Below are 57,671 nucleotides of genomic sequence, written 5' to 3' on the forward strand. Positions count from 1 at the left end.
CCATCTCCAAAACGTTGGGGCCATTGCGCCCGGTTTTGTCGCCGATCTACTGATTCTAGATAATCCCGAACAGGTTTCAGTCGTCAAAACCATGGTGAGTGGTCAGTTCTTTGAGGACAAAAAAGAAGAGGTCCTTTGGCTCCCTGGGCAACAAATTAACCTTAGCTTTAGCGAAGGTGATTTATCATTACCATTAGATGCTAACAAGCCCGCCCACGTCATTGAAATTGAACCGCACCACATCACCACAAAACACAGCATCGAACAAGTGCCAGTTGATGAAAACGGCCAGTTTGCACCAAACGAAGAATTTGCCAAAATCGCAGTAGTCGAGCGTTACCACGACTTAGGTCATGGCGTTGGTATCATCAAAGGGCTGCACCTAAAACAAGGCGCCATTGCCTCAACAATTGCCCACGACTCCCATAACGTCATTGTAGCCGGCCAAAACGACCAAGACATGGCGCTCGCTGTTCAGACACTGAAGAAGGTTGGAGGCGGACAAGTGGTCGTTGACAACGGCCTCGTCACCATTCTGCCTCTGGCAATTGGTGGCTTAATGTCGGACAAATCCTATGAAGAGCTCATCTCAGAACAAAATCTTTTAAATACTGCCTTTTCAAAAATTTCGGATTTGGCTTTTGATCCCTTCTTGACGCTCTCATTCATGGCACTCCCTGTCATACCGAGTCTAAAAATAACCGATCAAGGTCTCTTCGATGTTGAGAAATTTGAATTTATTCATATTCAGGATTAGGAGACAAAAATGCAAGCAATTAATATTCCAGCAAATGAATTAATCAAAGTACTCGTTGGTCAAGACGTCAGCGTTGATCAAACTATCCAAGGCAGCTTTCTATTAGTCGCCGAAGAAAACCATGACGAGGGTCTACCTTCAGCAATGGCGGCAGCCGTAGCCGATATTGCCCTTGGTCATGTTCAACTGCAAAAACTTGTTCACCCCCTACGGGTCGCAGTCAATCAACCAATCTGGACACCCTACCAGTTTGATGAATCCTTTCTCACGGCTGAACCCCATAACTGGTTTGGTCCGGAAGCCATTGTTTTAGAAAAGCGATTTGAGGACTTTACTAAGTCCTACAAAGGGCCACGTGATGCCAACGGTCGCATTCCAAGCAACCAGGTTCCAGACGAAATCGCCAAGCCACTGCTCATTGAAGACGCTTACTGGGCCGCCTATGCCAACTTTGTGAACGACCCTAACGAGCAGTTCAAAAAGCAATTACGCCCAATTTTTTCAAATCAGTAATACTAAAAAACCTCCTTGCTATACAGCAAGGAGGCTTTTATATCACTATTCAGTTTTTTTCGCCACGTTGACTTGTCGTGGCCTTGCCCCGTCTGCTGGTCCGATGTAACCAGCATTTTCAAGGTCATCAATCAATCGAGCAGCTCGATTATAACCAATCCGGAAACGTCGTTGCAGAAGCGAAGTCGAGGCCTTTTGTTGGTCGATGACAAACTCCAACGCTTCGTCAAAGAGCTCATCATCTGAATTACCAGCAACGCCTGCTTCGTCTTGCGCAATTTCTTCATCCGTCACCGTCATCTTATCATCATAAGCGACCGTTTGTTCGTCCTTAACAAAGTCGACAACTGCCGTCACGTCAGCGTTAGATATGAAAGCCCCCTGCAAACGCTTATGCGCCTTTCCAGGTGGTGCAAAAATCATGTCACCCCGACCGAGCAATTTTTCAGCACCGTTCGTGTCCAAAATCGTTCGAGAGTCAATACCGGAGGCCGTCCGAAAGGCAATTCGACCCGGTATATTGGACTTGATTGTTCCGTTAATGACTTTCACATCCGGACGCTGGGTAGCCAAAATCATGTGAATCCCGGCAGCACGGGCCTTCGCTCCAAGACGGGCAATGGAAACTTCAATTTCAGAACCCACCGTTGCCATCAAATCAGCAAACTCATCAACTACGGCCACAATGTAAGGTAATTTGGTCATCAAGGCGTTTCCCGTTTCCTTAGCATGGGCATTGTTTTCTTCAACCGCCGCGTTGTATTCACCAACGTTACGCTTGCCAAACTGAGCGAGCAAGTCATAGCGGTTTTCCATCTCCTCGACCAATTTATTCAGAGATTTAGCAGCTTTTTTAGGGTCTGACACAACTGGCGTCAGCAAGTGAGGGATGCCGTTATAAATGGAAAGCTCCACCACCTTCGGATCAACCATCATGAGCTTCACTTCCGATGGCTTGGCCTTTAACAAAAGCGAAACAATGATGCCGTTTAATCCAACCGACTTACCAGAACCCGTCGAACCGGCAATCAATAAGTGAGGCATCGCGGCAAGGTCAACGGAGACAATCTTGCCTGACACGTCACGACCGAGGGGCACGGTTAGTAGCCCCTCATTTAAGGTGTTTGATTGCTCAATCATATCTCGAAAGCCAACGACAGCCTGCGTATCGTTTGGCACTTCAATTCCAACATAGGGTTTTCCAGGAATTGGTGCTTCAATTCGAATGGATTTCGCAGCTAGAGCAAGTGCTAAATCATCAGCCAAATTCGCAATTCGGTTTACTTTAACCCCCTGCCCCGGCTTCAATTCATATTGGGTCACAGTTGGTCCCAATGAAACGGAGGAAACCGTGGCCTCCACCCCGAATGACTTTAATGTATCGTGAACCAAGCGAGATTTAGCGTTCAAGCTCTTCGCTTCCTTCGTTTGGTCCGTTGCCTTTGTTTTTGTCAACAGAGAAGTCGATGGCAACTGGTAATCGTCATCGGATAGGTTTGCTTGTTCGCTATCAAAACCACTAGCCGTTTTCTGGTCACTTGTTTCATTAGAGGGTTTGGAAGCATTCACATTCGGCAGCACGTGCTCAATCCCGTGCGTTCCATCCACGACTGGCTCTTCGTTACCCACGTCTGGTTGCTGCCAATTAATTTGCGGCTCTTCCAATTTTGTTTCTTCCGGCTCGGTCGTTTTCGGTTCATCCTCCACAACCGGCGCAAAAGGATCTTCTACCATGGATTTTGGTTCCGTCTTCGCTCCACCAAAAGGATCATCGCCAAAATCAGTTAGATCCTGTCGCTCTTTTTTGGTCAACAGCGCCCGCTGATCACGACGAGCTTCCTGCTTTTCCCGAATTTCAACGGCCTTTTCTTGCGCCTTTTGAACTGACTTTTGAGCCATATCACGAGCGGGCAATTTAAAAGTCACAATCAACCCAGCAACGAGGAGAACAACGATAATGATGATGGTCCCAACGTTTGACAGAAAGGTGCTGGTAAGCTGGTAAAAGGCGGCCCCGATGATTCCCGATCCAACAGGGGTGTGAGCAGTCTGGTTCGTCAATTCCTGTCCAATGATTCGCGTCACCTGCGACAGCGGACTACCATCGGGCAAATCCGCGCCGGTATTAAAAAGCAAGGCCGACAGTAACAAAGCAGCTAAATAAAGCATGCCACCACCAGCATAAACGCGACCTGGAACAGGTAAGACTTTGTCCATCACCAAGTAATAGCCAGCATACAGCATAACCACCGCCAACGTCACTTGATAAAGATTACCAATGAAGAACCGGACAAAGTCAGCTAAATAAACGCCAAACAAACCAATCTGGAAAATGGCAAAAACGGATAGAATCAGAATCGTCACTAAAGCAATGACCTGACTGGCTGCACCAGAACGGGTCATTTTTTGATTCTTTTTCTTATTTTTTTGCCCTCTTTTTTTAGCCTGCTTCGCCATCACAAACTCCTCTTAAACGCAGGTTCAGACACCCGCAAAGTCAAAATTATTACGTTACCTATCTTAGCACATGCCAAAAGAAGGCTCTACCCTCTCTCAATAAGCAAGATAAGTAGATTACAAACAAAAAAGGCTTCACATCAACAAATGATGTGAAACCTTTTTAGTAGCCCGTGAGAGAATCGAACTCTCGATTCCGCCGTGAAAGGGCAGCGTCTTAGCCACTTGACCAACGGGCCATGGTCAGTTGTTGTTCAACATTTCTATCAAACAACTATGTTAGTATAGCAAGGAATTCTGACCAAGGCAAGACTTTTCTGATTATTTTTTTATTTTTTTGCCATTACTTGCTTTGCACGACAACTTGTAGCTTACTTCAACTTATCCTGTTCATAGGTGTGAATCTTATCGAGCTCAGCAAAGTCTTGTTGTCGCAAAGCCTCAAAAATCACGATAGCAACAGTATTCGACAAGTTTAAGGAGCGGATGTTTTGATCGTTTTGCGGAATCCGGATGGCCTTTTCTGGATTTTGACGCATAAAGACTTCAGGCAAACCCGTTGTTTCCTTACCGAATAGGAAGTAATTGTCCCCTTTACCCTCCTGTTCACGGTAGTCAGGGTCCGTATAATCCTGGTTAGCAAACTTCGACACCAAGTAGAGGGAGTCGTTGTCACCAAGTGTTTCCAAAAAATCCGGTAACGATGGATGCGTCACTAACTGGACGTGGTCCCAATAATCCAAACCAGCACGCTTCACGGCCTTATCCGAAATATCAAAACCAAGTGGCTCGATTAAATGTAGAACGGCGTTTGTACCAGCGGCTGTTCGGGCAATATTACCCGTGTTAGCAGGCATAACCGGTTCAAATAATACAATATGATTGGTCATTTATCTTATCCTTTTTCTTGTAAAATCAACTCCCCTATTTTAGCACAGATTGCCAGTCCACCATCAGGACTGACTTTTCCATGTTATAATGACAAGGATATTAAAAAAGCAAAGGAGTGTTTCTGAACATGTCTGTTCACCACGTACTTTTTGGTACTTATACTAAGAAAACTTCAAAGGGTGTCTATGAAGCCGCCTTTGATTCTGAAACGGGTCAGTTAAGCAATGCAAAACTGGTCTATGAAGCAACTAACCCTACCTATTTAGCCTTGTCAAAGGCTAACCGGGCCTATATCGTTGACAAGCGTGGCGATTTAGGTGGCGTTGCCGCAACCGATAACAGCAAACGTCCAATGGCTGAAATTGGCGCCAACATGACGGAAGGGTCAACCCCTGCTTACATCGGTGTTGATGAGAATCGTCAACTCGTCTTTGCCGGCTACTACCACCGTGGTACCGTTGAATCCTACAAGATTCTTGACAATGGTTCACTGGAGATTCGCGATACCTGGAAAAACGAAGGCTCCGGCCCACGTCCTGAACAACAATCATCACACGTTCACTTTGCCAACCTCACCCCCGACAACCGCTTAGTTGTTGTCGACCTTGGGACTGATGAAGTCATTACCTTTGACGTTACAGAGGATGGTCAGCTCAACGAAGCCGCTCGTTTCGAGACGACTGCCGGATTCGGCCCTCGCCACATCCGCTTCTCAAAGGATGGTGAATACGCCTACCTACTCGGCGAACTTTCCTCGCTGTTGTCCGTTCTCAAGTACAATGCAGAAGACGGATCCTTTGACCACCTAATGACAGCCTCAACCATTCCAAGTGACTGGGATGACCACAATGGTGCTGCCGCCATTCGTATCTCAAAGGATGGTCGCTTCATTTACACATCAAACCGAGGACACGACACTATTGCCGTCTTTAAAACCTCAAACCTTGGCGCCGAAATTGAATTAATTCAAAACATTTCGATTGAAGGATCTTTCCCACGGGACATGGCTTTTGACCCAGAAGAAAAACACCTTGTCGTTGCAAACCAAAACACGGATAACGTTTCTGTTTTTGCTCGCGATGCCGAAAGTGGCGAACTTTCTCTTGTTCAAAAGGACTTTGTCATTCCAGAAGGCGTTCGTGTCGCCTTTGAAGATTAAGCCAAAAAGACCAGTTATGCTGGTCTTTTTTTTGACTTTATTAATAAAAAAGCCTTACAACAGACAAACTGTTGTAAGGGTTTTTATACAATAATTAACGATTCATCCGCTTCTCGGCAAAGCCAAGTGCGCGTGAAATTGAAAAAGTCAAAACAAAATAAATCATGGACGTAATAATCAATGGCACAAAGGGTTCAAAAGAAGCCCCCTGCACAACCGACGTTTCGTACATCAGTTCCCCAACGCCAATGACCGAAATAACGGACCCTTCCTTAATAACAGAAACAAATTCGTTACCAAGGGCTGGCAAAATGGTTCGAATCGCTTGGGGTAAGATAACTAAACGCATTGCCCGGTTTTTCGTAAAGCCGAGAGAGCGGGCTGCTTCCATCTGACCATCGGAAACGGATTCGATTCCCGAACGAATGATTTCGGCTACGTAAGCGGCCGAATTCAATCCCATCGCCAGGGCACCGGAAGCAAAGGCCGAAAGGTTTAGCCCAAGCACTTGGGCACCGAAGAAGACCATAAAAGCCTGAACCAGCAGAGGAGTTCCACGGACATACTCAACGTAAATGTTACCAATGGCTTTGATAACGAAAACAGACGATAACTTCATGAGAGCAAAGAGTGTCCCTAACGTTGTTCCAATCAAAACGGCTACCACGGCCAGTGCCAAGGTAATCAACGTTCCTGATACGAAGTAGTGTCCATACTTGTCCCAATAGGACTTATTCTGTCCGGAGAACATGGTTTTATTGGCTTCTTTTTGCCACTGTTTAAAAGTTCCATCGGTCGTTACTTTATCAACAACCGCATTCACTTTTGACAAAAGCACCGGCGAATTCTTTGGAACAGCAACTGCCGAGGCCCCTGTAGCATCAGCTGAAAAGCCCGGATTAACAACGGCCAAGGACTTGTTCTGTTCGGCATAAGCCTCAGCAATTGGCTTTTCAGCAACAACCCCTGCAATGACACCCTGAGTTAACTGCGAAATTAAGTTCGGGTACTTCTGCAAAGAAACAACGGAAGCCCCATCAATCTTCTTGGCTTCGTCTTCTTGGATTGTTTGCGTCTGGGCTCCGATTTTTTGACCAGAAAAGGCTGACAACGTGTCATATTTTTTGGCGTTTTTCTTCAAAACCAACATGGTTTGGGGTGCTTTTAAGTAAACATCTGAAAAGTCGACCTGGGTCTTCCGATCCTCAGTGGCGGAATAACCGGAAACAATCATGTCAATCTTGCCAGTCTTCATGGCACCAAGGAGGGCATCCATCCCCATATCCTTAATTTCAAGCTTAACGTTTAGCTTTTTAGCAATCGCCTTGGCAAGTGAAACGTCAAAGCCGACGATTTCATCCTTCCCGTTCACCTGGGTATGAAATTCATAAGGTGCGTAATCAGCTGACAGACCGACTACTAACGTCCCACGCTTTTGAATTTTTTCCAAAGTCGGATCGCTTTCTGACGCCGAAGCCCGACCAGCAGTGAGCGGTGCTGCCAACATTGTTAACAGCAAAGCCAAAACCAGGCAGAGGCTCGACCAATTAATAACTTTCTTTCCAGCCATGTTTTTTCCTTTAGTTTCTTCGAATTACAATCTCAATCATTATACAAAATATCCAGCCTTTTGTCTGCCCCTCAGAGTGCCTACCCCTTTTTATCCAATAAAAAAAGCCCGCGTTAGCGGGCTCCCCGACAGGTATCTGTAGGCCATGTTTTGTTCCAGCTAGTCTTGGGGAATACTAGCCTTCAGTAATCATCTATCTAAGCGTTACCGCCTTACCGACCATCGTTTCAATTCACTAGGTCAGCCGCCCCTACCAAAGTTTGGGTTGCCCGCTTGCGGGGTTTACCTCGTCTCAAGTTCCAAATTTTCACTTGGAAATACGTTTCTATGGCACTTTCAAACCTATTCCGACATAGAAAACCTTAGCCGTTTCAGTTGCCGTCGTACAAAGTACGCCTGGGTTTATTTCTTATCCCAGCGCAAACACTACACTCATCGCAGAGTGTGCGAGCATGGACCTTCCTCACACCGGATAACCGATGCGCAATTACTCAATACCTGCCTCGACCGTCGACTATCATCGACAAGCCTTCAACTTTAAGCTTGGTGGTCCGTTCCGAAGACGGCCCGTTCCAAGTTCGCCACGCGCTTGATCAAATCAAGGTTCGTTGGCGTTTCTTCTTGCTTAGGAGCAACGGGTGTTTCTTCCACAGGTGCAACAGGTTGCTGAACAGGTGCTTCCGTAGCCGTTGATGTGTGGGCTAATTCATCTTGAGCCGCTTGCAAAGCCGTTTGCAATTGACCGACCTGTTCCTGCAATTCCTTGATGCGCTTTGTGAAAACACCATAATCAGCAATGATGCCATCCAAGAAATCATCGACGTCTTCTGGGTCATATCCACCACCCATACGCTTTGTCTTAAAGACGCGATCATAAATATCTTTTTGAGTATACTTTACTTGTGCCAAAAGAGCTGCTCCTTTGAATTCTATTTTCGAATTGACTTTATCATACCAGTAAACGCTTGCTGTCGCAAGCAAGCTGCTAAGTCATTCATTTATTATTCGATAGTTAGATTAAATTAAGCTAAAGCACTCAACTGTTCCAATGTTCCTCGTTGATCATTTCTTGATAATCGTTGGCATATTCCTGCAGGTCTTCCATGTCAATGCGACTGAGTGGGTACGGTACCTGCTCTTTAAAAGTCTGGATTGCTTGATCATCATAAGTGGACTTACCTTCAAACTCCCTGTCATAAACCAACAAAGCACCATCCGTATGGTTGAGTAAAAATTCTTGGTAGCCCTTCAATTGAAAGGGTCCCTGGTAGTCACCTTTAAAAGTGGCAGCGTAAAAGTCAGCGCTACCCTTGGCCTTATTCAGTTTTTCTTGATTCGCCTCTTTCCAATTTTTACCAAATCCCTCAAAAGGAACAAAAATTGCTAAACGAAGCGCAGGATAATCGGCTTTTAACTCAACGGCTAACTCGGCTGCCCACAGCTCAATGCCTGGCTGTCCACCCGTTATTAACCAGTCCATTCCCTGTTCAATCTGTTCAATTAATCGTTTCTTTAAGGCATACTTAATCACCTGAACCTTGGGATCATTATCCTTAAAAACGCCCAGTTCATATGCACGATAACCTGTCACCCAAATTCGACTCACGAGTGGTTCCCCCTCGCTTGTGGCCGATCAGAACGCCGGCCACTTTCTAAATCGGCCAAGTAATCATCGACCGCTGTTAGGTAATCTAAGGAAGGATTGAGGCTCGCCTTAACTAAGTAAGCTTGTTGCACAAGTTCTTTCAACTGAATAGAACCGCGACCTTCTTGCTGCATCCAGGCTGCCACCAATTCGGGTGCAGGATACAGGTAGGTCTGGTTAAGCGTTGTGAACTTTATTAACAGGAAGCCGATGCCACCTTGTGATACCACGTTGGCCAAGTGTTGCACTTGGTGTTCGTGAATGTTTTTCATGGGAAAAACTGTCTTATTTTTGGTTTCCTTTGCATCAAAGTCCAAATAACGTCCCTGATACACGCCATTGTAATCGGTCGTCGATGGTTTTTGGAAATACGCTTCCGTAATCTTTGCGGCCGAACGGGCCGGGTAATCGACTTTCACAATGGTGACTGGCGTTGGTTTCTTATGAATAACCGCAAGATGATCGGCTAAGTAGTAGTCGTTTGCGGCATTAATTTCATCTTCTAAGCCCATTCCTCGCTTGCCAAAAGTCAGACCACGCTTTGTTCCCTTCCCAACCTTCATTTGATTTGAAATGGCCGATTGGCCCTGGTGGACACCTTTTGGATAATTAACCATTTCGTTCTCCTTCAGTAAAATTCTTCTCATCCATTTTAACATAGCAATGGCTGCCACAACTTTTTCATCTTTTTTATAAAAAGCCCTTGACTTTTTCTCATTTTATTTTAATATAAACACAACGAAACAGGATAAAAAGGAGTGAATTATGACAAAAGTTGATGCAAAGGATCTCGATTTTGATAATCTTGATTTTTCCTATCGAGACCTTCCCTATAGTTATGAAGCCGAATACCATGATGGTAAGTGGGGCAAGGGAAAGTTAACGACCGACTCCAGCATGAATATTTCAGAAGCTGCCGTCGCCTTACACTATGGTGAAGAAGTGTTCGAAGGATTGAAGGCCTACCGTCGTAAGGATGGCGGTGTGAATCTTTTCCGGCCTGATCGTAACGCAAAGCGAATGAAAAACTCAGCAGAACGTTTGTTAATGCCCGGTTACCCAGAGGCTGACTTTATTGAAGCCGTGAAGGAAGTGGTCCGCGCTAACCAAGACTTTATCCCACCATACGAATCCGGAGGCTCTCTTTACATCCGACCATTCATGATCGGAACCTCACCCATCGTTGGTGTTCATGCTGGTCAAGACTTTACTTTCCGCGTCTACGCCACACCAGTTGGCGCCTACTATCCAGGTGGCTTGACCCCAACTGCCTTTGTCACTTCCGAATTCGACCGTGCCGCTCATGGTGGAACCGGTCAGGCCAAAGTCGGTGGTAACTATGCTGCTTCGATGTTGCCAGGTGAAGAAGCCCACCGGGCAGGCTATTCTGACGTCGTCTACTTGGATCCACGTGAACATCACTATATTGAAGAATTGGGTTCGGCCAACTTCTTTGGTATCACAAAGGATGGCCAGTTTAAGACACCAAAGTCCCCTTCCATCCTTCCGTCCATCACGAAGTACTCCTTGCTCGAGTTGGCTGATGAAATGGGTATGAACCCAGTTGAAACTCCAATTGCCATCGATGAATTGGATCAATTCGCTGAGGCAGGTGCCATGGGAACCGCTGCCGTCATCTCACCAGTTGGCTCCATCACCCATAAGGGCAACAAGCATGTCTTCTACTCCGAAACAGAGGTTGGTCCAAAGACGCAAGCCTTGTATGACCGACTCATTGCCATCCAATACGGCGATGAAAAGGGACCTGCTGGCTGGGCAGTGGATGTTCCCTTGGATTAAATAAGCAAATTGCTAAATAAAAAACTCATCTTATTTGACAGCTATCCCCAAAAGTTAGAATAACTTTCGGGGTTTCAGTCATTTAAGATGAGTTTTTTTACTTCGCTAAGTTCACAAACTTAGATAGTGCGTAAATCACCACACCACCAACGACAAGCGATGCCAGTTCCCCTGGCACCAACATGATGTAGTACGAGAGCCAATTCTCCCAAATGGTTCCAGCATGGTCTGGGGCAAACGACCCAGTTGCTTTAATGGCAAAGGCAAAAGTGAATTCTGCTGCCAAGACGGCCATTCCGACGGTTAAGACAGAAATCGTCGAAATAATAATCTTCATTAACGCCGAAGCGACTTTACGAGTCAATACATAAGTCAAACTCGTCATAATCACTGTATCGAGCGTACCAAAGACCCAATCAATCCAGCCCATCGGGGAGAATAAGTTGGCAATCAAAACACCCAGAGAAAGCGCCAAAATGTAGCGCTTATTCCAAGCAGCCAAGTGATTCAATCCCTCTGACAGACGCAGCTGAACTGGCCCGAAGCCAATTGGTGCCACCATCATGGTGATGGCAGCATACAAAGCAGCCACAACGGCAGTTAAGGTCAGGTTCGTTGTCCGCGAATGCGGACGTTGGTTCAAATTATTCATCATTACTCCTAGTTTTGTTCTCGCGGGATGGTTGATGAACCGCGTGATTGTTTGAGACCAAAAAGGGACGTTAACCCCCTTTTAGTCATAAGAAAATCCGACAAAAGTCGGATAATAAAATCATTCGAAAATTAATTTTCGTCCATGAAGTCCTTCAAATGCTTTGAACGGGATGGATGGCGCAACTTACGAAGTGCCTTGGCCTCGATTTGACGAATTCGTTCACGAGTAACACCAAAGACACGACCCACTTCTTCCAACGTACGCGTACGACCATCTTCGAGTCCAAAGCGCAAACGAAGCACGTTTTCTTCACGGTCAGTCAACGTATCCAACACGGATTCCAACTGCTCACGAAGCATTTCATAGGCTGCGGAATCAGCAGGCGAAACCGCTTCATTATCTTCAATGAAATCACCAAGGTGTGAATCGTCCTCTTCACCAATTGGCGTTTCAAGTGAAACTGGTTCCTGGGCAATCTTTAAGATTTCACGAATCTTGTCCCCAGTCAAATCCATCTCTGCCCCAATTTCTTCGGGTAAAGGTTCACGACCAAGGTCCTGCAATAACTGACGTTGGATACGAATCAGCTTGTTAATGGTTTCAACCATGTGAACGGGCACTCGAATGGTACGGGCCTGATCAGCAATGGCACGTGTAATCGCCTGACGAATCCACCAAGTGGCATAGGTTGAGAACTTAAAACCCTTCGTGTAATCGAACTTATCAACGGCTTTCATCAAGCCCATGTTTCCTTCTTGAATCAAATCCAAGAACTGCATACCACGGCCAACGTAACGCTTGGCAATGGAAACAACTAAACGAAGGTTCGCTTCAGCTAATTCCTGCTTAGCCTCTTCGTCACCAGCTTCGATTCGTTTAGAAATCTCGATTTCTTCGTCACCCTTTAGCAACGGCACCTTACCGATTTCCTTCAGGTACATACGAACGGGGTCGTTAATTTTAATACCAGTGGCCGCGTCAGCAGCCTCGCGTTCTTCTTCTGAAGGCTTATTTTGCTTGGCCTTCAACACTTCAGGAGCTGGTTCACCCTTTTCGTCAACGATGGCAATTCCGGCATCTTCGACTTTTTCCATCAATCGTTCAATGTTTTCGCCATCCAAGCGGAACGGTTCAGTGATTCGCTTAGCCAAATCAGCGTAAACAATTTGTTTTGCTGGTTTATATTCCTTCAACAATTCACGAACGGCCTTATCATATGCTGCGGACTTGATGGGTCCAGACTTTTTAGCTGGCTTTTTGGAAGGCTCCTTAGCAGCGATTTCGGCTGCTTCCTCTGGTGTCTTACCTTCAGCTAAGGCCAACAATTCGGCCTTACGAGCACGGCCGTGATAAGCAATATGTTGCTCATCTAGGTATGCTTTAATATCGGAAATCTTACTTGAACTTGTAATCTTTGCCATGTTTTCTCCTATTGCTGAAAATGCTCTTTTTTCAGATTGATGAGTTCTGTCATTAATGTAATCAGCGCGGCATCATCGTGCTGGTTTTTCGCGAGTGAAATCTTTTGCTGGAGGCTTTTCACCTGTTCCTCATAAGGCGCTTCTTCAATGATGACCCTCAGGTAATCCTTAACAGCCTCCATTTGAACATCCATGGAAGCAAAAGTCCGATCCATGGACATTAACTTCTGGTTTAGTTCAGGTTTTTGAACATAATCCATAAAGGCAGCCAGGTCAAAGTCACCTTCCCCATGTTCCTTTCGATAGGCATCATAGAGTAAATACAGTAGCTGATACTGCGGGTGAATAAACGAAAAATTTGGTTGTCGTTCGACCAATTCTTCCATGTTACGATTCTTAATCATCGCCATTAGCAAGCCCTCTTCGGCTAACTCAACTCGAGAAAGTTTAGCCCGTGGTGCTGCTTGCCAATCAACTGGCGCCATGTTGGCTGACTGGTTAAAATGCTCACCATGATCTGGTGCAACATCCGGGAATTGTTGGTCATCCCAACTAGAATTAACCGAACTGGCGGGGCCGTTGGCATTTGATGGAAAAACACCATTAGTAGGCACAGGATGACGACGTTGATAGTCTTCGAATTCGGAACGAAGAGCTTCCATAGAGGAGCCGTATTCTTCCGCCAGCTTTTGTAAAAAGTAATCCTGTTCAACGGGTGAGGCATCCGCTAAAATCGGCCAGACCTCTTTTAAAAAGTCGAGATACTGCGCTTGGTTTTGAAGATTCTTCCCCAACTTAGCAGCGTTAAACAAATATTCGGTTGGTGTCTGCGTCAACTGTTCCAAAGCCTGTTTCAAGGCTGGCAATCCCAATTCGCGTCGAACCTCATCCGGATCACGGTTATCTGCTAAAGCAATCACACCGATCTCGACTTTTGGCGCCACCGTTTTGATAAGGGGAATCGACCGTTTCGCCGCCTTCTGACCCGCGGCATCGCCATCGTACACCAAGATAATCCGTTCAGTTAACTTGGCCAAACTACGAACGTGGTCTTCCGTCAAAGCCGTTCCCATCGTGGCAACGGCACCTTCAGCCCCAGCCATAGCGGCCGAGATAACGTCCATAAATCCTTCAAAGATCATCGCCGGTTGGCCTGCACGAATCGGTCCCTTTGCCAAATCCAGGTTATAAAGCAGCTTCCCCTTGTTAAAGAAGGGCGACTCCGGAGAATTCATGTACTTCGCTGGATTATCCGGGTCAAGGGAACGACCAGAAAAGCCAACAACCTGACCTCGTTCGTTCTTAATTGGCCAAACCACTCGATTATTAAACCGGTCGCGAACAAGTTCCCCATCGCGTTCAAGGAACAGTTCGGCTGCCTTCATGGTTGGCTCATCCACATCGTGTTCCCGGGCATAGGACAGTAAGACATTATTGCTAGGTACAAAGCCTAATCCGTATTTTTTTATTGTTTCTTCATCTAATTCACGCTCTTTGAGCAAGTAACGAAGAGCTTGTTCGCCTGCAGTGGTATTGAGCAAAATATGCGTATACAATTTTTGGGCGGCGTTGTAGAGCTCATAAATCCTTTGGAATTTTTCCTGCCTTGCCGATGGCTGCCCTTGATATTTCGCTAAGCCGGTAATTCCCTCGTCTTCGGCTAATTTTAAAATTGCTTGAGGATAGGTATACCCTTCTTTTTCCATTAAGAAAGAAAAAGCAGTACCGGACCTTCCACAAGAAAAGCAATGGAAAACCTGCTTCTTATCGTCAACGAAAAACGAGGGACGGCGGTCTTCGTGGAAGGGGCACGAGCCGTTCCATTCACGACCGCGTTTCACCAATTCCGTATACTGAGAGACCAAATCAACCAAATTGGTCTGTGCACGAACTTCATCAATGACTTGCTGCGGGATTCGTTCTGCCATGGCCCCTCCTTTGCTTTTTTGGGCGCATTCCACCCGTAAATTCTGTCAAACGTCTATTTACTATTATACGAGAACACCCTAGCCCCTGTCAAAAGTCATCAACGCTACTCTGACTATCCATCTCTAAAAAAAGAACTTTTTTGGTCTGGTTGTAAATAAAAATATTCCGAATATTCATAACAAGACCAACGATGGCCTGCTACAATGCAAGTGAGGTTTTCAACAACTGAAAACTTCATCAGGTTGAGTGACTCTCCCACTCAGCACCTCCTTTCTTTAAGTCTTGCTCATCAATCCGATGAGCATCACACCTCCTTTCCACTAACAGCGCTTGTCCACTTCGGCAGGCGTTGTTTTTGTCATCAAAAAAACACCATGCTTGCACATGATGTTTTTGAAGTGATTAAAGAATGGTAATGAGTAAGCCACCCAAAACAAGGATAATCGCACCACCAATTCGGTTCCCCATTTGAGCAAAGGCAATCAAGCCCATACGATCAGAGGCAGACAAAACAGCAACGTTTCCAGTACCACCCATTGAGTTGTTAATCATTCCACCAGCAATGGCTGATTCGACAGGATACAGTCCGAAGAGCTTTCCAAGCAAGCCACCGGCAATACCAATGGTCACAACCGAAATCAACGAACAAAGAACCAGCTGCCAAGTAACCGTCTGAAGCAACTTGTTCATATCAACAAGAGCCAAACCGATTCCAGCCAAAAGAGCAGGAGTCGTTGCCGAAGTAATCATACCACCAAACATGGCCGCAGATTCTTCATAAAATTTCGGTACCAAATTAAAGGCTTTTGCCAAAATAACTAACAAAATCATGAAGGCAAAGGCGTTGATTGATGGAATGAAGTGGAAGAGAATGTTTCCCATGATGTAGAAGGAAAGCGCCACCATCATACCGTTCAACAATTGTTTGTTATTCATTGTTGGCGCGGCTGATTGCTTTCCACCAACCTGTTCATCGGTCTTCAGCAAGGCACCGTGCCCATTCATTTTAGAATGAGTAGTGAACTTAACCAATAGCGATGAGCCAATGATGGCCAGCAAGTTGGCAATCACCACTGCTGGGAACAATTGATTCAAAATATCCCCAGCTGATTGATGGAGGGCTGAAGCATAGGAGGCCGAAAGCGGAACGATTCCGGCACCAATACCACCCGCCATCATTGGAAATGCCACGTATAGAGCCGCATGCTTGAACGAAAAGCCAAGGGCCATTCCAGACAATGAAACGACGAAGAAAGTAATAATCATCGCACCAAAGGCAACCGGCAAGAAACGCACCGCAGACTTCAGCAAGAGGTCCCGATCCATCTTCAAGATGGCAGAACAAATCAAGGCAACAATATAGAATTCAAGAAAGTTATCGTTTGAGATAAAAGTCTTAATGTTGACGACTGCTGCATGGGGCACCACACCCATGGCGGTCAAAGCAGAACCAGCCACAACAGCAAGTGCTGAACCACCACCCAAGTAGGACTTTAAAATCGGCGTATTGTTTCCCACATAGAAGAAAACGCCCCCTAAGATAACGAGGGCAAACAAAGCACCACCGATGTTTTCTGGCAAGGCATTGATGGTCATCACCGCAACCAAAAGTAACAACATCATGATAAAGAAAACACCACCAATGTTCGTCACTTGAATTTTTTCATTCATTTTCGCTAGCAGGCCAGCGCTTTTTTCTGAAGAATTCTCAGACATGTCACACTCCTTTAATTTTCGTTTGATGTATAAAAAATACTTGGCTAGTATAACATCTCAATTAAGAAAATAAAGCAGACATTTTTTCAAAAGTGTAGTTTTATGAGGCAAAACAATAAAAAAGCCACCCGAATGGGTGACTTTTTTATTTTAAGTGATTTTATTGAATTATTAAGAAAACTTAGCCCCAAATGGTAACCAAGAAACCGGCGATAACCAAGACAAGGGCACCACCGATACGGTTACCCATCTGAGCAAAGGCGATCAAGTTCATCCGGTTGGCTGCTGACAAAACAGCAACGTTTCCAGTTCCACCCATTGAGTTGTTGGCCATACCAGCTGCAACAGCTGATTCGACAGGGTAGAATCCAAAGAGCTTTCCAAGGAATCCACCAACAACCGTAACGGAAATAACTGAAACAACAACACAGATTGCCAATGGCAATGAGAACGTTGAGATCAACTGTGTCAAGTCAAGCAAAGCAAGACCAACACCAGCAAGCAAAGCGTGCGTCATCGTCTTAACGATCATCTGTCCAAACATAACAGAAGATTCTTCGTAATATGCTGGAACAATTCCCAAGGCCTTGATGATGATGGCAAGCAAAATCAAGAAAGCAAAGACGTTGATTTGAGGGACCAACTTATTCAGGATGGTACCAACCATGAAGAATGAGAAGGACGTCATCATACCAACAAGCAACTGCTGAACGTTCAAATCAGGAATCTTAATTCCTTCAGAGTTGGCGTCGCCAGTTTCACGCATTAACTGACCGTTTCCGTTCAACTTTGAGTTACCTTCAGTAAAGCGAGTCAACAAACCGGCTCCGATGATAACCAGCAAGTTCGACATAACCAATGGTGGAAAGAGCTGTGACAAAATAGTACCTGAAGATGCATGCATCGTCGACGCATAAATCTTTGACAATGGTACGATTCCGGCACCAACACCTCCGGCCATCATTGGGAAGGTCACGAAGAGTGACGTGTGTGAGAACTTCATACCCAACAACATTCCAACACCACCAACGATGAAGAAAGTAATGATCAACGTCAAGAAGGCAACTGGCAAGAAACGCACCGCAGCCTTCAAGACCATTTTCCGGTCCATCTTAAAGATGGCGGAAATAATCAATGAAACGATATAGAAGTCCAAAAAGTCAGAAGTTGAAATAAAGGACTTTACCGTCACAATCGTAGCGTGTGGCACCACACCAGTTCCTGCCAAGATGGCTCCACCAATCGTGGCGAAAACAGATCCACCACCAAGGTAAGACTTAAAGATTGGCAAGTGAGAACCAAGGTAGTACAAGATACCACCCATGGTTACAAGTACAAACAAAGCGCCAATCATTGTGTTTGGCAAGACCTTCATTCGCAAAACAAGAACGAGAAGGATCAACATGATGATGAACGCAACACCACCAATTCCATCAACGTTCCATTTATTTTCTAATTTCGACCAGAACCCCTTCTGGTTCGAAGCGTTTTCATTCATGATTTTTTGCTCCTCAAATACAAAATTCTATAATTCAATCACTAAAATAGTTTACCACTTCTTGTGACGATTTACATTAAGAATTTTATAAAAATAGCGTTAAATTCGTCAGGTTTTTCTAAATGTGGCAAATGCCCGGTATGGGGAATAACAGCCAATTGGTCTGCCTCCCCCATCATGGCCTTAAAATCGTCATAGTAATGACTTTTCCAGAGTGGCGACTCTTCTCCAGCAACGAATAGAAAGGGTTTGCTCAAATCATAAATATTTTCTCGCCAGTCGGCCAAAACGTGATCTTTTAGCAAAGGTAGAGCCAAATCGAAGTTAAAAGGCGCCTTATTCTTCTCAATTTGCAAGTTATCTTTTAAACTTTGTGAGACGGGCGAAACGGTCAATCGCTGTTGAAAAAATGTGCTAACCATCACAGGAAAAGTATTCCAATTCATACCAAGGATTCCAGCCGACCATTCGTTATCATTGACAAGTTTGGGAGATTCATCAATAATCACCACTTTCGCAATGCGCTTTTCACCAAAAAGGGATAGATAGGCCCAGGACGCGGCACCGCCCATTGAATGGCCAACTAAAACAAGCTCGTTTAAATCCAAAAGTTCAAATAGTTCATGCAGGTCAGCCGCCAACCGACCGATTCGTAGGTTTTTAGATGTTCGCTCGGACCGTCCGTGGGAACGCCAATCCATCGTGACCACCCGGTATCCTTTGTCTTGCAGTAGCTTTATTTGGTTTTCCCATTCTGCTTGAATACCTGAAAAGCCTGAAAGTAAAACGACCGTCTGGCCCTCTCCAGAACGATCTTCGTAATTAATGGACACGCCATCGCTTGTCTTAAAAAATGCCATCTTGTCTTCCTCACTTTTTTGAAAATATCTGAATTAAATTAGTCCCATTAACCGTGCAATAAAGGCGGTTAGAATCAAATAATCCGCCGCACCACCAATTGATAGATGCCTTGAAATAAACGTTTGATCAAGATGACTTAAAAAAGTCATCCCGGCACTCGTTTGTGCCCCACCTAATTTTTGAAACTCAGCAACCCACGCAATCATTTCTTGATTAATCGCTGGATCGCCGGCACGCTTGACCAAAGTCGAGTCCGTAATAGCCGCTGCAATGGCCATGAGTGTGTCTAACAAGCGTTCATTGGTTGTCCCTTCACTCTTTCGAAGTGCAGGCAACGCGACGTCCGATAGAGGCACTAATCCTTCATATACTTCCCCACGCACGCCGGCTAAACGGTACTTTTGATATTGCACTTGACCAGCGGTTAATTCTTGACTACTTCTATCCGCGACTTTTTCATTTTCCAAAAGTAAATGCGCACCCATGGCAGACACTGCTTTTTGCACGAAAGACAGCGTCGTGCTTTTTTGATCCTGAGTACAGTAGCCATAAGCCGCAATTAAAATTCCGAGAGTAAAGATGGCGCCTTTGTGGGTGTTCACCCCATTGGTTGCGACCTTCATGGCTTGTTCAGCCGCCAAACCGGCTGGTCGAATTAACGCTAACAATTCGGTCAGTTGTTCCTTTTTAAAGGTACGACCAGCCGTAATACACTCTTTAAAATATGGTTGGAGGGCTAGCGAAGAATCAATAAAGGTATCAACGTCCATATCATCATGAGCTCCCATGGAAACGGGATCAACTAATCCCGGCTTGGGGTTGGTCACAACCTCTGCCAAACAGGCAAAAGTCGCCGCTTCAACAACCGACCGTTCGTCCCAGTATGGGAGAAAGGGGTCCTGAACAAAGTACTGTTCATAGGTATGGTTAACAGCCTGACGTAATTCATCAAATGAATGCCGCCCGGCTTTGGCACAGGCCTTGGCGTTCTCATCACAAACAAAGCAACGTCGTGCCTCGAAACCGAGTTCCTGCCGCGATAATTGGTACCCTTCCGCTTCTTTTGCCATGACATCTGAATCGAAGAAGCGTCCCAAAGGAAAAGATTCTTCAAAACGAATGGCCACTTGCTTGACTCTGTTAATATCTTTTGACACCACAACAAAACCTTCTGGACCAGTAGGGCGACTAATGTCTAGTTCAATGCTTTGAATGGGCCAACCGTTTAATGAAGCAAGCAAGATACGCCAGCCAGCGTTAAAGAATTGCTGAATCTTTGCTGAATTTTTAACATTGCCTGGTAAATTTAATTTAACCGCCACAATGGTCGCTCTTGGAAAGCCATTTTCCAGCTTCGTCTGCTTAGCAGAACGCCATTCCCGGTTATCCAGGACCTGCTCAAGGCTTACTTCGGACCCGTTTTTAAATACATCCACTGTTTCCATGTTTTTCTCCGTTTGCTTCAGGTTCACTTTTAATATAGCAAAGATTGACCGATTTTTTGATAAGAAATGAGAAAGCTATGTACACGGGGAAAAGCCCCCGTTTGTTTCATATAAAAAGGACCAGTTCACACTGGCCCATTTTTAATAGTGATTAGTCCTTCACTTGCTTGATAACATCAATCAATGAACCATCACGGTATTCTGCCAAAGCAACAACACGATCAGTGAATTGCAATGGTTCTGCCTTACCAACAAGCTTTTCAGCCTTTTGTTGCAATTCTTCGATAGTGAAGATAGGCAAACCTGGCACCTTAGACAATGAATCAATCAAGTCCTTGCGCTTAGGGTTGATGGCAATACCAAGTTCAGTAACCACAACGTCGATTGAATCACCAGGAGTGATAACCGTCGTTACGTCAGGAACAATCGTTGCGATACGTCCACGAACCAATGGTGCAGAGATGATTGTCAACTTTGCAGTAGCGGCATCTTGGTGACCACCAATGGCACCACGGATGACACCGTCAGAACCAGACATAACGTTAACGTTGAACTTCGTATCGATTTCCAAAGCAGACAGGATGGCAACATCCAACTTGTCAACCATGGCACCCTTGTTTGCAGGATCAGCATACCATGAAGCATCGATTTCTTGCTGGTTAGCGTCGTTCTTCATTGAAGAAGCGGCACCCTTATCAAAGTCTTGCACATCCATGATGCGGCTAACAAGGCCTTCATTCAACAAATCAACCGTTGGCTTTGTGATTCCACCAAGGGCAAAGGATGCCTTAATTTGGTTTTCAATCATTGCCTTACGCAAGAAACGCGTAACAGCCAAGGCAGCCCCACCAGAACCAGTCTGGAATGAGAAGCCTTGCTTGAAGTATGGTGAGTGGACGATAACGTCGTTAACCATTTGCGCAATTTGCAATTCCTTAGGGTCCTTCGTGAAACGAGTGGCACCAGAACCAATCTTGTCAGGATCTCCAACCTTATCAACCTTCACAACGTAGTCAACTTGCGTTTGCTTGATCGAAGCAGGTGTGTTTGGGTATGGCATCAAGCTGTCCGTCAACAAGACAACCTTGTTTGCATATTGGGCATCAATCAAAGCATAACCCAATGAACCAAAGGCAGCATCCCCGTTCATACCGTTAGCGTTACCCATTTCATCGGCGTTTGGTACACCCAAGAAAGCAACATCAATCTTTACCTTACCTTCTTCAATGGCACGTGCACGGCCACCGTGAGAACGGAAGATAACTGGGTTCTTCAAGGCACCGTGAGAAACAGCGTCACCCAATGAACCACGCATACCTGATGACGTAATGTTTGTGACAACACCCTTTTGGATGGCTTCAACAACAATATCGTTCATCACGTTTGTCAATGATGAAGGTGCCAAAGTCAAATCTTTGTAACCTGCATCGATAATTTCACGCATCACCATGTTGAAGACGAAATCACCTTCACGGAAGTGGTGGTGGAATGAGATGGTCATACCATCTTTAAGCGTTTCTGAAACAACCTTCTTGACTGATTCAACAACCTTTGAAGGTCCAACTTGTGCCGTCACCTTAGGAGCAACACGTTGGATTTCAGGGTTACCAAAGTCGGTCGTCTTGAAACCTTCATACTTATAATCGTTTAAAATTTGGTCCGGAATCTCCCGGTTGACTTTATTCTCCAATGTAATTTCCCTCCGCATCAATCAGGTTATTAGCCTTTGCCAACATCATCACGCGCTCAGCACGCAAAACAACAGGGCGGTCAACCATTTGACCGTTCATGGCGATAACACCAGAACCCTTACGCTTAGCTTCTTCAATCGCAGCCATCACGTTTTGGGCGTTCAAGATTTCCTTTTGAGTTGGTGCGTAAATCTTGTTAACCGGCGCAATTTGACGAGGGTTAATCAATGACTTACCATCAAATCCAAGTTGGTGAATCAACTTTGTTTCACGGATAAAGCCTTCTTCGTCGTCCAAGTTCGTGAAGACCGTATCGAAGGCGGCAATCTTAGCAGCACGAGCGGCGTGCAAAATGGCGTTACGAGCGTAAAGCAATTCTTGACCGTCAGGGTAACGGTGCGTCTTCATATCAGTCGTGTAATCTTCGGCTGACAACGCAATACCAATCATACGATCAGAAGCTGAGGCGATTTCATAAGCGTTCACAACACCCATGGCTGATTCAATGGCAGCCATCAAGTGAGTTGAACCAACTTCGCGGCCGAATTCCTTTTCGGCAGCTTCAACCAAGTTTTCCAATTCATGAATCATGTCAGCGTTTTCCGTCTTTGGCAAACGAATAACATCGATACCAGCCTTAACCATAGCCTTGATATCGTTTTCGTAGAAAGGTGTGTCCAAACCGTTGATACGAACAACCAATTCGGCGTTTCCGTAATCAAAAGTCTGCAATGCTTCGTATACCAAGTAACGAGCAGAATCCTTCTCGTTCATGTTAACAGCATCTTCCAAATCAAACATGATTGAGTCGACACCGAAGATACCAGCATCCTTAATCAAACCTGGGTTGTTACCAGGCACGAACATCATTGTTCGGCGTAAACGTTCGTCTGCAGCCATTAGAGCACCTCCCAGTTTGGTTGATCTTTCAAGTCCAAGGCACGTTGTGCGGCCGTGATGGCACGGGCCTTGATAACGGGTGTCAAAGCACCCTTATCAACAACCTTCACTGATGCGTTTTCGATGTCGTAGGCATCCAAAACTGACTTGATGGTTGCCTTGATGTCGTTACCAAATTGCTTGGCAACGTCTGAGGTCAAGTCAAACTCAATTCCTTTTGTACCCTGGCTAAGTACGATTTGGAGATCAGAAGATTCCAGCGTACCGGCCATGGCCGTTTGCTTAATTTCCATTGATTTTCTGTCCTTTCGAAATACGATCCTGTAATTCGGTTTTCTTATCCTTGATAAAGGCAAAAGTCGTTTCCGGTACCAAATTAGTCAATTGATCAATCTGGTCGGCTTTGATATCTGCCCGGACTTCGGTCGCCGAAACCACGTCTTGCCCGCTACCCTGGGTCAAGCGTGGAATTTCCACGACCTGAACTTCCGGTGGCAGGATGGTCTTTAGGGTCTCATTGTAAAGTGCGGTAGTGTGCGACTTGGGTTCAGTGCCCAAGTAACGCTTTTGAATGCCCAAAGGCTTTGCCAATTGTTCTTTAAAGAGCGTGGCATCCAAAGCGGTTTGATACTTAATCGCAGTATCTTGATTCTTAATAAAGTAGGCGGGGAAGGACAAATAGGAAACCATGTAGTCGCCACCGTTTTCAACGGCAACGTTCTTCAAGTCCTTTGTTCCCTCTCGAACCAACATGGTACGTTCGGCCGTCGTAAAGAGCGAAACGTCCTGATTGACAACAAAGACATACACCCAGTCGTTTTCCTTAGCAGCTTGTTCGACGAGATAACGATGTCCCTTAGTAAAGGGGTTAGCATTCATCACAATGGCAGCTACCGTCTTAGCATCTGCCGGCTTTTTTTCCAGCGATGCACGGTAGGTCTCAATGTTTGGCGTTCCCTTCTCGAGAATCAAGCCGTAATCCGTCTTTGCTAACGTGTGGAAACCAACGTGTTCAAATGATGCTTGGTACTGAGGCTTTGTAAATACAAAAATTTGAAAGTGTCCAGCCTCAGCCAAATCCATTTCCAAGGCGGAAACAACTTGGTTGAAACGAGCACCAGAAGCCCCAGACCCATCATCCGAAACAGCGATGTACTTAATGGTCTTTCCAGCAATTGAACCAGTTCCGACTAACTGACCCTGATCATCAAAGAGACCAATGGTTTGGTCAATTGCTTGCACTTCCTGATCGGAAAAAACCGAAATCCCTTTTTCCATCAAAAAGTTCTCCCACTGCTTTTTTACATTGGGATTGAACAAATAGAGGTCTTTAATCTGATCAGCCATCGTTAAGCCTTCTTTGCGTAGTCCAACACTGCCTTAGTGACGGCGTCAACAACACCATCATCAAAGACTGAAGGCACAATCTTATCAGCAGCGACATTGTCAACTAATCCTGCCAAACCTTGTGCAACGTTAACTTGCAAATCCATGTCAACATGCTTCAAACCGGATTGGAGCAATCCCTTGAACAAACCTGGGAAAGCCAAAATGTTGTTGACTTGGTTTGGCCATTGCGATGAACCGGTCGCCGTGACAACAGCACCCGCTTCATGTGCATCGTCTGGTGAGATTTCAGGCACAGGGTTAGCCAAGGCAAAGACGATTGGTGAATCGGCCATGCGCTTTACTTGGTCCTTCGACAAAACATTGGCATCAGACAAACCGATGAAGGCGTCTTGACCATCAATAACGTCATCCAAAGTCTGTCCATCAGCCTGTACAACTTGATCAGCCAATTCTGTTTGGAAGTGGTTATAAGACTTGTCACCCGCACGAACGACACCGTTGATGTCAACCAGGGTAATATGCTTGATACCCGCAGCAATCAGCAAGTTGGTTGTGGCAACACCACCAGCACCAACACCGTTCATGACAACCTTCAAGTCTTCCAACTTCTTACCAACAACCTTAGCGGCGTTAATCAAACCAGCCAAAACAACAATGGCCGTTCCCGTTTGATCATCGTGGTAGACTGGCAAATCAAGATCTTCAGACAAACGACGTTCGATTTCAAAACACTGTGGTGCGGCGATGTCTTCCAAGTGAATACCAGCAAATGAAGGTGCCATCGTTTCAATAGTCTTCACAATGTCATCAACAGACACTTGGTTCAATGCCATCGGAATGGCATCAACGCCGGCAAAGGACTTGTAAATCAATGCCTTTCCTTCAACGATTGGCAAACCGGCACCAGGACCAACATTTCCCAGACCAAGAACAGCCGTTCCATCCGTAATCACCGGAATCAATTTTCCAGACATCGTATACTTTGCCTTGTCTTCAGGATGTGCTTCGATATCCTTTGATAAGCCTGCAACACCTGGCGTATAAGCCTTCCCCAAATCTGAGGGTGTCTTAATATCGAAAGTTCCTTGAACTTCCAAAACACCAGTGTGTTCTTCGTGCAACTTCTGCACATCGTTCATGTCAACCATATGACCTCCTTGATTCACCATAAAAGTGATACTAGAATCATTGTAAAACGTTCCCCATGTGAAGTAAAGATTTTTTGGCAATTTTTTTATAAAAACCAACAAAAAATCTTTTATTTTTAATTTTTAAAATGATTGGATTTTTTTGAATCAGGTCATAAATAAGAAATAATAGGAAAAAATTGTAAAAATATTCAAAAATAGTGTAAAATATATTTAACTGATTCTGTTTATTGAGTACTTTTTTACTTTATTGCGGAACATTATTAATAAATTGATAAAGAGGACAATATGCCAGCAACAGATCCAGGATTACTTGCACAAATTTCAGAAGATTATTATTTGAACAAACTTTCCTTTGGTGAAATTTCTGAAAAGTATCAAGTTTCTCGCTATCTCATTAATAAGTACTTAACCGAAGCGGTGAAGACAGGGGTAGTTAAAATTGAAATTGCATCAACTGCTTCTAGAAATTCGCAGTTAGAACAGGTTTTCAAGGAAAAGTTTCCGGAAACGTCTTGTTACATCATTCAAGACGATACGACCGCAACCGCCACTGAAGAATTATTATCAAATTATTCTGCAAACTTTGTCATTAAACACCTTGAGAAGGATCCACACATCGTCGGAATGACATGGGGTGAAACCATGTATTCCCTGATTGATGCCATCACCTCAAATCCTTTGGACCAGGTTAAATTTACACAGTTTGTTGGAGAAAACATGAAGTATAACTCCACTGCTGGATCTGTTCGCATCGTCGAACGTGCTGCTAAAAAAGTCGCAGGTGAATTTTTGACTTTGCCAGCGCCCCTTTACCTTTCAGATGATACCATTCGTAACGGCCTTTACGAGGCAGCTTCGATTAAGCGAACGCTCGATGTGGCCAAGCAAATGGATACCATCTTAACTGGTTTGGGAACAATTGCCTCCCTTGAATCCATTGCAATCTGGAATCAAAACCTAAATCTGCTGTTCCCTGATGTGCGTCTCGGCGAAGTGGCCGGCATGGTCTATGGCCGTCCCTACGACATCAATGGTAACATTTTAAATACCGAGTCAGATAAAACCGTGGGCCTTTCCCTAAACACCATTCTGGGCGTTAAAAAACGAATCGGTGTTGTCCGGTCGAAGTCCAAGGCAAGCGCTGCCATTGGTGCATTGCGTGGCAAGTTATTAACCGATTTAATCATGTCCGAATCACTCGCTTACCGTATTTTAAATCAAGAAGAAGGCATTTAAAAAGCTCCTCGCCAGCGGATGGCGAGGAGCTTTTTTTATTATTGATCAACAGAGACTGCCTTCGTCATTATTTGAAGTCCAAAACCAATCATCAAACCAGCGATGGCAAACAAAATCCAGGAAAAACCTTCTGAGGCGAGCGGCACGTGCGCCTGATACCAACCAATGTGTTGACTGCCATTTGCCGTGTAGGTAACAAAACCGTTCAACATTTTCGCAAACGGCACTTGGGTTAACCCATCACCAATCGATCCAATGAGCGTCAAGCCAATGGCCCAGTTAAAGAGCACGGTTGTCCGACCAATCCACGGCGAAACAAGGTTCAAGAAAATCAGGATAATGGCCACTGGATACATGATTAGGAGAACCGGTACTGCCCACTCAATGATTTTATCCAAACCAAGTAGAGCCACTAGAAAGGCAATGCCGACTGCTAAAGCCAACCAACGTTCGTAGGAGACTTTTTTAAAGGCACGGTGAAAGTCGTGGGCAAAGGACGACGACTCCCCCATTGCCGTTGTAAAGACTGCTACGGGACCCATCACGGCCAGAAAAACTTGTCCAAAAGAACCAAAGTAGTTCGTCATGATTTGAGTTAGCGCAATGGCCCCGTTCAAGGAAAGACTTTCCTTTCCAAGCGAAGTCGTTCCTAACATAATCAGCCCGACGTATACGAGCGACAAACCAATCAAGGCCCAAGTCCCCGTCTTCACGATGATCTTCGCCACGTGGGCGGGTTTACGGTAACCCATGTTTTCGATGGCGTGAACGATGGCCACACCCAGAACTAGGGAGGCCAAGGCATCGACTGTGTTATAACCCTCAATTGCAGAGGACAGAATCGGCGTTGACCGGTAAGCCGTCGTAACGTGCTGATGAAGATCCCCCATCGGCCATACTAAAGCAAGAATGAAGACAACAGCCAACAAAATCAAAAAGGCCGGGTTCAAGTACTTACCAATGACTGACGTGATGGCGTCAGCTTTCAGACAAGCCCAATAGACAAGAACAAAGTAAATAAATGAAAAAATCACCAAGCCAAGCTGTTGGCTACCTGCTGGCAACCAGTTTTCCAGAGAAAATGAATAAGCAACGGTAGCCGTACGCGGAGCCACAACCAGAGGTCCCAGGCAAAAGTGCAACACAACAACAAAAAAGGTAGAGACTCGCGGACCGAGGGGCTTTATCAAATCAAAAACAGAACTCGAGCGAGTCACGCCAAGTGCCACTAAGGCCAACAGTGGTAACAAGACGGCCGACAAGATAAAGCCAAAAGTCGCTTGTCCCCATGCAGCACCAGCTAATTGTCCAAGGTGAACCGGGAAAATCAAATTTCCCGCGCCAAAAAACATACCAAAAATTAATGACACCATCAGTAGGTTCTGGCGCCAAGTTAACTTTTTTTCCATTTGCGACTCTCCAATTTAATTAATCGTGGTCAAAGTTTACTCACAGTTAACCATTGTACCTTTTTTTCTGATTTTGCGCCATGACTATTGGTAGAAAAGCTAACGTCATTAAGGAAGCTTTTCATTTCAAATTCTGCTATGCTAGTAGCACGAGGTAAGAAAATGAACCATTATCAAAACGCTGATCTCGCCTTTGTTGTCGAAGGTCGTCAAGCAATGGATCGAGCCATCGCAGCCAGTCGTAACAGTCAGACGAATAAACGCTTTGTTCACGTGGCGATTTTGGAAAGAACAAGTGATGACTATCTATTCGTCATTGAATCCACTGGGAAAAGAGGCGTGATACGGCGCCCCTTCCAAGAATTCATCAACGAACATCAGCAGGCCATTGCCATCTACCGTTCCAAAAAAGTGCTTCAACACCCTGAAAAAATTATCCAGATGGCTAAAACACAACTTGGCCAACCATACAACCATGGCTTTTTCGAAAAGGGCCCGGGCCTGTACTGTTCACAACTGGTGCTCAAATGTTTTGAAAAGGAAAACCTTTTTCATGAAGAGCCGTTGTCATTCGGTCCTGAGGGAACCGTCCTTCCCCATTGGATTCATTACTATCAAAAATTAGGCAAAGACATTCCGCGAAATGAAAAAGGATCATCACCAAATAGTCTGATTGCCTCTAACCAACTAAAACTCATTGACGCCATCTAAAAAAACCTGCCTTCCGGCAGGTTTTTTTAGATTGTTTTTGCATACTCATTGAGTTTAGTCAAAGAAAAGCCCAACCAGTCACCAATTGACGATTCAACAATTGGTGTTCGCTTCTTCCCCTCTGCCTTAAACCGATCATAGAGTTCAGGATTTTTATCTAGCGAGATTTCCTGGTAAGGAACTTTACGCGTCTTCAGATAAAGTTTCGTTGCCGCGCATTCAGCACAGGTCTTTCGCGTGTATATTTTAATCATCAACCATTACCTCACCGTAATTAACTTTTCTCCACTTTTAATGAAGCAGATGACTTTTTCAAGATTTAACAAAAAAGGAGCATCCGCTCCTTTTTATTAACCCTTAATGATTTTTTCAATGGCAGACAATTCATCTGACGTAAAATCAAGGTTCTTCGTGAATTCTAGATTATCCGATAAGTGGTCAACAGAAGAAGTTCCAATCACTACGGAAGCCACTCGTTTGTCCTGCAATAGCCAAGCCAAAGACATTTGTGACAATGTTTGGTTACGGTTTTTGGCCATATCGTTCAAGGCGTTTAACTTGTTAACCAAAGCGTCTCGGCCATTATCAAAGAGGAACCCGTTGGTCTTGTGAATTGGAAAGTCCTCAGGGATTCCCTTCAGGTAACGATCCGTCAACAAGCCTTCCGCCAATGGTCCATAGGCAAACAAGCCGGCATGATGCTCATCCAGAATGTCCAACAAACCAGATTCCTTTTCTTGCTGGTTCAATAGGTTATAAGAAACTTGATTACCAATAAAGGGCGTTCCCAATTCTTTGAAGATTTCGGCAATGGCCTTTGTTTGCTCTGCTGTATAGTTAGATACGCCAACGTAAAGCGCCTTTCCCTGCTTTACCAAGTGATCCAAAGCACGGGCCGTTTCTTCCAAGTTAGTATTTGGATCAAAACGGTGGGCGTAGAAAATATCCACATAGTCCAAGTTCATCTTTTGAAGGGAGGTATCAAGGGCGTTAATCAAGGTCTTTCGGCCGGAAAACTCGCCCATTGGTCCAGGCCACATGTGGTAACCAGCCTTGGTCGTAATTACCAATTCATTTCGATAAGGCTTCAAGTCAGACTTGTAAACTTGGCCAAACGTCTCTTCAGCGGTTCCGTTGTTCGGACCGTAATTGAAAGCGTTGTCAAAAGAGAAAATACCTGAGTCAAAAGCCTTCAAAATGACTTTTCGAGAATTTTCAAGGGGCATTGTATCCCCAAGGTTACGCCAAAGGCCAAAGGAAACGGCCGGCACAATCAAGCCTGAATCCGACACGCGTCGGTAAGGCAATTTCTCGTAACGATCTTCTGCTGCTTGGTAAACCATTTCGTTTTCCTCCTATAAAATCCGTTCAAGTTCTGCTGCAATTTTCTGGTGATCAGCCACACCCGGATGATGGGGTCGCGTGCTAATCTGCCAGGGGCTCGTATCCACCACCGTGAAACAATCAAAGCGACTCGCTTCCGCCATAAAAATGTCTTTAAAGCGCCCGTTCCAGGGCGTCAATAAATAAAAATGAGCTTGGTGGAAACGTTTCACCAATTCGAGTAAGTAGACACGCAGACCAAAGGCGAAGTCCTCTTCGCTGGCGCCGTAGTTGGCATCGTTTAATCCGTAGGCCACGACCACCTGCTGACTGTGAACCCGCCGTCTGGCTACATCATCTCGCACTCGCCACAAGGCGTCAATGGCTTTTGGTTCCTGAAAAGGGGCCGAAGTCGTTAAACCAGTGCCACCATAGGCAATCCGGTTGAATGGCTGTTTCTTGGCTCGGGCAACTATGGCCGGAAACGACTGACTAGGACGATGCTGATCATGGCTAGCTCCCATCATCGCCTCACCGGCAACGATAGAATCGCCGACAAAAGTCAAATAGGGCGTCGCCTCTTTATCTTCATCATTCGGTAGTGTACTCGTTAATTGGACAGCACCAGTCACTCGAATTGATTGAACAACTAGCCCACTCTGCCAAAAAGCAACTTGTCCCGTTGCCCATTGATCGAGAACGAGCTCGACATCGTGTTGACCGGCTGGTAAATCAATGGTGAGTTCTTCTCCATCAGACGAATATGTTTGTTGGTCAGAACCATCGACATTGAGCGTCCAGCGCATGTCAGGATATTCCTGTCCAAAGGAAAGGAGAAGCTGTCCCCCCTGCCCTTCATAATGAAAAGCAAAGTAAGCACCGTATTGCGAACAAAGCACGCCGTCGCCATCGGGATTTTTGGACCATTCAGGCGAAGCGAGGGTCAGTAGTGATTCTTCTTCCACGACTAGCCCTCCTTCTCCTCTTTTGGTTTTAAGACCTTAGCCAGCGACTTTTGTTCGATGACCTGCTTCAACCCTTCTGCAAAGAGGGAAGCGACCGAAATGACTTGGAGCTTTGGGAATTGCTTTTCTTCTGGAATTGCAACCGTATCTGAAACAAAGAGATGGTCTAAATCGGAATTTTGCAGGTTTTCTGACGCTTGTTCAGAAAAGACGCCGTGAGTTGCTAGGCCATCAATCTCAGCGGCACCAGCCTTCTTTAAGGCAGTGGCCGCTTTCATCATGGTTTGCCCGGTATCAACCATATCGGCAACAATGATGGCATGCTTTCCCGCCACGTTTCCCGTCACACGAGCCGGTTGCCTGGGGTCACGGTTACCATCAATGATGGCCCATTGACTATTAATTTCGGTGGCCAACCGTTGCACTAATTTCAAAGTCGACGGACCGGAAGCCACACAAACAACTTCTTGTCCAACTAAGCCAGCCTTTTCTAAAAAGTCAACTTGTGCCGGTAAAGCAATCAAGTGGTCAACTGGGATGTCGAAGAACCCTTGCAGTTGTGGCGTGTGCAGATCCATCGTCATCACGCGCTTAATTCCCTGACTCTCCAGCATGTCAGCGACTAGGCGGGCAACGATTGGTTCGCGGGAACGGGTTTTACGATCCGAACGGGCATAGCCCATGTAGGGAATGACCACGTTAATCGATTTAGCCGACGTCCGTTTCGCCGCATCAATAGAGATCATCAATTTCATGAAGTTTTGATTGACTGGATCGGCGATGGGCGCAATCACATAAACATCGATTCCTCGCACTGAATCAACAATTCGTTCATAAATTTCATGGTCAGCAAAGGTCCGAATTTCAACTGGTGATAGTGGAACACCAAGTTGTTCCGCCACCTTTGTCGAAAGGGCGGTGTTAATACCTAAATCAAAAAGACGAAATTTTGGGTTAGCAGTCATGGTTAGCTCCAGGTGGATTCATTCAATATCATTGGGTAGCAGCTGCCTGCCACCCCACTATCTTCATTATACTAAATTTTATTGGTCAACTGGCATAAAATCCAAAGGACTTAGTTCGGCCATGCCAATCATGGGATCGATTCCCTCAGCAAGATGAGCCGCTGTTAGCGTGTCTTCTGGCAAGAACTTTTTGGAAGACACTGGCTTTTTTTCAACTGGCGTTTGGTCAGAAGCGGGTTCAATTTTGACCTTGGCCGAATCCGAAAGATCATGGGGCACTTCTTGTGAAAGGCTGGCATTCAGCGCTTTTGCTGTCTTCTTTTGAGGGGGAGTACTCTCTATCGCGTTCCCATCCGCTCCTGAATCCAGGTCGGCCAAGAGATGGGTCTGTCGGTGAGGCACCTCGTGCTCGGCCGCGTATTGGTAAGCATCGTAATCACCGACCATCACCAACGCCTCTTTGGCTCGCGTAATCGCCGTGTAAATCAAATTCTGATTCAGCATAATTTTAAACTGCGAGGTCAGCACTAAAATGACCAGCTTAAATTCGTTTCCCTGTGCCTTATGAATCGTTGTTGCATAGGCCAAAGTCAGTTGATTTAAGGTTTTTGGCGTATACCATACCTCTTGTCCGGCGAAATCGACGACCAATGCATCGGCCTTGCCCGCACCGTCTGATTGGTTGTGAATGGCCACGACTTCTCCCATATCACCGTTGTAAATATCGCGTTCCGTATCGTTTTCGAGCTGTAGGACTTTATCCCCTAAACGAAAGACCGTGTCCCCATACTGGAGTGTCTTCTGTCCGGGCTCAACGGGGTTAAAGAGGTCTTGTGCAATCTGGTTTAAAGACCTCACCCCGGCCGCCGTTTTATACATTGGCGCCAATATTTGTACTTGATCAGCGGTAAAGCCTTTTTTAATCGCCGATTGTAAGACCTGCCCGACGGCAGACGGAACCTGACTTGCGTTAGTCAGAAAAGTCGACCGGTCCCGCTTCTTGTCCTGAAAGTCCGAGGGTAACTGGCCATCATTAATCGATGCGGCTAATGTCGAAATCGAAGAACCCTTCCCCTGCCGGTAAATATGTTCGAGCGCAACGTGAGCAACCTGCTGACTGTGTATCAAATCAAACAAGACATTGCCGGGTCCCACGGAGGGAAGCTGATCTGCATCCCCAACCAACACGACGTGCATCGTCTTTGGAATTGCCGAAAAGAGCGCAGCGGCCAGGGAAATATCTAACATGGACGCCTCATCGATAATTAAGAGTCCCCCACTCAACGGGTTGTCAGCATCAAATTCGGCATCATCCCCCTCCGAAATACCCAGGAGACGGTGGATGGTTGTCGCTTCATAACCAGTGATTTCCGTCATTCGTTTAGCAGCTCGACCAGTCGGTGATGCCAAACGGACTCGGTGTTCCTTCAGCCACTCTTGATTCTGTCCTTGTTGTTCGGCTTGGGAACGCACCAGCGCTTCCCAGGTCTTAACCAGCGTTTTGGTGACGGTTGTTTTCCCGGTGCCTGGTCCTCCCGTCAAAACAAAGAGTTGGCTCGACAACGCTTGCTTTACGGCAGCTTCTTGAACATTATCAAGGGTTAACCGCCCTGGCAGAACAAAACCATCATCAATGCTTTGTTGGCTAAACTGAACGTCGGATTTTTTTTGAAACAGTTCCTGTATCTTATTAGCCACCGTCTGCTCCGCTAACGCTAATTCTCGGGGTTGGTAGCTATCATGATCAAAAACCAAACGTCCCTCTGCGACAAGCGCTCCTAAAGCCTGATCAATGGTCTCAGCTGGATTGGCTACGTCATGTCCAATTAAGGACCAGCTGGCGTTTTTCGCCTGTTCGATTGTCAGAAAAGTGTGACCATGGGCAAAGCAAGCATTTTGAATGGCCGCAAAGACCGCTGCTTTGATTCGTTCCTTCGAATCGAGTGTATACCCCGCCTGTTGAGCAATGGCATCGACTTTTTTGAAAGGCAAGCCATCCATTTCATAGACGAGTCGGTAGGGATCGTCCTGCAAGATATTCTGGGCCTCTTCCCCATAACGATCGAACAGCTTGCCAGCTAAATCAGCAGAAAGACCGACCTTGTGTCCAAGTGCAAAAAGGCGCTCCAAGCCCATGTTGTTTTGCAGGGTTTCAACCAAATTGTCAGCTACTTTTGGCTTAACCAAACCCTGTAAAACCCTGGGATCGGCCAAAATTTTATCGAGGGCCTCGGCCCCTAAAGCATCCACAATTTTTTGAGCGGTTTTCTTGCCAACTCCTGCAAAATCACCGGAGGAAAAGAAGGCGACCAGCCCCTTTTCATCGGTTGCCACTTGATTTTCATAACGAGCAGCCTGAAACTGTTGGCCGTAGCGGGGATGGGTCACTAGTTGACCAAAAAAGGCATAGGTAGAACCAGGCTTCACGGATGCAAAGGTCCCGGTGACAATCAGTTCGTCTTCATCCCAATCAAAGTCATCCGATTCAACTTGGACGGAAAGAATTTTGAAATAGGAATCCTTGGCTGCAAAAATCACATTTTGCAAGACCCCCTTTACTTGATTGTCCTCAGAAATCGTTCGTGCCATGTTCCCTTACTCTTTTTACATATGTACGGTACGAAAATCGCACCAGATGATTAAATCGTAGTTGAGGCGTCCTGCGCCTTTCCCAAATAATCCGTTTGGTTCCACTGGACTAACTGAAATTGGTGTTCAGCGGTCGTTTTAATCGTTGTTGTCGATGTGTTCGACAGTCCACCTAATTTTTCACGAATGTCTGCACGATTAACACCGAGCAAGTTCGACATTCCAAAGGTTAGGATTAATCCGTGGGCCACAATCAAGACTGAGTCGTCCGGATAGTCTTGAGCAATCTGTTCAATTAACCGGCGAAAGCGTTGAACCGCCTTCACGTATCCTTCTCCGTGGAAGCCCTCGCCATCAAAGTCTTCTAGATGGTTGCGGTAGGTATCAAAGGCCCCCGGGTAACGACGAGCGACCTCCTCTTTCTTCATTCCTTCCCAGTCGCCTAGGCCAACCTCGACAATGTTGGAGTGCAGGGAAAGTTTCGGTTCACCTGGCAACTGTCGCACGATGGTTTGGGCCGTCTTTTGTGCCCGTGGCAGTGGTGAAGCAAAGGCCCGGTGAATGTCTTTATTCTTTAAAAAAGTCGCAACTTTATCCATGTCTTCATATGAAGTCGGCAAGAGGGGGGAATCCCCATGGGCCCCTTGGAAACGCTTCTCCAGGTTCCACTCTGTTTGGCCATGTCGTACAAAATAAAAAGTGGTCATGCTACCTGCTCCAAGACCTGTCGGTCAACCATCTCATTCAAAAAGAAAGTCATTAATTTTTCGATTTCTTTTGCATCAGCGCGTTTTGTCACATCAACTGGTCCACCAGCCGCACCAACCGTTTCAATCTTCATGCCGGCCAAGTCCTTCTTAAAGACAACCTTTAGACTAATTGCCTGGTCGAGTGCTTGCTCCGGTTGAAGCGACCGCTTCAAAATATAGGCACCGGCGTTATTAGTCACAAAACCCAAATCAATTAGGGTGAACTTCTTAATCGATGAGCTAATTTGAAAATTACCAACACCATTTACTGCTACTTTTGTTTGGAAAGCCATGGTTTTCTCCTCCATCGTCTGTTAAAAAATAAAAAGTCAAACTAGTGACGCAAACCCTTTGGATAAAAATTCTTTAGTTGACCATTCACATACTTCGCCCAGCCAACTCCGTTACCCCCGGCCGTCATCAAAACAAAGCCCTTTTTCAAATCGGCCTTTGTCGAAAGCGCCTCACCATGGGTATAGGCCGTCCACTGCCGTTCATCATCGATGGCAAAAGACTGAGCGACTTGGCTGGGGTGAATGGCTAACGCCAAGGCATGGTCTGGTTCAAAACGTTTTTTCTTGAATGTCCCGAGACATAGCCCGGCCCGTAAAATCTTAATCCGACCGAAAGCTGGACAGTTATCCGGCAGCAAGAAAACCCGATCACCAAAAGTGATTAAGCGTTCTTCAGAAAAGGCCAAGCCGGGAACCGTTTCAGCCAAAAAGCCGTTTAGCAAAGCACTTTCTTCAGCTGATAGATGGCTCGGTTTTTGTTCGTTCACCTTTTTACCAACATCGGCATCGTCGGCCTTTTTCAGCTTCGCCACGAAGTGCCCTTCACCAGGTAAATCTTGCGGCCAAAGTCGTGCGGTTAACGCCAAGTCTGGATTACCATCTGCCCATTCAGGACGACCATCAGCAATGCCCGATCCCGCGACTTTATCGATTGGAAGCAGGGCCATTTCGGGATAGCGATCGAGTAGCCAGGCAATGATCTGTTCGTCTTCTTCGGGGGCAAAGGTACACGTTGAATACACTAAAACCCCACCTGGTCGAAGCATTTTCACGGCGTTCTCAAGTATCGCTTCGGAACGCTCCGCACACTCGCGTGGATAATCCTCTGACCAATAAGTAATCGCCTCGGGATCCTTACGAAACATCCCCTCCCCTGAGCAGGGAGAATCGAGTAACACACGGTCAAAGTAGGCTGGCAATTGCTTGGCCAAGTCCCTTGAGTCAGCCGAGGAAACAATGGCATTGGCAACGCCAAAACGTTCGATATTTTCTGACAGGATCTTCGCCCTTCCAAAGAAAATTTCATTCGTCCAAAGCAACCCCTGTCCATTCATTTGCGCAGCCAACTGGGTAGACTTGCCACCGGGAGCCGCCGCCAAATCTAAAACACGCTCCCCTGGTTGGGCTGACAAAACTTCTGCCACGAACTGAGCAGAGGGTTCTTGGGAATAGACAAGACCAGTTGTATGGTCGATGCCTCGACCAAGAACCTGACCAAAATAACCATCGTGTGACCATGGAATTGGCTGGTCTTTTTCTAAATCAACTAAGGTCTGACTCTCTTTTAGTGGATTTACTCGAAAGCCCTTATGGACTGGGCCTGACAAGGCCTCAAAAAAAGGCCCGCTTTCGTTTCCGAGCAGGTCTTGATATTTTGCGATGAAAGCCTTTGGTAGTGCCATGCTTACCTCGTTTTGAGACTGTGTCTCTTACAAATACTTTGCGTCTTCAACTGGATCCTGAGACGTCAGAATCTTTGGTCCGTCCTTTGTGATGGCCAAAGTGTGCTCATACTGAGCTGACCATGAACCGTCAGCCGTTCGAACCGTCCAACCATCTTCGGGGGTTTCGTCCGTCGTCACTTCCCAGCCGCCCATGTTGATCATGGGTTCGATGGTAATCGTCATCCCTTCCTTTAAGCGGAGGCCATGCCCTGCTTTTCCAAAGTGTGGGATGGCTGGGTCTTCGTGCATCGTTGGGCCGACACCGTGTCCGATGTACTGGCGAACGTCGCCATAGCCCATCTCGTCCTCGGCATACTTTTGAATGGCCGCCCCAATGTCACCCACACGGTTACCAACAACTGCCTGGTCAATCCCCAAGTAAAGCGATTTTTTAGCGACGTCCATTAGCTTTTGAACTTCGGGTGATACTTCGCCGACGGCATAAGACCAAGCGGAGTCCGAAACAGCACCATCTAATCCAACAACAGTGTCAACTTTGACCAAATCCCCGTTCTTCAACTTCAAGCCCTTGCGAGGCAATCCGTGGGCCACTTCATTATTAACCGAAACCGTTACCGCGTACTTAAACCCTTCGAACCCGATTTGTAAAGGAACGCCACCGTGGTCCTCGATATATGCCTTACACTTTGTTTCAATCTCCCAGGTATCGATACCGGGCTTGATCAAATCGCGAAGCATGTGATGCATTCCGGCAATGATGGCACCGGATTTGCGCATAGCTTCAATTTCACGTGGTGATTTCAAACTAATCATGAATGTCCCTTTCTCATTTTTAAAGTAATTTCATTATAACATTGTTGGCCCTTCTTGTCCTTTGTGAACGGTCGGTACCCACCCTAAAAAAGAATGGTTATTTATTGGCTGTTCAATTGACTTTTCTAAAGTCGCACCCCATAATATGGGATAAGAATATAAAAGGAGTGTGTCTGACATGAAGAACTTTTTACTTGGTGTTTCATTGTTTGGTAACGCCGCTTTGGCTTACCTTTTGTTGAAGGATGATGACCGCGTCGCTGATTTTAAGGAAAAGGCAAACGATGTTGCCGGTTCTGGCAAGTCTAAGGCTCAGGAATTCGTTGGCTATGGTAAGCAAAAGGCCGCCGATTTGACTGAAGTTGGTAAGGGCAAGGCGCAAGAAGCAAAGGGTAAGTTTGCTCAATTGAAGGGCAAGGCTGCTGCTAAGAAGGATGACGCAGAACACTCATTGGACGAGCAATTGGCCGATTTGGAAGAACGCGCCACTGAAGCAAACGACGGTGTTGCTGACTAAAGCAATTAAAAAAGAGGCCATCAGGCCTCTTTTTTTTGTGTCAAAATATTGTTTCCTATCACCAATTGAACAACCAGTGACGGTAATAACCCCAACGAGTGGTCTGTTCCATCATTTCTTGATTGGTTAATGGTAAATCGTGAACTTCTTTTGAAACAGTCGGTAAATAACTTGCCTTCAGTTCAGGTGAAAGCCAGCGGACGGTTTCATCATCACTTAACGATTGACTGTTTTGACGAGCAACGTGTGCAAAGGACAAAGAACTGACCTTTGTCGCTCTTTTAACCCAGTAGGTCCGTGCTTCTTTAGCGACGAGCTGAACCCTCCCCGTCTTGGACCAGGCGTTCTTTGTTTGACCAGACACCTTCGTGTTTTTTGCCACCGTGATGGGCTGCTGCTCATTGAGAACTTGATTCACCGCATCCAAAGTCACTTGGTACCGTTCCTTTGAGTCCGTGTACTTGCCAGCCCCCGAAACAACCGTAATAAATTCGTGCCCATTTTGATCTTTAATTAAGCCGGTCAGTCCCCCACCAGAACTTGGTGTCGAACCCGTCTTCAACCCTTCAACCGTCAAGTTGTTCGGGTTGTTCAGCTTCCCCTTAATTTCTTGATCAAACTTACCACCTTCAGTCAGCTTAATCTTGGTGGCAGCCTCGTTAGCATTTGGACGGTAAACCAATCCGACTTTGTCATAGTATTTTCGTACGTCGGGGTCGGCGCTGATAATCTGATAAGCCAAAACCGCCAAATCCTTGGGCGTTGCTTGGTTTTCAGCAGTGGCGCTTGCGGACTTCACTCGATAGTCAAAGGCATCATCATTCACTTGCCCGGCAGCATTGTACCAGTCACTGTTGGTCAAGCCTAGTTTCTTTGCCCAACGATGTAGGAATTCCTGTTGCGTTTCGGACTTTTTCTTAGCAAAGTCAGCTAAGGCCAAGGAGGCATCGTTGGCCGAAGTGGTAAACATAGCGTCAAACAGTTCTTTGACGGTCAAAGTCTCGCCGTTATGGACTTCGAGGTGAGCGTACATCGCATTGTCTTTGTCCGACCAGTCAGAGGACTGGGTCACCTTCACGGGCGTGTTCCAATCGTAGTCACCCTTTTTAATTGCCTGTAAAACAGCGTAGGCCGTCAACATTTTACTTTGTGAAGCAATGCCAACCTTTTGATTAGCATTTTTCTGCCCCAAAATTTGGCCCGTCGAAGCGTCAATGACCAAGGCCGAGCGAGCGTTCACTTTTAAGGCGACAGGCGAACCATCGACTTTGTGACCAGAAGCAACAACTTGATTACGATTATTCCAATAGGCAAGCCCCGCATAACAGCCAATCACCAGTAGAATGACGGCTAATAGCGAAAAAAGCAAACGCCACCAAAAGCGACGCTGCTCCTTATTTTCTTTATCATGTGGGTGGAGTGAGGAAAAACGCATTTTGAATGAAGTTTTTCGCTCAAAAGGATGTTTTACATGCATGATTCAATCATTCTAATTTATTAATGAGTACCAAACAAGCGATCACCAGCATCGCCCAATCCAGGCACAATGTAGCCATCGTCGTTCAAGCCTTCGTCAATTGAAGCCGTCACAATTGGCACGTCGGGATGTGCTTTTTGAACAGCAGCCAACCCTTCCGGTGAAGAAACCAGAGTGATTAACTTAATTTGGGTCGCTCCCCGCTTCTTCAAGGCAGCAATTCCGTCGATTGCTGAACCACCAGTTGCCAACATTGGGTCAACCAATAGTACCTCTCGTTGTTCAATGTCGTCTGGCAACTTAACGAAGTATTCAACCGGTTCCAAAGTCTCTTCATCGCGATACATCCCAATGTGGCCGACCTTGGCAGCTGGAATCAACTGCAAAATACCATCAACCATTCCCAAACCGGCACGCAAAATTGGCACAACCGCCAACTTCTTACCCGCCAAGGACTTAGCCTCAGTCTTTTGAATGGGGGTTTCCACTTCAACCGTTTCAACCGGCAAATCGCGGGAAGCCTCATAGGTTAATAACATTGCCAACTCATCAACAAGGGCACGAAAGTCCTTTGTTCCCACCTCTTTGTTTCGAATCATCGTCAACTTATGTTGCACCAACGGGTGCTTCACTTCAGTAATCTCAGCCACAGGTCTGTACCTCCATTTTCTACTAACTCTAAGTGTAGCAAAAAATACCAACTTTGTTCGTAAAAATATTCGCTGTGAATTAGACAATCGTGACAATTGTCTTTAGGGAGCAACTTCGCTATAATAAGAAATATTCGGCATCCATAGTTTAACGGGATAAAACGGGGACCTCCTAAGTCTTTGCTCCCAGTTCGAGTCTGGGTGGATGCATTGTATAACGTTGGTATACCAACGTTTACGCACTATTTGATACAATCAATAAAAAACACCCCCATCTCCATCACGAGACGAGGGTGTTTTTTTTAGCATGAACGTATCAAGCCACTTTCACTAAAACTTTGGCAAGCGCTTCAACAACACCCGCCCAATTGCAGCCACCAAGAGACCGTTTACCAAGAACTCAAAAACAAAGTTAAGGGCTAAGATACCGGCCAACCAAAGAAAAAGATTTTCCTTCGGAATGCCATAGCCACTATATGGCATTAAGGTCAGTGACAACCAAGAAAGAAAAATCACCATGAAGGTGTTGATGAAAGCCGCTAGCGCCCCCATCGTAAAGAGAAACCAGACCGGCTTTTCGCGGTCAATGAAGAAACGTTTGGCCAAGTAGCCAATGATGACCCCCACCAACAAACGGGGTACGAAGGCCACCAAGGGGTTTGAAAATAAAAGCGCGCCAAAAGTTCCGGGGTGTGTTAGCGCATGTAACCAGGAATACGTCGCCCAGAAAAAGGCCACCACGAAACCTGATCGTGGTCCTAAAGCAACGCCGGCAAGGGCAGCAGTCGCCGGCAAGATAACGGCAGAGGCCCCGACAACCACAGCACCAAGCGGCACATACCCTAGGAAGGGTACCATCGATTGCAACAAGATGATGGCCACAAACATGGTGGTAGCAACGAAAAGTTGGTTTTTTTGCTTTGATTTCATTTCAAATACTCCTCATTATTGAAAAAATGACACAAGCGTCATTTTTATAGTATAACGAGTTGAAAAAAAGCTGTCAACTTCTTGCCACAAATGGGCATGAAAACAGCTTCTCTGATTTCCCTATTTAATTAAAACTGTAAAAGCAAACGGTTCAAGCGTGGTGCATAAATATCGCCGAAACGAACAAAATGCATCAAAATATAGTAGAACTCATACCATTTGAAGCGCTCTTCATAACCTTCGTCCAAAGGATAGGCTTTCTCATAAGCGTCATAAAAGGATTGGTTAAAGCCAGGAAAGACTTTGGAAACCGCTAAATCATATTCACGGTCACCGTAGAAAGCGTTGGGATCGATAAAGACCGGTTGTCCCGAAGCATCAAACATAAAATTGCCCGCCCACAAATCGCCGTGCAATAACGAGGGCTGAACGTTTTTCACGTGCTCATCTGCTAAAATCGTCTTTTTCAAATTTTCAAAATGGTCACCACGTTGGGTCAGCCAGAACGCCTTCTTAATGGCTTGCTTCATCAATGGTTCGAGTCGTTGATGTACGAAGAAATCACCCCAGGAATCATTCCAAGTATTATCTTTTGGCACAAAGTCGTATGGATTCGATACGTCGAAACCAAAGCGGTCACCATGCGCTTGATGTAAAACAGCGAGCGCACGCCCTAAATCACCCTGTTTGGCCGGACCAGAGGGGACCCATGACAAAAGTAAGTAAGCAAAGCCCCGTGTCTCCCCTTGTTTAATTACTTTTGGCACCGTCACATATTGCCCTAATGCCTTCAAAGAAGCAACTTCGGCGTCAAAGAAATGACGATCATGATCTGGTTGTACCTTTAAAAAGTAGCGATCAGAACCTGAATAAAGTGAAAACGCCATGTTAACATCCCCACCCGAAACAGCCTTCAAATCGTGTGGATTCTGCAAATTTAATCGCGACAAAAAGTCTTGATCAATAACATTCGAATCAGCTGATGACAGCATAGAATAACCTCCTAAAATCAATAAAAAACAGCCCCCGTTATGACACGGCAGCTGTTTTTGAGCAAATAAGGGCCTCAAGTTGAACAAGTTCATCAAGTACGAATTGACTGAGTTGTCTTTCCATCTAGCCCTCCTATCGTTAATTCCACTTTACCACAGAACAAAAGAGAAGGGGCTTATTTTATAAAATAAATTTTGTGAAACATCGTCAATTAACCGTTCACACGACCTAACTGACGATTATCCTTCAAATGTCTTTCCGCACGTTCAAAAATATCAGCAATTGGTGCCGCTGTAATTTGACCGTTTTCATAAACCGTTTCCAGCAAATCTTTGCCAGCTGTCTGTTGTGGAACGGTTTGTAATTGACCATTTTCATCCACAATGACTTTTAGTAAGCCAGCCTTGGAAGCCTTTGTCGGATCCGTTTTCGGTTGCTTTTTAATGGCCAAGTCCGCCCCATCGCTCGTGTGGGCGTACGCTGCCTTAATCGCAAAACGTTCCGTATCACGGGTAAAGCCTTCTTGAAGTAGTCCACCGCCGGAACCGACAACCAGGTTGTCCGTCGACCAACCGCGATCAATTAACGCTTCATAGAGTTTGATAATCGTATCGGCCTTCATTCCGTCACCTTGAATCAAGCCGACGTTATGTCGAAGAACTTTATAACCCTTGTCGTTAACTTCGGTGCCAAAGATGTCAGCCAAAATATCAAGCACGGCCAAATCCATGGTAATGGGATCGCCAGAATCAGGACGAAGGACAACGCGGCCCTCACGCTCCTGAATCCGCTTCACCATTTCTGGTGACCCCACCACGTGTCTCACGAAGTTAAAGGTGTCATATGAATCAATGACAATGGAGACTGGTGCATCATCTGGTGTCCGGTCCAACTGGGCGTTCAAATAATCAAATTCACCCTGGCCAGAACCATAGGCCGTCGCTACGGAATGCTCCGTTGCCCAAATCGACAAAGCCCGTCCCTCTTGCCCGTAGACTTTAGCAAAGTAATTAGAAGCCGCTAGGTTATCAGACCCGCGGAAATGCAACAAGTGTGCTGCACCACCACGCTCACCAGATTCAAGCGAGGTCGCACCACGCAGGCCAAAGTCATTGACCATTAGTGGCAGCGAATCCACCGACCCGGTCTTTTCAACAAGGGGCAACAACCGCTTTTTAATGTAGAGGGAGTTCGTTGCAATGGTCGTTGGATACCAAACGTGCATCAAGACCACTTCTAAAGCATTGAGCGACGTTGCAAACCAATCTTCGGTCGACTCGATGGTGAAGAGGGCCGTCCCCGTTGGCACTTCCATCCCCTCTGGCAAGGCCTTGATTCGCACTGGGAAGTAGCCCAAGTCACGAACCTTTTCCCAAACGGAACGGTTGAAATAAGCCTTCGTACCAAAGGTCTCTTCAGCAACTTTTTCGGCTTCATCAATCATATCAGTCGTAATTTGACTTTGAAAATAATCGTGCAAAATCATGGAAAGACCAAACCAAGAGATGGTTGGGTACTTTCCGCCGACACGGGCTTCCCCGTATGAATAAAGTTTGTTAATGTTTTGCGGATACTGTAAATGGTGCGTTAATTTATAAGCATCAGTAGCAAGAATCAAATTCATGGTCATCATTCCCCCTCGATGGCTGCTTCTGTGTGGTTGAGATGGTTTGGTCTGCTTTTGGCTTCTCTTTTAACTGTCCAAGTTAGAATGGCAATCAGGGAATTGATAATGTAATAGCTATACTTACCAACGTTTGCAAAATTGCCTTGAATTAATGCTTTCCCCAAATTGGCAACGTTGTAGACCGACCAAATATACCACTGATCCTTGATGCGGAAAATGTTTAGGATATCCGCTGTCAAAGCCAGGGCAAAAGTCGTGGATGAGAACCAATACATCGCATCCAATCCCCAACCAGAAAAACGAAAGGCAAAGGCGTTTAACCCGAAGGAAACGGTAATGGATAGCAAAATCAACCCAATCAGGATGAAAGGCTTCACCCGTCCCACTCGCTGGTATCGACTCCACGTTTTGGTAGGCAGCCAATTCGTGACCATTGAAATCGGGTAGGTTAAAAAGGCCCCAACGTTTCCGTTGAAAAAGTCAACAACGCCAGCTACCACAACGTTAATCCAAGAAATCGTGTTGCCAAGCGCCTTTTGCTTGGCAATAAAGCGGGTTGACAGAATCGAAGCCACGGCGGAGGCGGTGGCAAACAGCCCGAGTAGCGGCAACCTGGTAAAGGCGTTTGACTCGCCATGGAAGAACCAGGAGGCCGATAAGGGTTTTGACCAATAGTGTAGGACGAGTGACGTCCCTAAGACAATGACAACACCCAGAATATCAAAATAGTCGACCCTCAAAAAAAATTGGAAGAATCGACTTTGACGGATGTTATTGGCAGTTTTTGAAAGCATGATGGCTTTGCTCCTCTTTGTTTTTTTACAGAGCCGCAGATGACACAAACGCTCTGGTGAGTCCTTTCTCATTCAACGAATCATTAGGACTTGCGTTAATTATAACTGACTGACCGACTTTTTGCTAGACAAAGAGCCCCTTCAACAAAAAAGACCCACCATCCTGAGCAGATGGTGGGTCTTTCATTCATGTCGTGCACTTACTTCTTTTTCTTGCCTAGCAAGGACTTAACCACCGCAATGATGGATGGTAACAAAGTCACGAAGACAATCCCAAGAATAATCGCCGAGAAGTGGTTGGCAACGAAGGGAATGTTACCAAAGAGCGCACCCGCTCCGGTCATCAAAAACGACCAAGAAAAGGCGGCCAAGAGTGTGTATTCCATGAAGCGTCGGAACGAGAAGGCCGAAAGACCAGCCACAAAGGGCATAAACGTTCGAATAATGGGAATGTAACGTCCCATGATGATGGCTGCCCCACCGTGCTTCTTGAAGAAGGCATCCGCCTCTTCAATGTTCTTTGGCTTCACCAGTGAAGAGAAAGGCCTGCGCTGCAAAAGCGCCCGTCCCCCCTCACGAGCAATGAAGTAATTCGTTGTATCACCGGCAACTGCCGCGATAAAGAAGACAATCATGAAAATCCAATGATTCAACCCAGCCGCTTGACCAGCGGGGGTCATTGAAATCGCCCCAGCCGCAAACAGCAGGGAATCACCAGGCAAGAACGGTAGCACAACGGCCCCCGTTTCAACCAAAATAATGGCAAAAAGAATCAAGTAAGTCCAAGCACCAAAATGCTGAACTAAACTGGCTATATGGTCATCAATATGCAAGATAAAGTTGATCAAAAAGGACATTCACGGTCTCCAATTCTAATTTTTAATTAGTATACGTGACGGGCATTAAACGAAAAGAAAATTATTCTTCTGAGACAGCCTTCTTTGGCTGGAAGTAGGAAACAATTCCAAAGACCACCAACCAGACCGTTGCACCAATGGCAGGAACGACGGAAGAATCGTTGAAGAAGAGTGTGACATAGACAAAGACAAAGAAAATGACTGCCAATGGCACAAAGAACTTCGGTGCCTTTAACAAGAATCCGTTAGGCATGTAACTTGAGGACTTGCGGTACTCCCAGTAAGCCCAGAGAATCATGATATAGATCATCAAGAAGAGGTCCGTTGCTGCCGACGTAACGAAGACAAAGGCATCGTTAATGGCTGGAATTGATGAAATGACAGCAGATGAAACGGAAATCAATGATGAGAAGAGCAAGGCCTTTGCTGGCAAGCCACGTGAAGACAACTTCGTAAATGGTTGCAAGAACTTAGCCCGTGATTCCTTGGCCAGTGAGTAGAAGTTACGTGAAGTCGAGAAAAGAATGGAGTTGAATGATGAAGCAGCGGCCGTCAACACAACAAAGTTGATGATAGCAGCGGCACCCTTCAAGCCAACCAATTCAAAGACCATGACAAATGGTGATTGGTGTGCTGGAATCTGCTTCCATGGGTAAATCGTCATAATGACAAAGAGCGCACCCAGGTAGAAAAACAGAACACGGAAAGGAATCTGGTTGATTGCCTTTGGCAAAATCTTACGTGGATCCTTCGTTTCAGCAACCGTCATTCCAATAAATTCCATTCCAACGAAGGCAAACATCACCATCTGGAAAGAGTTAATAAAGTTTCCCCAACCATTTGGCACCAAACTAAAGTGGTTAAAGACGTTCCCAAATGAAACAGTGCCGACTGGTGTTTGGAAATGACCAAAGGCCATCATCAAACCAGTAACAATCAACGCCAGGATGGCAATGACTTTAATCATTGAGAACCAAAATTCCATTTCACCGAAGAGGGCAACGGCAATCAAGTTTACCCCAGTCAAAGCAACCAAGAAAATGATTTGAATCAACCATTCCGGCATACTTGGAAACCAGAACTGCACGTATTTTCCAATGGCCGTCAATTCAGCCATTCCAAAGAAAATCATCGTTAACCAGTAGGACCAGCGAGCAAAGAAGCCCACCCGGTTACCAAGGTATTTCGTCATGTAAGCGATAAAAGTTGGCTGCGAGGGATCTTGATAGAGCATCTCGCCCATGGCACGCATCATGATAAACATCATGGCACCGATGATGGCATAGACGGCTAAGATACCAGGGCCGGCAAAGTGAATCGAGTTACCAGCACCCATGAAGAGTCCGGTTCCAATTGTTCCACCAATGGCAATCAACTGTACGTGGCGGTTTTGCAACCCCTTCGAGAGCTGTTGTTCCTCGATGTGCGTATTTTCTTGTGACATCGTACTTCCTTTCAAACATAGCAAGAAGACACCCAAACGTTTAGGTGTCTTCCTTCTATTCATTTAAACTTATGCGTTTTCGTCTGGACGTGAATAACGGGCCACGTCCTTTTCAATCAATGACTTAAAGGCTTCTGCAGGCATTGACTCGGTTTCTTGATGACCGTAACGACGAACCGTTACCGTACCGTTTTCTTGTTCCTGGTCTCCCAGCACAAGCGTGTACGGAATCTTCTTCGTTTGGGCATCACGAATCAAGTAACCCATCTTAGCTGATCGGTTGTCAATGTTGGCACGCAAGCCAGCCTTGGCCAAGTCTTGTTGAATCTTCTTGGCATAGGCACCGTGCGCTTCGACGTTAACTGGAATGATCTGCACTTGCATTGGCGCTAACCAAGTTGGGAAAGCCCCCTTGTACATTTCAATCAAGTAAGCCGTAAACCGTTCCATCGTTCCAACGATTCCACGGTGGAGCATTACTGGACGGTGGTTATCTTGGCCGTCTTCGCCAACATAAGTCAAGTTGAACCGTTCTGGCAACAAGAAGTCCAATTGAATTGTTGACAAAGTTTCTTCCCCACCGAGGGCCGTCTTCGTCTGGACATCCAACTTAGGACCGTAGAAGGCAGCTTCCCCTGGCGCTTCGAAGTAATCCAAGCCCATGTCATCCATGGCCCGCTTCAACTGCGCTTGGGACTTTTCCCACATCTCATCATCGTCAAAATACTTTTGCGTATTCTCAGGATCACGATATGACAAACGGAAACGGTAGTCCGTGATGTTAAAGTCATCGTAGACTTCCATCATCATGGCCAAAATGGACTTAAATTCCTCTTCCAATTGCTCTTGGGCAACGAAAGTGTGGCCGTCGTTCAACGTCATTTCACGAACACGGGACAAACCTGTCAAGGCACCGGACTTTTCGTAACGGTGCATCATGCCCAATTCGGCCACACGCATTGGCAAGTCACGGTATGAACGTGGCTTATGCTGGTAAACTGCAATGTGTGAAGGACAGTTCATTGGTCGCAATTCGAGGAATTCGCCATCGCCCATGTCCATTGGTGGGAACATGTCTTCACGGTAGTGGTCCCAGTGACCAGAAGTCTTGTACAGGTTCAAGTTTGACAAAACTGGCGTATAAACGTGCAAGTAATCGTTGGCCAATTCCTTGTCAACGATGTAACGCTCGATTTGGCGACGGATGGTTGCACCATTTGGCAACCAGACGGGCAAACCAGAGCCGACTTTTTGACTCGTAAAGAAGAGGTCCAAGTCGCGACCAATGTTTCGGTGGTCACGTTCCTTAGCTTCCGCACGACGTTGCAAGTCTTCCTCAAGCGCTTCAGCCGTCCAGAAAGCTGTTCCGTAAATACGTTGCATCACGGCCTTGTCAGAATCACCGCGCCAGTATGAACCAGCAACAGAAACCAACTTAAAATGCTTGATCCAACCGGTTGATGGAACCAAGCCACCCTTGTCCAATTCAACATGTTCACCCTGAACGGCAACGGTAATCTTTTCACCATCAGGCAAGTCGTTAATCAACTCCACCTTGTATGGATCGTCCTTGAACATGTCCAAGGCCCCTTCCTTTGACACCTGGTGAGACAAGATTGGCAAATCCTCTTTGACAATCTTCTTCATCATGGCTTCAATTTCAGGAAAGTCATCAACGGACACTTGCTTACCGGCACCATTGTCAGTGTCGTAGTAAAAGCCGTTTTCAATGGCTGGTCCAACACCAAAGTGCATATCAGCAAACTTTGGCATCCGGCGCAATGCTTGTGCCAGCAAGTGAGCGGTAGAATGACGAAGAATTTGCAACCCTTCCTCATCCGACTTGGTAATCAAGGCAAAGTCACCAGAGGTGGTCATTGGATCATTCATCCCGACGTATGCCCCATTTAACTTTCCAGATACAGACTTCTTCGCCAATGACTTTGCAATTGATTCAGCAACTTCAATTGGCTTAACACCTTCTTCAAAGGACTTTTGCGCCCCATCAGGAAAGGTTAGTGTAATTTCTGCCATTTTACTACCTTCTTTCTTTTCTCTCTTGCTGACGTGAACCGTTATCGTTTAGGTGCTAAACGAAAAGCGCCCCTCCGTGCTTTAAAAACACGAAGGGACGCTAAACCGTGGTACCACCCATTTCTCTGAGCAAAACTCAGACTCAAGAAACGTTTAACGGTGTCACCCGGGCGAAGTTTCAATCCTTACTTCTCCGCCATTCCGAGGTAGTCCAGTACCTGCCGTTAGACCGACTCACACCAACCGTCGGCTCTCTTTGCTAACATCAACAAGTGAGGTTATCCCCATCAGCAATTTATTGTTCTTATTATTGCACACTTTACGACAAGTTACAAGAAATTACTTATTATCCTCTAAAACCTGGGCAAGTGCTTGGCGAGCCTTGTCATCGTGATCCAAAATCCCGTGATCATAAACGTTTTGTAAGGCTGCTACCTGTTCTTTTGATAATGCCATGTTCTTTCCTCCAAGTATTTGTGACCATTATATGCCAGCTACAGGTAAAATACCAGACAGGTAACCGATTTTTCAGGTTCCGACATACTTTTCTAGTATAATGGATAAAAACGATGCTTCAGGAGGCCACCATGGCAGAAACAAATTTAAAGGCACAAGTTATCTTTGCCACCATTACAGGTAATAATGAAGCGGTGGCAGATAACATCATTTCCATCCTAGAAGAACGAAACGTTCAAGTTAAGAAAAGCGAAATTTCACAAACAGAACCAGAAGAATTGGCTGATTACGATCTAGCCTTTTTAGTTCCCTATACTTATGATGAAGGCTCCCTACCTGACGAAGGCCTTGACTACTTCGATGATTTAGCCGACGTTGAACTTCCTGGGTTAACTTACGGTATTGCCGGATCCGGCGACACCTTTTATGAAGGCTACTACTGCCTCGCCTTAGACAAGTTCGACAACCAAATGAAAAAGACCGGTGCCAAACGGGTTGCCGACCTCGTCCGGATTAACCTCTACCCTTCGCCAAAGGATAAAGAGCGCTTAGTTTCTCTAGTCGACGAAACCATCGCAGCCACTAAAAAATAAGCAAAGTAAAAAGTCGCATTGTCAGAAACCTGACTTTGCGACTTTTTTCAGATTATTCAGCCGTTGTATAAACAGCCAAAACATCCTCGTTATCTTCTAATTCATCGACCAGCTTATCCAACTTTTCACGGTCTTCGTCTGAAATACTCATTGGGTTTTGAGCAATCATCGTTACTTCGGCTTCAGCCAAATCGTAACCCGCTTCAGTCAAAGCAGCTTCAACAGCTTGGAAATCAGATGGAGCAGTGTAGATTTCGAAGGCTTCGTCTGACGTTTGCACGTCTTCTGCCCCCGCTTCCAAAGCGGCTTCCAAAATCGTGTCTTCATCCAAATCAGGATTTGCCTCACGATCGATGGCAAAGTAACCCTTGCGATCGAACTGGAAGGCAACAGAACCAGAAGTTCCAAGTGAACCACCAAAGTGCTTGAATGAGTTACGAACAGATGAAACTGTTCGGTTAATGTTGTCCGTTGAAGCTTCCACCAAAACGGCCACACCAGCAGTACCGTAACCTTCATAGGTTACTTCTTCGAACTTTGCGCCACCGGCACCGGAAGCCTTATCCAAAGCACGTTGGATGTTATCCTTTGGCATGTTAGCGGCCTTGGCCTTATCAACTACCAAACGGAGTGAAGCGTTCATTTCGGGATCAGCACCGCCAGCCTTTGCTGCAACATATAAGTCGTGCGCAAGCTTTTGGAAAATCTTTCCACGCTTAGCATCTTGGGCGTTTTTACGACCTTGAATGTTATGCCATTTACTATGTCCTGACATTGTGTCTTCTCCTTAAAATTTAAAAATCTTATACATTGTAACAAAGTTCGTTAAGTATTACTAGCGATTTAAGGAGAAAGATGATTCGTCTTGGAAAGGGGGATTTTTTATTTTATGACTCTCTTTTGCGAATCTGCCAACCGTCAGAAGGTTGGTCTTCCACAAAATGAGCTTCCAAAACCCTTGAAAAGAGAAAAATGGTTGAAAAAACAATGATACTGGCGGCTGTAACATCCGATAACCAATGAGCACCGTAGCGCACACGACTAAGTGCAGTTAAAATCGCAATGGTGACAGTTAGGATGACCAAATACTTCTGGGCTGTCCGCCAACTGCGGGGCAGCAGAAACGGTAGATAAAGGAGTAACCAACCCGACGTGGTGTGTCCTGATGGAAAGGAATAGTGCCCGTTCGAACCATTCGGATGGTACCAAGGAGTAAAACGACCCATGTCAGCATCCATTTGGAAAGGGCGGTAACGGCCCCAGTGCAATTTTAAATCACCAATGATTAGACTGACAACGAAGACTAAGGCAATCCCCATAACGGCTGCCCGTAATAAGTACTGCCGCTCTTCTTCTGTACGGTTATCGATATACCGGTAAAAGATAATGGACAAGCCAAAAGTAATGAGCAATGACCAGATTAACTGACTCACACCAGGATTGGCCACTTGCTTCACTTCACCATTCAATAAAACGGCCAGCGTATAGGCAAAATAACCATTCAAACTGAGTAACAATTGGTTCATGGCTAAAATCAAGAAAAAGGTCGTTAAAACCAAACGGAGCGCACCCCGGTTTCTTGCAAAATAAGTGACCCAGGCGATAGTTTGAAAACAAACAAAAAGAACAATATTCGGCCCTCTCGTTCCGTAATTTTGAAAGAACCAGCCCACGATGGAGGAGCGATTCATGATGGTCGAACTAACCTCACGATCAAAGAAGGTGGCAAAAAGCAAAATCAATCCAGCAACTAAATAAAAGATAATCAGGGCGAGATATTCAGGTTTGCTGGTTTTAAAGTCAGGTGCACCTTTCAGGCGGGAAAAACTGTTTGGTGGTCGGTGGCTCATGGCTAGTCTCCTTTATATTGTTACCACCATTATATAATGCCCCAAAGGTGCTGCACAGACACCGCGCGGACCAATATGTATCATATCTCGACTTTTTTATTTTGTGGCTGCCTGCCTCCATTTTCATTCCCATCACGTTTAATTAAAATTTTCCTTGTCAGTTCTTCAGGCAAACGATATAATAGTGTATGTTTCATGCCGCTGTGGCGGAACTGGCAGACGCGTACCGTTCAGGTCGGTATGGAGATTTCTCCGTGCAGGTTCGATTCCTGTCAGCGGCATCAAGATATTTTGAATATGAAACAGAAAAAGCGTCTAGGACTTTGGTAAAACAACGTTCTAGACGCTTTTTTAATATTCTTTTTTCTTAACCTATGCAACAGCTGCTTCCTTTTGTTATCCTTTACTCACTAGCATTTTATGACTAATCAGTTAAAAGGAGATGCAACATGCTTTCAAAAGAACAACGAGCCCATGAGCTAGCAATGATGATTACCAAATCATTCACGGACACATCCATGGAACTGGCTAAGAGTGACGCTGAAGATGCCGGTACCACCAAAATGAACATTGACGAAAACACGTCCCTTGACTTGTATCTGGCAACCTACCAATCGGCTTTGGCTAAGCTCAACTTGGATTAACCAAACGTTTTCTGATCAACATGGCCATCATAGCCACTTTGCCGTTCACTACTGAATAAACCAGTAGTGAACGTTTTTTATTTTCACCGTTTTCTTACCGTTAAACGCCATGACCCCCACACCTCCCATAAATGCTAGATTTATAAAATTAACATCTTTTAATAAAAGTTAACAAGTGCTTTGTGCTGCTTGCGTCTCTTTCCAATCAAGACTATACTAGAAGCTGTTATTTAGAGCTTTTATCTTGAATGAATCTGATTAAAAAGAGGTATCGTTAGCATTATGAGTGATTATTGGCAGCACTTTATCTTTCTTCTTCCAATGGGTATTTTAGCCGGCATTGTATCAACAACGGCTGGACTGGCATCCTTGGTTTCCTATCCGGCACTGCTGGCAGTTGGCATTCCACCACTTTTTGCCAACGTTACGAACACGGCTGCCTTGGTAATGACTGGGCTGGGCGCCACGGTGTCCTCACGGAAGGACTTGGGCGAACATAAGAAGGAACTGATTAAGATTTTACCCTTCACGCTTGCCGGTTCCGTTATCGGTGCTTGGCTCCTTTTATCGGCGCCAGCGGCAACTTTTGAAAAAGCCGTTCCCTTCTTTGTTCTGGTCGCCGGACTCCTTCTCATGTCTCAGGTCAATAAATCAAAGAACGCGGAAACAAACCTAACTCGTGAAGACTCCATTGAAAACGATAGCTCACACCCTGTGTATCGGACCTTTGTTTCCATTGGTATTCTCTTGGTTGGAATGTATTGTGGTTATTTTGGCGCAGCAGGTGGTGTGCTTCTTTTAGCTATTCTTTCCGCCACGACGACCATGCCCTTTGCTTCATACAACGCCCTGAAGAACTTATCACTGGGTGGCGCCAACTTAATTGCGACCATCATTTACATTTTTTCTTCTCATATCTATTGGAGTCTCGTTATTCCAATGGGCATTGGCCTCTTCATCGGGGGCTGGATTGGCCCACACATCGTCAAAATCATTCCCGAAAAGATTCTTAAAATTGCGATTTCGCTGGCAGCCATTGCCTTGGCCATTGATCTCTTCATGAAGGCCTACTTCTAATGCCATATCAAAAAGACATCCAAACGGATGTCTTTTTTTAATGACGATTTTTAGTGAAAAAGTCTTGGAGCATCTGTGAAGAATTACGCTTTTCGTGCTCGCCATGGCTAGCTTTGACCAGTTGCCGCTTTCGCTCACCATGCTGGTGTTCTTCCTTTTGTTTAGCAGCCTCTTTACCAGGTGCAGATGGCAGCGGCTTTGTGTCAACACTTGGATGGTCCGGCGACTTTTTACGTCGGGCCTCCTGCTGCTTCTTCTCCTTCTTCACTTGCTTAACCTTTTTCTTATCAACGGGCCAATCGAGATAAGTTAAGGAGCGTAGGAGTTCTTCTTGCCCACCGACTGCCTGCAGGCTCGACGGGTTGGGACCAAGAGACGGTTTCTTTAACCGAACATCGCTTTCTTTTTGCAGTGCTTGAATCTGATCAGGCAACGCTTGTAGAAAAGTCTGGAGCGCAGGATGGTGGCGATCATAACCAGCAGGCAACACCAAGTCATTGCTTTCCGGAATGACAACCGTTGCCTCCTCCTTCATGGCTTCCCTGTACTTCAAAGCAGCAAAAGTCGAGATGGGTCCGTAGCCAACAAATTCAAATCCCTTCGCTTTCACTGCCTTACGTTGTTCCTGAAGAAAAGGAATCACCGCTTCATCAAAATATTCAGCACTCTTCAAAAAATCAATAGTCAAAAAAAGAACTGCTTGTGGTGATGGCTGCACAGCTTGAATTGGTAAATCCATCAATTGGTAACGTGGTTCTGCCAAAATGACGCGCAGTGTTTTTGATGTCAACTGAGAAGGCTGTTGGCGATAGGCCACCAGATGATCATTGACTTGTTGGTCCCCTGAGACCAACTCACCATCGACCACTGGACTCACAGTAATTTTGTGAAAGGCAAATTGACCCGTTCCTGCTGAAAGCAACGCCACTCGGTAGCTGGCATAGCCTTCTGGTACGGTAAACGTTTCTTCAAAGACGTTTTGGTAGTGTTTTTGAATTACCTGCTTTTTTTCATCGTAAAAAACCCATGATAAATAGGCGTGCATCCGGTCTGAATTTGTCACAAAGAGTCGCGAGCGATAGGACTTGCCAGCCACCAACTGTGGTAATTGACCAATTCGTTTGTTTTGAAAGTAATTGTCCGAATCCGTCCAAGAAACAATTCGTTGACCCGAGGGCAAAAAATCATTCTTGTACGTGACTTCATCTTCTTTTTTAAAGTCAAGGACCGCCCCCTGCAACTCGTCAAGCTGAGTTTGAGGTGTCCAATAAATTTGATATTGCATTAGTAGAACAACCCCCGCTCCTCTTGCCCTTGTTTTTGAATGGCTTCTTCGATGAAAGTCAGCATTTCCTTAATTTTTTCATCATGGTGACCCGGCACTTCCTGATGCCGAATCTTCGCCCCACGCTCATTGAAGTAAGTCAGTAATTCCCCTAGTGACCCACCATCATACTCATCAGCCAGCATGGTAAACAAATCGACGCGGGCCTTCGGCCAATCAACGTTAGCCAAAGAGGACCAAAGCTTCTCATCCAATTGCTGGCTATCTTGCAAATCCAATCGACCAGTCAACACTTGGCGAACATCTAAAGGCCAGTCGTAGTTTTCGCCCTGATGAGCAAGAGCCCCGTTTTGCGTAAAGCGTCCGATATTGATAATCGGCTTGGCAATGACGATGTGCTGACTTTGACAGCGACCAGCATAATACATCGCGGGATATGAACCCATTGAGTAGCCAACAAAGATGGTATCGACTGCTTCCTGTTTCAAAGTCATCTGCGCTTCGTTAATCCGAGCAATCACCAAGTTTTCAAAAGCCTGACTCCCAACCATAAAGGCCCCGCCAGCTGCCCGCGTATCCGTGAAGAGTAAGTATGGGTAACCAAGATGATCAAGTTGGCCCATCATTTCAAAGCCTTCAACATGCAAACGAGCGCCGGCAAAGGCAACGACTAACGGTCCCTTCTTCGTCCCCGGATTAAAGTAGCAGTTCACCTCTTGGTTGTCCTCAGTCAATAATCGTTCACTACCAGGCAAAAAATAGCCCAGACCGTGACGTGACTTTCGTTGATGAAGATTGCGTAACGTTAGTTCACCGTTTCCCTTAGCCAACACGAGTATCTGGTAATCCAGATACTGTTTTGGAGCACGAACCATTGGCATCTGTCTAATATCAGGATTTTGAAAGAGCTTTAATTGCTGCAAACCACCGTTTTGGTAGAAAACAAAGGCAAGCGCCAGTTCGGCAGTGCCCGTTGTGCTGTAATCCGCATAAATTAAATTCTCTTGACCCGCCTGAAAGTCCGTTTGAAAAGTTTTTAGCGTACCAATTTGTTGAAAATCATCCCCAAAGTCGCCACTAACCCTAGTATCAAAACGACCCGCTCGCTGCCAGTGCCAGGCCCAATTGTTTTCCGGTATAAACTGCTTCTCCGAAAAACGACTAGCAAAACCAACCTGCCCCTTAAAGAGATCGCTTAAAATGCGATTAACAACCGATTCAGCAGTTTGTTCTTCAAAATAAAAGGCACCCCGGTCAGCTAAGGCCTGCTGCACAACGGGTGAAAAACTTGAAAAATCACCAAGGTAGATGACCCGATAAGCCGGCCAGTCACGAATTTGCCGCGCTAAAATCACGGAATCCAAAGTAGGATCCGTTAACAGGACGTAATCGGCTTCTAGTTTTTTGGGCTGTTCTTGGCGCGCCAATAAAACCGGTAAATCAATGCCTTGACAAAAGGTCCAGTCGACAGGTTCATCTTTAACTTGTTCTGTCCAATCCGTTGCGCCAATTTGTAAAATGGCGATTTGTTTTGCCATGATTCTTCCCCTACTTGGCTTCTGTCGCCTTGATCACCAGGCGTTCTTGCCAATTTTTCATTTGCTCTGGCTCAGACAAACATTCTTGCAAAGAGCGTTCCTGGTCAGTACTCAATGTTTCCTGATTCTGGACCTTTTTCGCCAAAAAATCTTCTAATTGATCAAGCGGGATGACCGATTGCTCCTCTTCCGGCGTATAGGCAGTGACAACTGTTGTTGCAACCTGCACACCCAGTCCCACCGCTTCGGCAATGATCGCCAAATCCGGCTTTTCAGCCAAATCAGCGTACAAACAAGCCGTTAATAAGTGCTCCCGTCGCTTTTCTTTTCGTTGGGCTGGCAAAAAAACAAAGTGGGCCAACCACTCTTCAAGACTTTTTTCGGAATCGGAAGCCAATTCCTTCACCCCATCAGCTAATTGTTTCGTCAAAGCCGCCTTGTTTCCCGCCTCAAAAACAGCCGTTCGATTCTCATCAGCCAAAATGAAGGGCAGTACCTGAGCGAGCAAAGAATGTTGTTTTTCTTCCGTCATTTGCGCCAGTTGAAAGTACAAGAGGGTTTGGTTTTTCCGCTGTGCTTGCTGATTGGCCACAACAACCGAGTATGGTGGCAACAACTCACCCAGCGTTTCTTGCCCAACGTTACGCTGACCAAGGAGGAGCTTGGCTTTTCCTGACCAAAACTGTTCAGCCTCCACAAGTTCCTCTTTCTTGACTTGCCCCAGCCAAACAAAGAGGTGCTCCATCTGGACTTTTTCGGCCACTGCCCGATTATCCGGCGAGTCAACGACCAACAGCTGACGGACTTTATCAGACTGCAAGTAAGCAGCCATGAGTTCGACTAACAAATCTTGCATCTCGTCATAGTTTGCCACACGACCATCGGGTAGGAGTGCTTGAACCTGACCGCTCTGGTAATCTTCCTCCGCCACGACGGCCCCTGATTGGGAGAGGTAGGAGGCTTTAACCAAGACCCCTTCTTGATAGTCAAGCACACGGGAAATAAAGCCCCGGTCGTCCACCGTCAACTGTTGAATC

Annotated in this window: 52 protein-coding genes, 3 tRNA genes and 1 other RNA gene (2 of these 56 only partly in view); 12 read left to right on the forward strand and 44 right to left on the reverse strand. The window is 45.8% G+C overall.

The genetic code is table 11. The features are described from left to right. On the forward strand, positions 1 to 757 hold the 3' end of the coding sequence (ade, locus tag IV71_RS00285) for an adenine deaminase (protein WP_010692037.1). The gene continues 902 nt to the left of window position 1, outside the view; the window shows 757 of its 1,659 coding nt (coding positions 903-1,659); its start codon lies off the left edge, out of view; its stop codon occupies positions 755 to 757. A gap of 9 nt (positions 758 to 766) precedes the next feature. Continuing rightward, positions 767 to 1,270 carry a hypothetical protein gene (locus IV71_RS00290; RefSeq protein WP_010692036.1) on the forward strand — a complete coding sequence of 168 codons (504 nt, stop codon included), beginning with the start codon at positions 767 to 769 and terminating at the stop codon, positions 1,268 to 1,270. Positions 1,271 to 1,315: 45 nt separating this feature from the next. On the opposite strand, the gene IV71_RS00295 is transcribed toward IV71_RS00290, so the two are convergent. The 3 genes from IV71_RS00295 to IV71_RS00305 all read right to left on the reverse strand — a co-directional run bounded on the left by IV71_RS00295 (position 1,316) and on the right by IV71_RS00305 (position 4,617). Continuing rightward, entirely contained in the window at positions 1,316 to 3,727 is a 2,412-nt protein-coding gene (locus IV71_RS00295; RefSeq protein ID WP_010692035.1) for an FtsK/SpoIIIE family DNA translocase, read from the reverse strand. Positions 3,728 to 3,894: 167 nt separating this feature from the next. Beyond that, positions 3,895 to 3,966, reverse strand: a tRNA-Glu gene (locus IV71_RS00300). Positions 3,967 to 4,098: 132 nt separating this feature from the next. Beyond that, the gene (locus tag IV71_RS00305) at positions 4,099 to 4,617 is read right to left on the reverse strand and encodes a tRNA (cytidine(34)-2'-O)-methyltransferase (RefSeq protein WP_010692034.1); all 519 of its coding nucleotides are present in this window, start codon (positions 4,615 to 4,617) and stop codon (positions 4,099 to 4,101) included. Positions 4,618 to 4,745: 128 nt separating this feature from the next. Between IV71_RS00305 and IV71_RS00310 the strand changes: the two genes are divergently transcribed. Next, positions 4,746 to 5,777 (forward strand): lactonase family protein, encoded by a 1,032-nt coding sequence (locus tag IV71_RS00310; protein WP_010692033.1) that lies wholly within the window; start codon positions 4,746 to 4,748, stop codon positions 5,775 to 5,777. Between the two features lie 94 nt (positions 5,778 to 5,871). Here the strand turns inward: IV71_RS00310 and IV71_RS00315 are convergent, their stop codons facing one another. The 5 genes from IV71_RS00315 to recU all read right to left on the reverse strand — a co-directional run bounded on the left by IV71_RS00315 (position 5,872) and on the right by recU (position 9,609). Then, positions 5,872 to 7,347: an ABC transporter substrate-binding protein/permease gene (locus tag IV71_RS00315; RefSeq protein ID WP_010692032.1), complete on the reverse strand. Its 1,476-nt coding sequence runs from the start codon at positions 7,345 to 7,347 to the stop codon at positions 5,872 to 5,874. A 134-nt stretch (positions 7,348 to 7,481) separates the two neighbouring features. Then, positions 7,482 to 7,846: RNase P RNA component class B (gene rnpB, locus IV71_RS07705), an RNA gene on the reverse strand. A 38-nt stretch (positions 7,847 to 7,884) separates the two neighbouring features. Further along, the gene (locus IV71_RS00320; RefSeq protein WP_010692031.1) at positions 7,885 to 8,256 is read right to left on the reverse strand and encodes a cell division regulator GpsB; all 372 of its coding nucleotides are present in this window, start codon (positions 8,254 to 8,256) and stop codon (positions 7,885 to 7,887) included. A gap of 127 nt (positions 8,257 to 8,383) precedes the next feature. Further along, a complete protein-coding gene (locus tag IV71_RS00325; protein ID WP_010692030.1) occupies positions 8,384 to 8,953 on the reverse strand; it encodes an SLOG family protein in 570 nt (189 codons plus the stop codon). Next, a complete protein-coding gene (gene recU, locus IV71_RS00330) occupies positions 8,950 to 9,609 on the reverse strand; it encodes a Holliday junction resolvase RecU (protein WP_010692029.1) in 660 nt (219 codons plus the stop codon). The genes IV71_RS00325 and recU overlap by 4 nt, the downstream gene beginning before the upstream one ends. Positions 9,610 to 9,757: 148 nt before the next feature. Here recU and IV71_RS00335 point away from each other — a divergent pair, with 148 nt between their 5' ends. Beyond that, a complete protein-coding gene (locus tag IV71_RS00335; protein WP_010692028.1) occupies positions 9,758 to 10,792 on the forward strand; it encodes a branched-chain amino acid aminotransferase in 1,035 nt (344 codons plus the stop codon). Positions 10,793 to 10,889: 97 nt separating this feature from the next. On the opposite strand, the gene IV71_RS00340 is transcribed toward IV71_RS00335, so the two are convergent. The 12 genes from IV71_RS00340 to IV71_RS00395 all read right to left on the reverse strand — a co-directional run bounded on the left by IV71_RS00340 (position 10,890) and on the right by IV71_RS00395 (position 25,406). Then, positions 10,890 to 11,444, reverse strand: a complete 555-nt coding sequence (locus IV71_RS00340) for a QueT transporter family protein (protein ID WP_010692027.1) — start codon at positions 11,442 to 11,444, stop codon at positions 10,890 to 10,892. 131 nt (positions 11,445 to 11,575) lie between these two features. Next, on the reverse strand, positions 11,576 to 12,868 hold the full coding sequence (gene rpoD / locus IV71_RS00345; RefSeq protein WP_010692026.1) for an RNA polymerase sigma factor RpoD: 1,293 nt from the start codon (positions 12,866 to 12,868) through the stop codon (positions 11,576 to 11,578). Between the two features lie 8 nt (positions 12,869 to 12,876). Beyond that, entirely contained in the window at positions 12,877 to 14,796 is a 1,920-nt protein-coding gene (gene dnaG / locus IV71_RS00350) for a DNA primase (RefSeq protein ID WP_010692025.1), read from the reverse strand. 403 nt (positions 14,797 to 15,199) lie between these two features. Then, entirely contained in the window at positions 15,200 to 16,513 is a 1,314-nt protein-coding gene (locus tag IV71_RS00355) for a 2-hydroxycarboxylate transporter family protein (protein ID WP_010692024.1), read from the reverse strand. A gap of 181 nt (positions 16,514 to 16,694) precedes the next feature. Then, positions 16,695 to 18,011, reverse strand: a complete 1,317-nt coding sequence (locus tag IV71_RS00360) for a 2-hydroxycarboxylate transporter family protein (RefSeq protein WP_010692023.1) — start codon at positions 18,009 to 18,011, stop codon at positions 16,695 to 16,697. 71 nt (positions 18,012 to 18,082) lie between these two features. Beyond that, the gene (locus IV71_RS00365; protein ID WP_010692022.1) at positions 18,083 to 18,871 is read right to left on the reverse strand and encodes an alpha/beta fold hydrolase; all 789 of its coding nucleotides are present in this window, start codon (positions 18,869 to 18,871) and stop codon (positions 18,083 to 18,085) included. 33 nt (positions 18,872 to 18,904) lie between these two features. Next, positions 18,905 to 20,317, reverse strand: a complete 1,413-nt coding sequence (gene citX, locus IV71_RS00370) for a citrate lyase holo-[acyl-carrier protein] synthase (RefSeq protein WP_010692021.1) — start codon at positions 20,315 to 20,317, stop codon at positions 18,905 to 18,907. A 151-nt stretch (positions 20,318 to 20,468) separates the two neighbouring features. After that, a complete protein-coding gene (gene citF / locus IV71_RS00375; RefSeq protein ID WP_010692020.1) occupies positions 20,469 to 22,007 on the reverse strand; it encodes a citrate lyase subunit alpha in 1,539 nt (512 codons plus the stop codon). Beyond that, a complete protein-coding gene (gene citE, locus IV71_RS00380) occupies positions 21,997 to 22,908 on the reverse strand; it encodes a citrate (pro-3S)-lyase subunit beta (protein WP_010692019.1) in 912 nt (303 codons plus the stop codon). The genes citF and citE overlap by 11 nt, the downstream gene beginning before the upstream one ends. Beyond that, positions 22,908 to 23,201 (reverse strand): citrate lyase acyl carrier protein, encoded by a 294-nt coding sequence (gene citD / locus IV71_RS00385; RefSeq protein ID WP_010692018.1) that lies wholly within the window; start codon positions 23,199 to 23,201, stop codon positions 22,908 to 22,910. Before citD ends, citE begins: the two co-directional genes overlap by 1 nt. Further along, the gene (gene citC, locus IV71_RS00390; RefSeq protein ID WP_010692017.1) at positions 23,191 to 24,255 is read right to left on the reverse strand and encodes a [citrate (pro-3S)-lyase] ligase; all 1,065 of its coding nucleotides are present in this window, start codon (positions 24,253 to 24,255) and stop codon (positions 23,191 to 23,193) included. Before citC ends, citD begins: the two co-directional genes overlap by 11 nt. 2 nt (positions 24,256 to 24,257) lie before the next feature. After that, positions 24,258 to 25,406, reverse strand: a complete 1,149-nt coding sequence (locus tag IV71_RS00395) for an NAD(P)-dependent malic enzyme (protein WP_010692016.1) — start codon at positions 25,404 to 25,406, stop codon at positions 24,258 to 24,260. 288 nt (positions 25,407 to 25,694) lie between these two features. On the opposite strand from IV71_RS00395, the gene IV71_RS00400 reads away from it, so the two are divergent. Beyond that, on the forward strand, positions 25,695 to 26,645 hold the full coding sequence (locus IV71_RS00400) for a sugar-binding transcriptional regulator (RefSeq protein WP_010692015.1): 951 nt from the start codon (positions 25,695 to 25,697) through the stop codon (positions 26,643 to 26,645). A gap of 38 nt (positions 26,646 to 26,683) precedes the next feature. On the opposite strand, the gene brnQ is transcribed toward IV71_RS00400, so the two are convergent. Beyond that, on the reverse strand, positions 26,684 to 28,054 hold the full coding sequence (gene brnQ, locus IV71_RS00405; protein ID WP_010692014.1) for a branched-chain amino acid transport system II carrier protein: 1,371 nt from the start codon (positions 28,052 to 28,054) through the stop codon (positions 26,684 to 26,686). Positions 28,055 to 28,216: 162 nt separating this feature from the next. Here brnQ and IV71_RS00410 point away from each other — a divergent pair, with 162 nt between their 5' ends. After that, entirely contained in the window at positions 28,217 to 28,765 is a 549-nt protein-coding gene (locus IV71_RS00410; protein WP_010692013.1) for a YiiX/YebB-like N1pC/P60 family cysteine hydrolase, read from the forward strand. 26 nt (positions 28,766 to 28,791) lie between these two features. Here IV71_RS00410 and IV71_RS00415 read toward each other — a convergent pair whose 3' ends face one another. The 9 genes from IV71_RS00415 to map form a co-directional block, all read right to left on the reverse strand. Next, positions 28,792 to 29,019: a glutaredoxin family protein gene (locus tag IV71_RS00415; protein ID WP_010691506.1), complete on the reverse strand. Its 228-nt coding sequence runs from the start codon at positions 29,017 to 29,019 to the stop codon at positions 28,792 to 28,794. 96 nt (positions 29,020 to 29,115) lie between these two features. Further along, on the reverse strand, positions 29,116 to 30,108 hold the full coding sequence (locus IV71_RS00420; RefSeq protein ID WP_010691507.1) for an aldo/keto reductase: 993 nt from the start codon (positions 30,106 to 30,108) through the stop codon (positions 29,116 to 29,118). A 12-nt stretch (positions 30,109 to 30,120) separates the two neighbouring features. Continuing rightward, positions 30,121 to 31,053 (reverse strand): SGNH/GDSL hydrolase family protein, encoded by a 933-nt coding sequence (locus IV71_RS00425; protein ID WP_010691508.1) that lies wholly within the window; start codon positions 31,051 to 31,053, stop codon positions 30,121 to 30,123. 2 nt (positions 31,054 to 31,055) lie between these two features. Further along, the gene (locus tag IV71_RS00430) at positions 31,056 to 32,018 is read right to left on the reverse strand and encodes a ribose-phosphate diphosphokinase (protein ID WP_056994981.1); all 963 of its coding nucleotides are present in this window, start codon (positions 32,016 to 32,018) and stop codon (positions 31,056 to 31,058) included. 78 nt (positions 32,019 to 32,096) lie between these two features. After that, complete coding sequence (gene recD2 / locus IV71_RS00435; RefSeq protein ID WP_056994982.1) at positions 32,097 to 34,607, reverse strand: SF1B family DNA helicase RecD2; 2,511 nt, start codon at positions 34,605 to 34,607, stop codon at positions 32,097 to 32,099. A 50-nt stretch (positions 34,608 to 34,657) separates the two neighbouring features. Then, positions 34,658 to 35,314 (reverse strand): histidine phosphatase family protein, encoded by a 657-nt coding sequence (locus tag IV71_RS00440; protein ID WP_010691510.1) that lies wholly within the window; start codon positions 35,312 to 35,314, stop codon positions 34,658 to 34,660. Further along, on the reverse strand, positions 35,311 to 35,649 hold the full coding sequence (locus IV71_RS00445; RefSeq protein WP_010691511.1) for a hypothetical protein: 339 nt from the start codon (positions 35,647 to 35,649) through the stop codon (positions 35,311 to 35,313). Before IV71_RS00445 ends, IV71_RS00440 begins: the two co-directional genes overlap by 4 nt. 41 nt (positions 35,650 to 35,690) lie before the next feature. After that, positions 35,691 to 37,052 carry an RsmF rRNA methyltransferase first C-terminal domain-containing protein gene (locus tag IV71_RS00450; protein WP_010691512.1) on the reverse strand — a complete coding sequence of 454 codons (1,362 nt, stop codon included), beginning with the start codon at positions 37,050 to 37,052 and terminating at the stop codon, positions 35,691 to 35,693. A 27-nt stretch (positions 37,053 to 37,079) separates the two neighbouring features. Further along, complete coding sequence (gene map / locus IV71_RS00455) at positions 37,080 to 37,868, reverse strand: type I methionyl aminopeptidase (protein ID WP_010691513.1); 789 nt, start codon at positions 37,866 to 37,868, stop codon at positions 37,080 to 37,082. 178 nt (positions 37,869 to 38,046) lie between these two features. Here map and IV71_RS00460 point away from each other — a divergent pair, with 178 nt between their 5' ends. Further along, positions 38,047 to 38,385 carry a hypothetical protein gene (locus IV71_RS00460; RefSeq protein WP_010691514.1) on the forward strand — a complete coding sequence of 113 codons (339 nt, stop codon included), beginning with the start codon at positions 38,047 to 38,049 and terminating at the stop codon, positions 38,383 to 38,385. 58 nt (positions 38,386 to 38,443) lie between these two features. On the opposite strand, the gene IV71_RS00465 is transcribed toward IV71_RS00460, so the two are convergent. Together IV71_RS00465 and upp are read right to left on the reverse strand one after the other, a co-directional pair. After that, the gene (locus tag IV71_RS00465; RefSeq protein WP_158534680.1) at positions 38,444 to 39,820 is read right to left on the reverse strand and encodes a D-alanyl-D-alanine carboxypeptidase family protein; all 1,377 of its coding nucleotides are present in this window, start codon (positions 39,818 to 39,820) and stop codon (positions 38,444 to 38,446) included. 62 nt (positions 39,821 to 39,882) lie between these two features. Further along, on the reverse strand, positions 39,883 to 40,512 hold the full coding sequence (gene upp / locus IV71_RS00470) for a uracil phosphoribosyltransferase (protein ID WP_010691516.1): 630 nt from the start codon (positions 40,510 to 40,512) through the stop codon (positions 39,883 to 39,885). A 137-nt stretch (positions 40,513 to 40,649) separates the two neighbouring features. Here upp and IV71_RS00475 point away from each other — a divergent pair. After that, positions 40,650 to 40,722: transfer RNA gene (locus IV71_RS00475), tRNA-Arg, on the forward strand. Between the two features lie 120 nt (positions 40,723 to 40,842). Here the strand turns inward: IV71_RS00475 and IV71_RS00480 are convergent. The 7 genes from IV71_RS00480 to thrS form a co-directional block, all read right to left on the reverse strand. Continuing rightward, positions 40,843 to 41,442, reverse strand: a complete 600-nt coding sequence (locus tag IV71_RS00480) for an ECF transporter S component (protein WP_010691517.1) — start codon at positions 41,440 to 41,442, stop codon at positions 40,843 to 40,845. 128 nt (positions 41,443 to 41,570) lie between these two features. Beyond that, on the reverse strand, positions 41,571 to 42,434 hold the full coding sequence (locus IV71_RS00485; RefSeq protein ID WP_010691518.1) for a fructosamine kinase family protein: 864 nt from the start codon (positions 42,432 to 42,434) through the stop codon (positions 41,571 to 41,573). Positions 42,435 to 42,646: 212 nt separating this feature from the next. Then, on the reverse strand, positions 42,647 to 44,065 hold the full coding sequence (locus IV71_RS00490; RefSeq protein WP_010691519.1) for a nicotinate phosphoribosyltransferase: 1,419 nt from the start codon (positions 44,063 to 44,065) through the stop codon (positions 42,647 to 42,649). Next, positions 44,065 to 44,856, reverse strand: coding sequence for a nicotinamide mononucleotide transporter (locus tag IV71_RS00495; protein WP_010691520.1), 792 nt, complete (start codon positions 44,854 to 44,856; stop codon positions 44,065 to 44,067). The genes IV71_RS00490 and IV71_RS00495 overlap by 1 nt, the downstream gene beginning before the upstream one ends. Before the next feature lie 200 nt (positions 44,857 to 45,056). Then, positions 45,057 to 45,713, reverse strand: a complete 657-nt coding sequence (locus IV71_RS00500) for a VTT domain-containing protein (protein ID WP_010691521.1) — start codon at positions 45,711 to 45,713, stop codon at positions 45,057 to 45,059. Between the two features lie 61 nt (positions 45,714 to 45,774). Continuing rightward, positions 45,775 to 47,157: an amino acid permease gene (locus IV71_RS00505; protein ID WP_010691522.1), complete on the reverse strand. Its 1,383-nt coding sequence runs from the start codon at positions 47,155 to 47,157 to the stop codon at positions 45,775 to 45,777. A 69-nt stretch (positions 47,158 to 47,226) separates the two neighbouring features. Beyond that, positions 47,227 to 49,191, reverse strand: a complete 1,965-nt coding sequence (gene thrS, locus IV71_RS00510) for a threonine--tRNA ligase (protein WP_010691523.1) — start codon at positions 49,189 to 49,191, stop codon at positions 47,227 to 47,229. 587 nt (positions 49,192 to 49,778) lie between these two features. On the opposite strand from thrS, the gene IV71_RS00515 reads away from it, so the two are divergent. After that, entirely contained in the window at positions 49,779 to 50,240 is a 462-nt protein-coding gene (locus IV71_RS00515; protein WP_010691525.1) for a flavodoxin domain-containing protein, read from the forward strand. A 52-nt stretch (positions 50,241 to 50,292) separates the two neighbouring features. Here IV71_RS00515 and IV71_RS00520 read toward each other — a convergent pair whose 3' ends face one another. Together IV71_RS00520 and IV71_RS00525 are read right to left on the reverse strand one after the other, a co-directional pair. After that, complete coding sequence (locus IV71_RS00520) at positions 50,293 to 51,015, reverse strand: YebC/PmpR family DNA-binding transcriptional regulator (RefSeq protein WP_010691526.1); 723 nt, start codon at positions 51,013 to 51,015, stop codon at positions 50,293 to 50,295. 112 nt (positions 51,016 to 51,127) lie between these two features. Next, positions 51,128 to 52,090 (reverse strand): phosphatase PAP2 family protein, encoded by a 963-nt coding sequence (locus IV71_RS00525; RefSeq protein ID WP_010691527.1) that lies wholly within the window; start codon positions 52,088 to 52,090, stop codon positions 51,128 to 51,130. Positions 52,091 to 52,287: 197 nt separating this feature from the next. Between IV71_RS00525 and IV71_RS00530 the strand changes: the two genes are divergently transcribed. The 3 genes from IV71_RS00530 to IV71_RS00540 all read left to right on the forward strand — a co-directional run bounded on the left by IV71_RS00530 (position 52,288) and on the right by IV71_RS00540 (position 53,811). After that, positions 52,288 to 52,371 (forward strand) — tRNA-Leu (locus IV71_RS00530). A gap of 168 nt (positions 52,372 to 52,539) precedes the next feature. Then, positions 52,540 to 52,734, forward strand: coding sequence for a hypothetical protein (locus IV71_RS00535; protein ID WP_010691528.1), 195 nt, complete (start codon positions 52,540 to 52,542; stop codon positions 52,732 to 52,734). Between the two features lie 282 nt (positions 52,735 to 53,016). Further along, a complete protein-coding gene (locus IV71_RS00540) occupies positions 53,017 to 53,811 on the forward strand; it encodes a sulfite exporter TauE/SafE family protein (protein ID WP_010691529.1) in 795 nt (264 codons plus the stop codon). A gap of 37 nt (positions 53,812 to 53,848) precedes the next feature. Here IV71_RS00540 and asp3 read toward each other — a convergent pair whose 3' ends face one another. The 3 genes in view from asp3 to asp1 are tightly spaced (at most 10 nt apart) and all read right to left on the reverse strand, a layout consistent with a single transcriptional unit that may run on beyond the window. Next, entirely contained in the window at positions 53,849 to 55,096 is a 1,248-nt protein-coding gene (asp3, locus tag IV71_RS00545) for an accessory Sec system protein Asp3 (RefSeq protein WP_010691530.1), read from the reverse strand. After that, the gene (gene asp2 / locus IV71_RS00550) at positions 55,096 to 56,634 is read right to left on the reverse strand and encodes an accessory Sec system protein Asp2 (RefSeq protein WP_010691531.1); all 1,539 of its coding nucleotides are present in this window, start codon (positions 56,632 to 56,634) and stop codon (positions 55,096 to 55,098) included. The genes asp3 and asp2 overlap by 1 nt, the downstream gene beginning before the upstream one ends. A 10-nt stretch (positions 56,635 to 56,644) precedes the next feature. Further along, positions 56,645 to 57,671 carry the 3' portion of an accessory Sec system glycosyltransferase Asp1 gene (asp1, locus tag IV71_RS00555; RefSeq protein ID WP_059360730.1) on the reverse strand. 392 nt of this gene lie beyond the right edge of the window, so 1,027 of the gene's 1,419 nt are visible here — the last part of the coding sequence; its start codon lies beyond the right edge, outside the window — the gene reads right to left on this strand; it ends in the stop codon at positions 56,645 to 56,647.

This window comes from Fructobacillus fructosus KCTC 3544, assembly GCF_001438695.1.
GTDB classification, from domain to species: Bacteria; Bacillota; Bacilli; order Lactobacillales; family Lactobacillaceae; genus Fructobacillus; species Fructobacillus fructosus.

Coding starts and splice junctions, on each gene's coding strand:
- IV71_RS00480 (WP_010691517.1), bottom strand. CDS start 41,442: ATGAAATCAAAGCAAAAAAACCAACTTTTCGTTGCTACCACCATGTTT.
- IV71_RS00410 (WP_010692013.1), top strand. CDS start 28,217: ATGAACCATTATCAAAACGCTGATCTCGCCTTTGTTGTCGAAGGTCGT.
- IV71_RS00395 (WP_010692016.1), bottom strand. CDS start 25,406: ATGGTTGACATGAACGATGTGCAGAAGTTGCACGAAGAACACACTGGT.
- IV71_RS00305 (WP_010692034.1), bottom strand. CDS start 4,617: ATGACCAATCATATTGTATTATTTGAACCGGTTATGCCTGCTAACACG.
- IV71_RS00485 (WP_010691518.1), bottom strand. CDS start 42,434: ATGCTGTCATCAGCTGATTCGAATGTTATTGATCAAGACTTTTTGTCG.
- recU (WP_010692029.1), bottom strand. CDS start 9,609: ATGGTTAATTATCCAAAAGGTGTCCACCAGGGCCAATCGGCCATTTCA.
- IV71_RS00365 (WP_010692022.1), bottom strand. CDS start 18,871: ATGGCATTTTTTAAGACAAGCGATGGCGTGTCCATTAATTACGAAGAT.
- IV71_RS00505 (WP_010691522.1), bottom strand. CDS start 47,157: ATGTCACAAGAAAATACGCACATCGAGGAACAACAGCTCTCGAAGGGG.
- IV71_RS00430 (WP_056994981.1), bottom strand. CDS start 32,018: ATGACTGCTAACCCAAAATTTCGTCTTTTTGATTTAGGTATTAACACC.
- IV71_RS00340 (WP_010692027.1), bottom strand. CDS start 11,444: ATGAATAATTTGAACCAACGTCCGCATTCGCGGACAACGAACCTGACC.
- IV71_RS00450 (WP_010691512.1), bottom strand. CDS start 37,052: ATGGCACTACCAAAGGCTTTCATCGCAAAATATCAAGACCTGCTCGGA.
- citX (WP_010692021.1), bottom strand. CDS start 20,317: ATGGAAACAGTGGATGTATTTAAAAACGGGTCCGAAGTAAGCCTTGAG.
- IV71_RS00540 (WP_010691529.1), top strand. CDS start 53,017: ATGAGTGATTATTGGCAGCACTTTATCTTTCTTCTTCCAATGGGTATT.
- dnaG (WP_010692025.1), bottom strand. CDS start 14,796: ATGGCAGAACGAATCCCGCAGCAAGTCATTGATGAAGTTCGTGCACAG.
- IV71_RS00295 (WP_010692035.1), bottom strand. CDS start 3,727: ATGGCGAAGCAGGCTAAAAAAAGAGGGCAAAAAAATAAGAAAAAGAAT.
- IV71_RS00465 (WP_158534680.1), bottom strand. CDS start 39,820: ATGCGTTTTTCCTCACTCCACCCACATGATAAAGAAAATAAGGAGCAG.
- IV71_RS00400 (WP_010692015.1), top strand. CDS start 25,695: ATGCCAGCAACAGATCCAGGATTACTTGCACAAATTTCAGAAGATTAT.
- asp2 (WP_010691531.1), bottom strand. CDS start 56,634: ATGGCAAAACAAATCGCCATTTTACAAATTGGCGCAACGGATTGGACA.
- IV71_RS00360 (WP_010692023.1), bottom strand. CDS start 18,011: ATGAATGAAAACGCTTCGAACCAGAAGGGGTTCTGGTCGAAATTAGAA.
- citD (WP_010692018.1), bottom strand. CDS start 23,201: ATGGAAATTAAGCAAACGGCCATGGCCGGTACGCTGGAATCTTCTGAT.
- IV71_RS00495 (WP_010691520.1), bottom strand. CDS start 44,856: ATGCTTTCAAAAACTGCCAATAACATCCGTCAAAGTCGATTCTTCCAA.
- citC (WP_010692017.1), bottom strand. CDS start 24,255: ATGGCTGATCAGATTAAAGACCTCTATTTGTTCAATCCCAATGTAAAA.
- asp3 (WP_010691530.1), bottom strand. CDS start 55,096: ATGCAATATCAAATTTATTGGACACCTCAAACTCAGCTTGACGAGTTG.
- IV71_RS00315 (WP_010692032.1), bottom strand. CDS start 7,347: ATGGCTGGAAAGAAAGTTATTAATTGGTCGAGCCTCTGCCTGGTTTTG.
- map (WP_010691513.1), bottom strand. CDS start 37,868: ATGATTAGTTTGAAATCACCACGTGAAATTGAAGCTATGCGCAAATCC.
- IV71_RS00525 (WP_010691527.1), bottom strand. CDS start 52,090: ATGAGCCACCGACCACCAAACAGTTTTTCCCGCCTGAAAGGTGCACCT.
- IV71_RS00310 (WP_010692033.1), top strand. CDS start 4,746: ATGTCTGTTCACCACGTACTTTTTGGTACTTATACTAAGAAAACTTCA.
- thrS (WP_010691523.1), bottom strand. CDS start 49,191: ATGGCAGAAATTACACTAACCTTTCCTGATGGGGCGCAAAAGTCCTTT.
- rpoD (WP_010692026.1), bottom strand. CDS start 12,868: ATGGCAAAGATTACAAGTTCAAGTAAGATTTCCGATATTAAAGCATAC.
- IV71_RS00460 (WP_010691514.1), top strand. CDS start 38,047: ATGAAGAACTTTTTACTTGGTGTTTCATTGTTTGGTAACGCCGCTTTG.
- IV71_RS00490 (WP_010691519.1), bottom strand. CDS start 44,065: ATGACCATGAATTTGATTCTTGCTACTGATGCTTATAAATTAACGCAC.
- IV71_RS00335 (WP_010692028.1), top strand. CDS start 9,758: ATGACAAAAGTTGATGCAAAGGATCTCGATTTTGATAATCTTGATTTT.
- IV71_RS00445 (WP_010691511.1), bottom strand. CDS start 35,649: ATGGCTTTCCAAACAAAAGTAGCAGTAAATGGTGTTGGTAATTTTCAA.
- brnQ (WP_010692014.1), bottom strand. CDS start 28,054: ATGGAAAAAAAGTTAACTTGGCGCCAGAACCTACTGATGGTGTCATTA.
- citE (WP_010692019.1), bottom strand. CDS start 22,908: ATGGCTGCAGACGAACGTTTACGCCGAACAATGATGTTCGTGCCTGGT.
- IV71_RS00290 (WP_010692036.1), top strand. CDS start 767: ATGCAAGCAATTAATATTCCAGCAAATGAATTAATCAAAGTACTCGTT.
- IV71_RS00520 (WP_010691526.1), bottom strand. CDS start 51,015: ATGTCAGGACATAGTAAATGGCATAACATTCAAGGTCGTAAAAACGCC.
- IV71_RS00355 (WP_010692024.1), bottom strand. CDS start 16,513: ATGTCTGAGAATTCTTCAGAAAAAAGCGCTGGCCTGCTAGCGAAAATG.
- IV71_RS00515 (WP_010691525.1), top strand. CDS start 49,779: ATGGCAGAAACAAATTTAAAGGCACAAGTTATCTTTGCCACCATTACA.
- IV71_RS00500 (WP_010691521.1), bottom strand. CDS start 45,713: ATGTCCTTTTTGATCAACTTTATCTTGCATATTGATGACCATATAGCC.
- IV71_RS00415 (WP_010691506.1), bottom strand. CDS start 29,019: ATGATTAAAATATACACGCGAAAGACCTGTGCTGAATGCGCGGCAACG.
- IV71_RS00420 (WP_010691507.1), bottom strand. CDS start 30,108: ATGGTTTACCAAGCAGCAGAAGATCGTTACGAGAAATTGCCTTACCGA.
- IV71_RS00535 (WP_010691528.1), top strand. CDS start 52,540: ATGCTTTCAAAAGAACAACGAGCCCATGAGCTAGCAATGATGATTACC.
- IV71_RS00440 (WP_010691510.1), bottom strand. CDS start 35,314: ATGACCACTTTTTATTTTGTACGACATGGCCAAACAGAGTGGAACCTG.
- recD2 (WP_056994982.1), bottom strand. CDS start 34,607: ATGGCACGAACGATTTCTGAGGACAATCAAGTAAAGGGGGTCTTGCAA.